The organism is Ligilactobacillus agilis DSM 20509, assembly GCF_001436215.1.
GTDB lineage: Bacteria > Bacillota > Bacilli > Lactobacillales > Lactobacillaceae > Ligilactobacillus > Ligilactobacillus agilis.
The window spans coordinates 1-57,151 of record NZ_AYYP01000019.1 but is presented as its reverse complement, the minus strand read 5'-3'; the positions used below and the strand labels follow the sequence as shown (position 1 = coordinate 57,151).

At 41.5% G+C, this 57,151-nt stretch carries 60 protein-coding genes, 1 tRNA gene, 1 pseudogene and 1 other annotated feature (1 of these 63 cut by a window edge); of the genes and pseudogenes, 55 read left to right on the top strand and 7 right to left on the bottom strand.

The features are described 5' to 3' along the window. The 9 genes and pseudogenes from alaS to FC14_RS02990 form a co-directional block, all read left to right on the top strand. A protein-coding gene (gene alaS / locus FC14_RS03030; RefSeq protein ID WP_056976432.1) for an alanine--tRNA ligase crosses the window boundary here: on the top strand, window positions 1-2,435 show its 3' portion. 211 nt of this gene lie to the left of the window's left edge; the window shows 2,435 of its 2,646 coding nt (coding positions 212-2,646); its start codon lies beyond the left edge, outside the window; it ends in the stop codon at window positions 2,433-2,435. A 203-nt stretch (window positions 2,436-2,638) separates the two neighbouring features. Beyond that, on the top strand, window positions 2,639-2,899 hold the full coding sequence (locus FC14_RS03025) for an IreB family regulatory phosphoprotein (RefSeq protein ID WP_056976431.1): 261 nt from the start codon (window positions 2,639-2,641) through the stop codon (window positions 2,897-2,899). Next, a complete protein-coding gene (gene ruvX, locus FC14_RS03020; protein WP_050611115.1) occupies window positions 2,899-3,339 on the top strand; it encodes a Holliday junction resolvase RuvX in 441 nt (146 codons plus the stop codon). Before FC14_RS03025 ends, ruvX begins: the two co-directional genes overlap by 1 nt. A gap of 15 nt (window positions 3,340-3,354) precedes the next feature. Then, entirely contained in the window at window positions 3,355-3,654 is a 300-nt protein-coding gene (locus tag FC14_RS03015) for a DUF1292 domain-containing protein (RefSeq protein WP_050611114.1), read from the top strand. Window positions 3,655-3,804: 150 nt separating this feature from the next. After that, entirely contained in the window at window positions 3,805-4,053 is a 249-nt protein-coding gene (locus FC14_RS03010; RefSeq protein ID WP_056976430.1) for a cell division protein ZapA, read from the top strand. Between the two features lie 15 nt (window positions 4,054-4,068). Beyond that, window positions 4,069-4,596: a CvpA family protein gene (locus tag FC14_RS03005; protein ID WP_056976429.1), complete on the top strand. Its 528-nt coding sequence runs from the start codon at window positions 4,069-4,071 to the stop codon at window positions 4,594-4,596. A gap of 38 nt (window positions 4,597-4,634) precedes the next feature. Then, window positions 4,635-6,995 (top strand): endonuclease MutS2, encoded by a 2,361-nt coding sequence (locus FC14_RS03000; protein ID WP_056976428.1) that lies wholly within the window; start codon window positions 4,635-4,637, stop codon window positions 6,993-6,995. A gap of 72 nt (window positions 6,996-7,067) precedes the next feature. After that, on the top strand, window positions 7,068-7,379 hold the full coding sequence (trxA, locus tag FC14_RS02995; protein WP_050611110.1) for a thioredoxin: 312 nt from the start codon (window positions 7,068-7,070) through the stop codon (window positions 7,377-7,379). A 188-nt stretch (window positions 7,380-7,567) separates the two neighbouring features. Beyond that, window positions 7,568-9,013 (top strand): annotated as a pseudogene (locus FC14_RS02990) (APC family permease). A gap of 65 nt (window positions 9,014-9,078) precedes the next feature. Here FC14_RS02990 and FC14_RS02985 read toward each other — a convergent pair. Next, window positions 9,079-9,588, bottom strand: a complete 510-nt coding sequence (locus FC14_RS02985; RefSeq protein ID WP_056976427.1) for a YslB family protein — start codon at window positions 9,586-9,588, stop codon at window positions 9,079-9,081. Window positions 9,589-9,831: 243 nt separating this feature from the next. Here FC14_RS02985 and FC14_RS02980 point away from each other — a divergent pair, with 243 nt between their 5' ends. The 4 genes from FC14_RS02980 (at window position 9,832) to FC14_RS02965 (ending at window position 11,578) form a co-directional block, all read left to right on the top strand. Continuing rightward, a complete protein-coding gene (locus tag FC14_RS02980; protein ID WP_056976426.1) occupies window positions 9,832-10,434 on the top strand; it encodes an XTP/dITP diphosphatase in 603 nt (200 codons plus the stop codon). Between the two features lie 2 nt (window positions 10,435-10,436). Continuing rightward, window positions 10,437-10,961 carry a metallophosphoesterase family protein gene (locus FC14_RS02975; RefSeq protein WP_056976425.1) on the top strand — a complete coding sequence of 175 codons (525 nt, stop codon included), beginning with the start codon at window positions 10,437-10,439 and terminating at the stop codon, window positions 10,959-10,961. 60 nt (window positions 10,962-11,021) lie between these two features. Then, window positions 11,022-11,094: transfer RNA gene (locus FC14_RS02970), tRNA-Glu, on the top strand. Window positions 11,095-11,254: 160 nt separating this feature from the next. Continuing rightward, window positions 11,255-11,578, top strand: a complete 324-nt coding sequence (locus FC14_RS02965) for a hypothetical protein (protein WP_056976424.1) — start codon at window positions 11,255-11,257, stop codon at window positions 11,576-11,578. 56 nt (window positions 11,579-11,634) lie between these two features. On the opposite strand, the gene FC14_RS02960 is transcribed toward FC14_RS02965, so the two are convergent. Continuing rightward, the gene (locus FC14_RS02960; RefSeq protein ID WP_056976423.1) at window positions 11,635-12,984 is read right to left on the bottom strand and encodes an MATE family efflux transporter; all 1,350 of its coding nucleotides are present in this window, start codon (window positions 12,982-12,984) and stop codon (window positions 11,635-11,637) included. 110 nt (window positions 12,985-13,094) lie between these two features. Beyond that, window positions 13,095-13,730, bottom strand: coding sequence for a copper homeostasis protein CutC (locus tag FC14_RS02955; RefSeq protein ID WP_056976422.1), 636 nt, complete (start codon window positions 13,728-13,730; stop codon window positions 13,095-13,097). 421 nt (window positions 13,731-14,151) lie between these two features. Between FC14_RS02955 and nhaC the strand changes: the two genes are divergently transcribed. From nhaC to FC14_RS02920, 7 genes are all read left to right on the top strand, one after another. After that, a complete protein-coding gene (nhaC, locus tag FC14_RS02950) occupies window positions 14,152-15,513 on the top strand; it encodes a Na+/H+ antiporter NhaC (RefSeq protein ID WP_056976421.1) in 1,362 nt (453 codons plus the stop codon). 162 nt (window positions 15,514-15,675) lie between these two features. Continuing rightward, complete coding sequence (locus FC14_RS02945; protein WP_056976420.1) at window positions 15,676-16,539, top strand: CPBP family intramembrane glutamic endopeptidase; 864 nt, start codon at window positions 15,676-15,678, stop codon at window positions 16,537-16,539. A gap of 4 nt (window positions 16,540-16,543) precedes the next feature. After that, the gene (gene bsh, locus FC14_RS02940; RefSeq protein WP_056976419.1) at window positions 16,544-17,518 is read left to right on the top strand and encodes a choloylglycine hydrolase; all 975 of its coding nucleotides are present in this window, start codon (window positions 16,544-16,546) and stop codon (window positions 17,516-17,518) included. A 187-nt stretch (window positions 17,519-17,705) separates the two neighbouring features. After that, window positions 17,706-18,725 (top strand): Gfo/Idh/MocA family oxidoreductase, encoded by a 1,020-nt coding sequence (locus FC14_RS02935; RefSeq protein ID WP_056976418.1) that lies wholly within the window; start codon window positions 17,706-17,708, stop codon window positions 18,723-18,725. Between the two features lie 142 nt (window positions 18,726-18,867). Next, entirely contained in the window at window positions 18,868-19,326 is a 459-nt protein-coding gene (locus tag FC14_RS02930; RefSeq protein WP_056976417.1) for an arginine repressor, read from the top strand. 12 nt (window positions 19,327-19,338) lie between these two features. Next, window positions 19,339-21,444 (top strand): PBP1A family penicillin-binding protein, encoded by a 2,106-nt coding sequence (locus FC14_RS02925; protein WP_056976416.1) that lies wholly within the window; start codon window positions 19,339-19,341, stop codon window positions 21,442-21,444. 17 nt (window positions 21,445-21,461) lie between these two features. Next, window positions 21,462-22,418: a 3'-5' exoribonuclease YhaM family protein gene (locus FC14_RS02920; RefSeq protein ID WP_056976415.1), complete on the top strand. Its 957-nt coding sequence runs from the start codon at window positions 21,462-21,464 to the stop codon at window positions 22,416-22,418. Between the two features lie 37 nt (window positions 22,419-22,455). On the opposite strand, the gene FC14_RS02915 is transcribed toward FC14_RS02920, so the two are convergent. From FC14_RS02915 to FC14_RS02905, 3 genes are all read right to left on the bottom strand, one after another. Beyond that, entirely contained in the window at window positions 22,456-23,352 is an 897-nt protein-coding gene (locus FC14_RS02915; protein ID WP_056976414.1) for a peptidylprolyl isomerase PrsA, read from the bottom strand. Between the two features lie 132 nt (window positions 23,353-23,484). Further along, complete coding sequence (locus FC14_RS02910; RefSeq protein WP_056976413.1) at window positions 23,485-23,784, bottom strand: hypothetical protein; 300 nt, start codon at window positions 23,782-23,784, stop codon at window positions 23,485-23,487. Then, window positions 23,785-24,213 carry an HIT family protein gene (locus FC14_RS02905; protein WP_050611093.1) on the bottom strand — a complete coding sequence of 143 codons (429 nt, stop codon included), beginning with the start codon at window positions 24,211-24,213 and terminating at the stop codon, window positions 23,785-23,787. Between the two features lie 117 nt (window positions 24,214-24,330). On the opposite strand from FC14_RS02905, the gene FC14_RS02900 reads away from it, so the two are divergent. The 33 genes from FC14_RS02900 (at window position 24,331) to FC14_RS02745 (ending at window position 54,028) form a co-directional block, all read left to right on the top strand. Continuing rightward, window positions 24,331-25,059, top strand: coding sequence for an ABC transporter ATP-binding protein (locus tag FC14_RS02900; RefSeq protein WP_056976412.1), 729 nt, complete (start codon window positions 24,331-24,333; stop codon window positions 25,057-25,059). A gap of 2 nt (window positions 25,060-25,061) precedes the next feature. Then, the gene (locus FC14_RS02895) at window positions 25,062-26,249 is read left to right on the top strand and encodes an ABC transporter permease (protein ID WP_056976411.1); all 1,188 of its coding nucleotides are present in this window, start codon (window positions 25,062-25,064) and stop codon (window positions 26,247-26,249) included. A gap of 66 nt (window positions 26,250-26,315) precedes the next feature. Next, entirely contained in the window at window positions 26,316-27,119 is an 804-nt protein-coding gene (locus tag FC14_RS02890; RefSeq protein WP_056976410.1) for a phosphotransferase family protein, read from the top strand. Window positions 27,120-27,177: 58 nt separating this feature from the next. Then, window positions 27,178-27,819: a tRNA (guanosine(46)-N7)-methyltransferase TrmB gene (trmB, locus tag FC14_RS02885; protein WP_056976409.1), complete on the top strand. Its 642-nt coding sequence runs from the start codon at window positions 27,178-27,180 to the stop codon at window positions 27,817-27,819. Window positions 27,820-27,896: 77 nt separating this feature from the next. Continuing rightward, a complete protein-coding gene (locus FC14_RS02880; protein WP_050611088.1) occupies window positions 27,897-28,217 on the top strand; it encodes a thioredoxin family protein in 321 nt (106 codons plus the stop codon). Window positions 28,218-28,239: 22 nt separating this feature from the next. Then, the gene (ytpR, locus tag FC14_RS02875; protein WP_056976407.1) at window positions 28,240-28,881 is read left to right on the top strand and encodes a YtpR family tRNA-binding protein; all 642 of its coding nucleotides are present in this window, start codon (window positions 28,240-28,242) and stop codon (window positions 28,879-28,881) included. A gap of 73 nt (window positions 28,882-28,954) precedes the next feature. Continuing rightward, on the top strand, window positions 28,955-31,108 hold the full coding sequence (locus FC14_RS02870) for a DNA translocase FtsK (RefSeq protein WP_056976406.1): 2,154 nt from the start codon (window positions 28,955-28,957) through the stop codon (window positions 31,106-31,108). A gap of 71 nt (window positions 31,109-31,179) precedes the next feature. Then, the gene (gene murC, locus FC14_RS02865; RefSeq protein WP_056976404.1) at window positions 31,180-32,511 is read left to right on the top strand and encodes a UDP-N-acetylmuramate--L-alanine ligase; all 1,332 of its coding nucleotides are present in this window, start codon (window positions 31,180-31,182) and stop codon (window positions 32,509-32,511) included. A gap of 291 nt (window positions 32,512-32,802) precedes the next feature. Beyond that, on the top strand, window positions 32,803-34,437 hold the full coding sequence (locus FC14_RS02860) for a peptide ABC transporter substrate-binding protein (RefSeq protein ID WP_056976402.1): 1,635 nt from the start codon (window positions 32,803-32,805) through the stop codon (window positions 34,435-34,437). An 82-nt stretch (window positions 34,438-34,519) separates the two neighbouring features. Continuing rightward, complete coding sequence (locus tag FC14_RS02855; protein WP_050611083.1) at window positions 34,520-35,011, top strand: MaoC/PaaZ C-terminal domain-containing protein; 492 nt, start codon at window positions 34,520-34,522, stop codon at window positions 35,009-35,011. Beyond that, window positions 35,004-35,708 carry a Bax inhibitor-1/YccA family protein gene (locus FC14_RS02850; protein ID WP_056976400.1) on the top strand — a complete coding sequence of 235 codons (705 nt, stop codon included), beginning with the start codon at window positions 35,004-35,006 and terminating at the stop codon, window positions 35,706-35,708. Before FC14_RS02855 ends, FC14_RS02850 begins: the two co-directional genes overlap by 8 nt. A 142-nt stretch (window positions 35,709-35,850) precedes the next feature. Beyond that, on the top strand, window positions 35,851-38,502 hold the full coding sequence (polA, locus tag FC14_RS02845; protein ID WP_056976398.1) for a DNA polymerase I: 2,652 nt from the start codon (window positions 35,851-35,853) through the stop codon (window positions 38,500-38,502). 12 nt (window positions 38,503-38,514) lie between these two features. Next, a complete protein-coding gene (mutM, locus tag FC14_RS02840) occupies window positions 38,515-39,342 on the top strand; it encodes a DNA-formamidopyrimidine glycosylase (protein WP_056976396.1) in 828 nt (275 codons plus the stop codon). Window position 39,343: 1 nt separating this feature from the next. Then, window positions 39,344-39,943, top strand: coding sequence for a dephospho-CoA kinase (gene coaE / locus FC14_RS02835; protein ID WP_056976393.1), 600 nt, complete (start codon window positions 39,344-39,346; stop codon window positions 39,941-39,943). Window positions 39,944-39,983: 40 nt separating this feature from the next. Further along, window positions 39,984-40,445, top strand: coding sequence for a transcriptional regulator NrdR (gene nrdR, locus FC14_RS02830; protein WP_056976391.1), 462 nt, complete (start codon window positions 39,984-39,986; stop codon window positions 40,443-40,445). A 24-nt stretch (window positions 40,446-40,469) separates the two neighbouring features. Then, window positions 40,470-41,849: a replication initiation and membrane attachment family protein gene (locus tag FC14_RS02825; RefSeq protein ID WP_056976389.1), complete on the top strand. Its 1,380-nt coding sequence runs from the start codon at window positions 40,470-40,472 to the stop codon at window positions 41,847-41,849. A 10-nt stretch (window positions 41,850-41,859) separates the two neighbouring features. Beyond that, a complete protein-coding gene (gene dnaI, locus FC14_RS02820) occupies window positions 41,860-42,783 on the top strand; it encodes a primosomal protein DnaI (RefSeq protein ID WP_056976387.1) in 924 nt (307 codons plus the stop codon). Between the two features lie 294 nt (window positions 42,784-43,077). Beyond that, complete coding sequence (gene thrS / locus FC14_RS02815; RefSeq protein ID WP_056976385.1) at window positions 43,078-45,024, top strand: threonine--tRNA ligase; 1,947 nt, start codon at window positions 43,078-43,080, stop codon at window positions 45,022-45,024. A 43-nt stretch (window positions 45,025-45,067) separates the two neighbouring features. Next, window positions 45,068-45,198 (top strand) — a sequence feature (ribosomal protein L20 leader region). Between the two features lie 46 nt (window positions 45,199-45,244). Further along, complete coding sequence (gene infC / locus FC14_RS02810) at window positions 45,245-45,745, top strand: translation initiation factor IF-3 (RefSeq protein WP_050611074.1); 501 nt, start codon at window positions 45,245-45,247, stop codon at window positions 45,743-45,745. Between the two features lie 31 nt (window positions 45,746-45,776). Further along, window positions 45,777-45,977 (top strand): 50S ribosomal protein L35, encoded by a 201-nt coding sequence (rpmI, locus tag FC14_RS02805; protein WP_003699793.1) that lies wholly within the window; start codon window positions 45,777-45,779, stop codon window positions 45,975-45,977. Between the two features lie 117 nt (window positions 45,978-46,094). Continuing rightward, complete coding sequence (gene rplT / locus FC14_RS02800; protein ID WP_050611073.1) at window positions 46,095-46,454, top strand: 50S ribosomal protein L20; 360 nt, start codon at window positions 46,095-46,097, stop codon at window positions 46,452-46,454. 174 nt (window positions 46,455-46,628) lie between these two features. Beyond that, entirely contained in the window at window positions 46,629-47,162 is a 534-nt protein-coding gene (locus FC14_RS02795; protein ID WP_056976383.1) for a YqeG family HAD IIIA-type phosphatase, read from the top strand. Continuing rightward, on the top strand, window positions 47,155-48,273 hold the full coding sequence (gene yqeH, locus FC14_RS02790; protein ID WP_056976380.1) for a ribosome biogenesis GTPase YqeH: 1,119 nt from the start codon (window positions 47,155-47,157) through the stop codon (window positions 48,271-48,273). The genes FC14_RS02795 and yqeH overlap by 8 nt, the downstream gene beginning before the upstream one ends. A gap of 11 nt (window positions 48,274-48,284) precedes the next feature. Then, on the top strand, window positions 48,285-48,599 hold the full coding sequence (gene yhbY, locus FC14_RS02785) for a ribosome assembly RNA-binding protein YhbY (protein ID WP_056976378.1): 315 nt from the start codon (window positions 48,285-48,287) through the stop codon (window positions 48,597-48,599). Between the two features lie 12 nt (window positions 48,600-48,611). Next, window positions 48,612-49,256: a nicotinate-nucleotide adenylyltransferase gene (locus FC14_RS02780; protein WP_416274320.1), complete on the top strand. Its 645-nt coding sequence runs from the start codon at window positions 48,612-48,614 to the stop codon at window positions 49,254-49,256. After that, the gene (gene yqeK / locus FC14_RS02775) at window positions 49,249-49,869 is read left to right on the top strand and encodes a bis(5'-nucleosyl)-tetraphosphatase (symmetrical) YqeK (RefSeq protein ID WP_050611068.1); all 621 of its coding nucleotides are present in this window, start codon (window positions 49,249-49,251) and stop codon (window positions 49,867-49,869) included. The genes FC14_RS02780 and yqeK overlap by 8 nt, the downstream gene beginning before the upstream one ends. Continuing rightward, the gene (gene rsfS, locus FC14_RS02770) at window positions 49,862-50,218 is read left to right on the top strand and encodes a ribosome silencing factor (protein ID WP_050611067.1); all 357 of its coding nucleotides are present in this window, start codon (window positions 49,862-49,864) and stop codon (window positions 50,216-50,218) included. Before yqeK ends, rsfS begins: the two co-directional genes overlap by 8 nt. Next, window positions 50,218-50,949 (top strand): class I SAM-dependent DNA methyltransferase, encoded by a 732-nt coding sequence (locus FC14_RS02765; protein ID WP_056976375.1) that lies wholly within the window; start codon window positions 50,218-50,220, stop codon window positions 50,947-50,949. The genes rsfS and FC14_RS02765 overlap by 1 nt, the downstream gene beginning before the upstream one ends. Before the next feature lie 9 nt (window positions 50,950-50,958). Beyond that, window positions 50,959-52,107 carry a nucleotidyltransferase gene (locus FC14_RS02760; RefSeq protein WP_056976437.1) on the top strand — a complete coding sequence of 383 codons (1,149 nt, stop codon included), beginning with the start codon at window positions 50,959-50,961 and terminating at the stop codon, window positions 52,105-52,107. Between the two features lie 79 nt (window positions 52,108-52,186). Continuing rightward, window positions 52,187-52,741: a DUF177 domain-containing protein gene (locus FC14_RS02755; protein WP_056976373.1), complete on the top strand. Its 555-nt coding sequence runs from the start codon at window positions 52,187-52,189 to the stop codon at window positions 52,739-52,741. A 76-nt stretch (window positions 52,742-52,817) separates the two neighbouring features. After that, window positions 52,818-52,994: a 50S ribosomal protein L32 gene (gene rpmF / locus FC14_RS10345; protein ID WP_082174174.1), complete on the top strand. Its 177-nt coding sequence runs from the start codon at window positions 52,818-52,820 to the stop codon at window positions 52,992-52,994. Window positions 52,995-53,124: 130 nt separating this feature from the next. Further along, window positions 53,125-53,727, top strand: coding sequence for a ribosome biogenesis GTP-binding protein YihA/YsxC (gene yihA, locus FC14_RS02750; RefSeq protein ID WP_050611064.1), 603 nt, complete (start codon window positions 53,125-53,127; stop codon window positions 53,725-53,727). A gap of 1 nt (window position 53,728) precedes the next feature. Continuing rightward, a complete protein-coding gene (locus FC14_RS02745; RefSeq protein ID WP_050611063.1) occupies window positions 53,729-54,028 on the top strand; it encodes a nucleoside triphosphate pyrophosphohydrolase family protein in 300 nt (99 codons plus the stop codon). A 70-nt stretch (window positions 54,029-54,098) separates the two neighbouring features. Here the strand turns inward: FC14_RS02745 and FC14_RS10750 are convergent, their stop codons facing one another. Then, window positions 54,099-54,248 carry an SPJ_0845 family protein gene (locus FC14_RS10750; protein WP_169790254.1) on the bottom strand — a complete coding sequence of 50 codons (150 nt, stop codon included), beginning with the start codon at window positions 54,246-54,248 and terminating at the stop codon, window positions 54,099-54,101. 269 nt (window positions 54,249-54,517) lie between these two features. Between FC14_RS10750 and FC14_RS02740 the strand changes: the two genes are divergently transcribed. Both FC14_RS02740 and FC14_RS02735 read left to right on the top strand, forming a co-directional pair. Next, window positions 54,518-56,014 carry an ABC transporter substrate-binding protein/permease gene (locus FC14_RS02740; protein ID WP_056976371.1) on the top strand — a complete coding sequence of 499 codons (1,497 nt, stop codon included), beginning with the start codon at window positions 54,518-54,520 and terminating at the stop codon, window positions 56,012-56,014. Further along, window positions 56,007-56,744: an amino acid ABC transporter ATP-binding protein gene (locus tag FC14_RS02735; protein ID WP_056976369.1), complete on the top strand. Its 738-nt coding sequence runs from the start codon at window positions 56,007-56,009 to the stop codon at window positions 56,742-56,744. The genes FC14_RS02740 and FC14_RS02735 overlap by 8 nt, the downstream gene beginning before the upstream one ends. Window positions 56,745-57,151 lie beyond the last annotated feature (407 nt).

The following is a 57,151-nucleotide window of genomic DNA, read 5'->3' as shown; positions in this document are numbered from 1 at the left end:
GGACTAACGATATTGAAAACGTGGGTCACACTGCCCGCCACCATACCTTATTTGAAATGTTGGGGAACTTCTCCATCGGTGATTACTTCAAGGAAGAAGCAATTACCTGGGCGTGGGAATTATTAACAAGCCCTGACTGGTTTGCAATCGAACCCGAAAAACTGTATATCACTGTTTACCCTAAGGATACTGAGGCTAAGCGGGTTTGGCACGAAGTCGTAGGGGTTGCCAGCGACCACATTTACGAAGCCGAAGATAACTTCTGGGATATTGGGGAAGGCCCATCTGGTCCCGATTCAGAAATTTTCTATGATCGCGGGCAAGAATTTTCCGACTTAGCTGAAGATGACCCTGAAAACTACCCTGGGGGCGAAAACGAACGCTACTTGGAAATTTGGAACATCGTCTTTTCAGAATTTAACCACAAGCCAGATGGAACCTACGAACCACTGCCACATAAAAACATTGATACGGGGATGGGGCTAGAACGGGTTGTGTCTGTTTTCCAACACGCTCGGACTAACTTCGAAACCGACTTGTTCTTACCAATTATTGAAAAGACCGCGGAATTATCTGCCGGCAAGAAGTATGGCCAAGATAAGGAAGCAGACGTGTCCTTCAAGGTTATCGCAGACCATGCGCGGGCCGTTACGTTTGCGATTGGTGACGGGGCCTTACCTTCAAATGAAGGTCGGGGTTACGTTATCCGCCGCTTAATTAGACGGGCGGTTATGCACGGACAAAAATTAGGGATTAAGGGTAGTTTCTTATACCAATTAGTTCCCGTGGTGGGTAAAATTATGGAAGCTGCTTACCCTGAAGTTTTACAAGAAGCCGACTACATTGAAAAAGTTATCAAACTAGAAGAAGAACGGTTCCAAGTAACCTTAAAAGACGGGATGAATCTTTTAGATGATTTGATTGCTAAGGTTAAAGCAGAACAAGGGACTGTTTTACCTGGTAAGCCTGCCTTCAAGCTCTATGATACCTATGGTTTCCCATTAGAATTGACGGAAGAATACGCAGCTGATGCGGGGTTAACGGTTGCTAAGGCCGAATTTGACCAAGAAATGGCCGAGCAAAAGGAACGGGCTCGAAACGCACGGTCCAACGCTAAGTCAATGGGAGTTCAAAATGCCCTCTTAACAGATATTAAGACTGAATCGAAGTACGTAGGTTACGAACAGCTCACTGCTAACGGGGTCTTAAAGGATATCATTGTTGCCGACCAGTTGGTTGACCAAGTTACAACTGGCAAGGCCCAAGTAATTTTTGATCAAACGCCATTTTACGCAGAAATGGGGGGGCAAGTAGCTGACCAAGGTGTGATTGAAGACAAAGCTGGGCAAGTAGTTGCCAAGGTGGTTGACGTGCAACACGCGCCTAATGGGCAAAATATGCACACACTGGAAGTCTTACAACCAATGCAAGTCGAAACCAGCTACCGCTTAGTGGTTGACCAAACCTTCCACGATAAGGTTAAAAAGAACCATACGGCGACCCACTTATTAGACCAAGCCTTGCGTGACGTTTTAGGTGAACATACACACCAAGCAGGTTCTTTGGTTGAACCTACTTACCTACGTTTTGACTTCACTAACCTTGGGGCTGTTACCGCCGAAGATTTAGCTAAGGTTGAAGCCATCGTTAACGACAAGATTTGGGCTAACCTTAAGGTTGAAACAATCGTGACTGACTTAGAAAGTGCTAAGAAGATGGGCGCGATTGCCCTCTTCGATGATAAGTACGGTGAAAAAGTCCGGGTTGTAAAAGCGGGCGACTACTCCATGGAATTTTGTGGGGGGAACCACGTTGCTAATACCAATGAAATTGGCCTCTTCAAGATTGTCTCTGAATCAGGGGTCGGGGCTGGTGTGCGCCGGATTGAAGCCGTAACTTCACGTGAAGCCTTTGAATTCCTAGCTAACCGGGACCGCCTCTTACAAGAAACTGCGGCGGAATTGAAGATTGTGCAAGTTAAAGATGTACCCGCTAAGGTTAAGCAAGTGCAAGCTAACCTAAAGGAACTTGAACAACAAAAGCAAGCCTTGGAAGCTAAGTTTGCTAGCCAACAAGCACAAAGTGTCTTTGAAAAGGTACAAACAATCAACGGCAAGACCTTGATTGCCGGGCAAGTTCAAGTTGCCGGGATGAACCAATTACGCCAGTTGGCAGACCAATGGAAGGCTAAACAACTTTCCGACGTATTAGTTTTAGCAACAGCAACTGCTGAGGGTAAGGTTAACTTAATTACCGCCGTTTGCCCAGACCAAGTTAAGGCTGGCTTAAAGGCCGGTGACTTAATCAAGGCAATCGCGCCACTTGTTGGTGGTGGCGGTGGGGGTCGTCCTGATATGGCCCAAGCCGGTGGTAAGAAACCTGAAGGAATTCAAGCTGCCTTAAGTCAAGCTGCTAAGTGGTTAGAAACGAAATAATTAACAAACACCGAATCGTCACTGGTTCGGTGTTTTTATATAATAGACTAGATTATTAGTGATTAACTTTAGTGGCTAGATAACATGAAGTTTATATATAACAATTAGATTACGAATAAATTACATTGAGGTGTTTTAATTGTTACTAAGGCCCGGCTCGGGTACAATAAGGTGAAGGAAACTATAATTTGGGGGTGCTTAGTATGAGTTCGTTAGATAAAACAATGTACTTTGACTTTGGCAACAGCCGTCAAAAAGACGTTAAAGAAACGTTAGCGACTGTTTACAATGCTTTAGAAGAAAAGGGGTACAATCCAATTAATCAAATTGTCGGTTACCTCTTATCAGGTGACCCAGCTTATATTCCCCGCCTCAACGATGCACGTAATTTAATTAGAAAGTATGAACGAGATGAAATTATCGAAGAATTAGTTCGTTCCTACCTAGATAAGGAGGAGAAGTAGTGGGACGATTAATGGGCTTAGATGTTGGCTCTAAAACTGTGGGGGTGGCCGTCAGCGACCTGTTGGGCTGGACTGCTCAGGGAGTCGAAATTATCCCCATCGATGAAGAGGCCGGGGTGTTTGGCTTAGACCGGGTGCAAGAGTTAGTGGCAGAACATGAAGTGGTTGGCTTTGTGTTAGGCCTGCCTAAAAATATGAATAACACCTTAGGACCCCGGGCAGAGGCGGCCCAAGCTTACGGCCAAATGTTGGCGACCAAGTTTAACTTGCCAATTGATTTTCAAGACGAGCGTCTGACGACGGTGGAAGCCGAGCGGATGTTGGTGGAACAAGCGGATGCGTCAAGGAAAAAGCGCAAGCAGGTAATTGATAAATTGGCCGCTAGTTTGATTTTGCAAAATTATTTAGACGCTAAGGGCAAGTTGCTCAGCGAAATTTAGAAAAGAGGTAGTAACATGGCAGCAGATGCAAACAACCAAGAAGAATTAATCACGCTAGTAGATGATCAAGGAAATGAAACTTTATACCAGGTATTATTTACCTTTGAATCAGAAGACTATGGAAAATCTTACATCTTGCTTGTTCCTGCAGGGTCAGAACCAGAAGAACAAGTAGATGTCTTAGCCTTTGCCTTCAACCCAGATGAAAATGGCGATGCTAAGGACGCAGAGTTATTTGATATCGAAAGTGACGAAGAATGGGACATGGTTGAAGGAGTTTTAGACACCTTCTTAAATGACGAAAATATGCGCTAAGTAAGTGGTTAGAGAGTAGGATAGGAGTGTGTATCCCGTTAGCGGGGTACATGCTTTTTTTATAGCGGGTTTTTGGGATAAAATCATCGTGAAAGTTCGGCTGCTATGTTAGAATAGAAGACAGTTAGCATAATTAAAGGTGGTTCTAAAATGAGCGAACAAGTTCGACGCTTTAAAGTAGAAATTGATGGACAAACATACACGGTGATTGGTAAACATAGTCCAGAACATATGAAGGCGGTAGTTGACACCGTTGAAGAACAATTAAATCAGATTAAAGAAATGATGCCGTCTTTATCTAAGGAAAAAGCGGCCATTTTAATTGCCTTAAATGCGGTTTCTGACCAATTAGAAAAACAAGCGCAGTTAAACCAACTGAATGATAAGTTACCTAAATAAATATAAGGTGAAAGTATGATTCTCTCGTTAATAATAGTAATCTTATTAATCCTGGCCTTTCGTTATGGCTTAAGGCGGGGCTTGGTGTTGGCAATGCTAAACTTCGTTGCCTACGCAATGGTTCTAGCCTTGTCGTTACTACTAGCGGGTGGTTTGGGAGATTTTTTAACAACCTTGTTGCCTAGTTTAAATAGCGAATCGACTAGCTTTTTAGTTTGGTCAAACGTTAACCTCAGCCAGGTCTTTTACCGCATTTTAGCCTTTTGGATAATAGCTATCAGTTTAGGCTTAGTTTTCCGCTTTGGGACAGGCTTAATTGCTGGTGTTTTCAAATTGCCGGTATTATCCCAGCTAAACTCGCTTTTAGGCGGAGGGGTGGCTTGTTTAATTATGTACGGGCTAATCTTTTTTGGCTTAGTTTTATTAGCAACTTGGCCGAACCAAGATATTAACGCCCTGGTAAGTAATTCGACTTTAGCAGAATTTATCTTAGAACAAACACCGCTTTTTTCACAGGAGTTGCTTAGTTTTTTAGTTAGATAGCCAAGAGTAAGTTAGTTTTTGTAGAAAGGACATGAGCAGTGAACGCAAAAGGAATTCAAACACTTGAATACGATAAAATCAAACACCGGTTAGCCACCTATGTCCAAACGGAAATGGGCCAAAAGCTAGTAGCCCAACTGCAACCAAGTAGCAATATCGACGAAGTTAATCATTGGCTGGCGCAAACTAGTGACGGCGCCGACGTATTCCGCTTAAAGGGCGGGATTCCCTTAGCTACTTTGGTTAACATCAAACCTTACTTGAAACGACTAGAAATTGAAGCTAGTCTAAATGCTAAGGAATTGGCTGCAGTTGGCAAGGTTTTGCGTGCGACTAGTGAGGTGAAAAGCTTCTTACGGCAACTGGCAAGTGAAGAATTAAAGCTAGAACAGCTGTATCAGTTGGGAGACCAGTTAGAGACGCTGCCAGCTGTAAGCAAGGAGCTACTAGTTGCGATTGAAGGTGACGGGCACGTTACCGATGAGGCTTCCCCCTTATTGAAGAGTTTGCGCCAACAGATTTCGGTGACAGAAAGCACGATTCGGGAGAAACTGGCGGACTATACCCAGGGGAAAGCTGCTAAGTACCTGTCTAACGCGGTGGTTACGATTAGAAATGACCGCTACGTTATTCCGGTTAAGGCCGAGTACCGGGGCCAGTTTGGCGGGGTTGTTCATGACCAAAGTTCTTCGGGGGCAACCTTATTTGTTGAGCCCCAAGTAATTGTCACGCTAAACAACCGGCTTAAGCAACAACAGGCGGCAGAAAAAGAGGAAATTAGGCGCATCTTAAGGGAGCTTAGTCAAAAGTTGGCTCCCTACACTAAGGAATTAGCCCAAAATGCCCAACTTTTAGGCCAATTGGACTTTATTAACGCTAAGGCGCGGTATGCCCACGACTTAAAGGCCACCTTACCCTTGGTTTCTAGTGCAAACGACGTTTACTTGCGCCAAGTTTGGCATCCGCTCTTAGACCAAAAAACTGCCGTCCGAAACGATATTGCAATTGGTAAGGACTACCAGGCAATTGTGATTACCGGGCCTAATACCGGTGGGAAAACAATTACCCTAAAAACTTTAGGCCTGGTCCAATTGATGGGGCAGTCAGGTTTATTTATCCCTGCCTTTGAAGAATCACGGATTGGGGTCTTTTCTAATATCTTTGCTGATATCGGGGATGAACAGTCAATCGAACAAAGTTTAAGTACCTTTTCTTCCCATATGACTAACATCGTTGAAATCTTAGCTAATTTAGATGAACGTAGTTTAGTCCTCTTCGATGAACTAGGGGCTGGGACGGATCCACAAGAAGGGGCTGCACTAGCCATTTCAATCTTAGACGCTGTGGGTGCTAAGGGGGCTTACGTCGTGGCAACGACCCACTATCCTGAACTTAAAGCTTACGGGTATGAGCGGCCGGAAACAATCAACGCCTCGATGGAATTTGATGAAAAGACCTTAAAACCAACTTACCGCTTGCTAATCGGAATTCCTGGGCGTAGTAACGCCTTAGATATTTCCTTGCGCCTGGGTTTAGATCCAAGTATCGTTACAGCTGCCAAGCAATTAACTAGTCAAGATAGTCAGGACCTAAACCAAATGATTGCCGACTTAGTAAGTAAGCGGCATGATGCTGAGGAAAATGCTATCGAGTTTAAGCAGAAATTACGGGCGGCTAAAAAGCTGCACCAAGAGTTGAGCAGTAACTTTGAAGCTTACCTTAAGCAAAAAGAACACCTTTTAGAAACGGCCAAAAAAGAGGCTAATGAGATTGTAGCGCAAGCCCAAGTTAAGGCCGACGAGATCATTAGTGACCTAAGGCAGTTACGTTTAGCAGGCGGGCAAAATATTAAAGAAAATGAGTTGATGGACGCCAAGGGGCAGCTAAACGCCTTAGAGCAACCATTGCATTTACAAAAAAATAAGGTCTTACGGCGGGCTAAGGCTAAAAAGGACTTCCACCCTAATGATGACGTCTTAGTTAAATCATACGGGCAACGCGGAGTCTTATTAGCTAAGGTGGGTAACCATGCCTGGGAAGTTCAGCTAGGCATCTTGAAGATGAAAATCGACGAGGCTGATTTGGAAAAAATCACCGCCGCCCAAGCTGAGCCTAAGCAAAAAAATGTGGTGGTACGCTCAAGTAAAACAAGCCACGTTTCGCCTAATTTAGATTTACGGGGCAAGCGCTATGAAGAAGCAATGACCGAAGTTGACCGCTATATCGACGCCGTGCTTTTAGCAGGATATGGGTCGGTAACGATTGTACACGGTAAAGGAACAGGGGCCTTGCGCCAGGGAATTACTTCTTACCTCCAGGCCAATTCAGCGGTTAAACGTTTTGAGTTTGCTCCTCCGAATGCGGGTGGCAACGGGGCAACCATCGTTTATTTTAAGTAGTGAGCAAGAAACTTGCTTTCTTGGTAATTCATGATATGATTTACTTACAAAAAGTAATTGGAGGAAATGATAATGGTTAAAGCATTAACAGACGCAACTTTTGAAGAAGCAACTGCAAACGGGGTAACATTGACAGACTTTTGGGCAACTTGGTGTGGTCCTTGCCGGATGCAATCACCTGTGATTGAACAACTCGATCAAGAAATGGGTGACAAGGTCGCCTTTAACAAGGTTGATGTGGACGAAAACCAAGCTACCGCGGCTAAGTTTGGGATTATGAGTATCCCTACACTCCTAATTAAGAAGGATGGCCAAGTGGTTGATACTTTGGTTGGGTATCATCCTAAAGAAGCGATTGAAGCTAAATTAAACCAATACCTTTAAAAGGTGAACTATAATTATAAGCCTAGCTTTTCTTTTTGGGGAAAAGCTAGGCTTTTTTTAGGTTTAACTTAAGAGTAATATCATTTTTTTAATATTCTCATAAGATTTTGATAAATGGACTTTTATGAAAGTGCTATAATTAAAGTGTAGACAACTGTCTCAAAATTCCGATTTATGGGGGGATTATTATGCTAACACAAGCAAAAGAAGCTAAGAAGATTGCTTGGTGGACCCTAGCTCTAATGGCCTTTTCGACCGTTTGGGGTTTCGGTAATGTAGTTAACGGCTACATTTATTTTTGAGGCACCAAGGTCATCTTTTCTTGGGTGTTGATGTTTCTACTTTACTTTGTACCTTACGCTTTGATGGTAGGGGAACTAGGGGCTGTTTTTAAGGAGTCAGAGGGGGGCGTTTCCTCATGGGTTGACGCAACCATGGGCCCCAAGATAGCCTATTATGCTGGTTGGACTTACTGGGCCTGCCATGTCGCTTACATTTCTAGTAAAGGGACAGGGGGCTTAAGAGCCTTAGCCTGGGCTGTATTTCAAAGTGTTGATAAATTTGATGCTATGAACACCATGTTGGTTCAAGGTGTGACCTTTATCCTATTCGTCTTTTTCTGCTGGTTAGCCAGTCGGGGCTTGTCCGTTTTGAAATTACTAGCAACGATTGCGGGGAGTACCATGTTTATCATGTCCATCCTCTATATCTTATTAATGTTAGCCGCCCCAGTGCTTAACCCACATGCCAATCTTTTGAGCGTAGATCTGAGCTTTAAGCACCTCTTACCTAGTTTTAATGTCAATTATTTCACTTCATTATCAATCTTACACTTCATTATCAATCTTAGTTTTTGCGGTGGGAGGTTGCGAGAAAATCTCGCCTTACGTTAATAAAATGAAACACCCTAGCAAGGATTTTCCTAAGGGCATGATTGCCTTGGCCATTATGGTGATGGTATGTGCCATTTTGGGTACGATTGCTATGGGGATGATGTTTAACCCTAAAGAAATTGACGCTAACCTTGATAGCTATGTTTCTAACGGGGCTTACTGGGCCTTCCAAAAGTTAGGTAATTATTATCACCTGGGAAATAGTTTGATGGTAATTTACGCCTGGACAAACGTAATCGGTCAATTCTCAACCTTAATTTTGAGTATTGATGCTCCGTTGCGGATGCTATTGGGGAGTAAAGAGGCTAAGGAATTTATCCCTACCAAACTTTTGAAGCAAATAAGTATGGGGCTTACACTAATGGTATCTGGATGGTTGGTATCCTGTCTGGAGCAATTATCTTGGTTCAATCAGTTGTTCCAGGGGCCACCAAGGTTTTGACCCAGTTAGTTAAGCTTAACGCGACCACCATGCCCCTGCGGTATCTTTGGGTTTTTGCTGCTTACATTGCCTTAAGAATGCATAAGAAACATTTCCAAGTAAGCTATCAGTTTGTTAAAAATGATAAGCTGGCCATCTTTTTTGGAGCTTGGTGTTTCTTGGTAACAGCCTTGTGTTGTTTGCTGGGGATCTACTCACCAGATCCATTTACACTTGCCTTAAATATTTTAACACCCGTTATTTTAACCGCTTTGGGAATTATTTTACCAATTATTAAGCAGCACGAAAAAAATAGCTAAAAATAAGGACGTAGCTTAGCCAAACAAAAGTTTGATTAGGCTACGTCCTATTTATATTTATGATTTTATTCCGTTGCCTCTTTTTTTGGCGTGACTAACTCTAAGGTTTCTGGTTGTTCATACAGTTCAAAGTCTAGCGGATCTTTAGTATCAACTTGGACAATAATGGTAACAATCCCTTTTTTAATGTTAACGGAATCCACTAAGGCTTCGGCCATGAACCCGCTTTGGTTTTGGACTGTTTCAGCTAAAAAGCCACACTCGAGTTTGAAATCGGCTTGGTCGTTTAATTTAAGGCGGGTTGCGACCATTTCGCCTGTGAGGGTGAAAACTTGTTGGTTGGCCTTGCCCTTAATTCGTTTTAGGGTGCCCCAATTAGTTTGTTCAAAGAAAAGGGGTAGGTCTTCATCCTTGGCCAAGGCAAATTGGCGGGCCAAACGTTTACCAACCCAGTATAAGATGCCGGTTGCTTCTCCGGTCAATTCAGGAATAAGGGCATCACGCAAAATGGTAACCGCTAATGTAGAATTGGTTTGGTTAGCTGCCATTGAAGTTTTGTAAAAATTATTAGTCATGAAAAATCCTCCCAAAATAGCTAGTCTCATTATAACCCATTCTTTTTAAGAGCAGGCTAAATTTAAGTAAGAAATTAAATTTTAGCTAGGGTTAATTGAAAAAGCTAAGGACTAATGGCATAATAAAGAAAAGTTGAGACCGCTAACAAGATAGCGAAGAACGTTTGTTTTGATTTAACTTAAAAAAAGTGTTACGATTTTAATTGAGATTAAAATAATTATTTGGCTTAGTAGGTGAGAGATGTGAATGAGAACACAATATTAATTGCGACTAACAACCCCGGTAAGGCTCGTGAGTACGCGGAATTATTCGGGGCGTATGGACTAGAGGTTAAAACTTTAAAGGATTTTACCGAGATTCCCGCAATTGTCGAAGACGGCAAAACCTTTACCGAAAATGCACGTAAAAAGGCCCAGACGTTAAGTGATGCTTTGGGGGTGGCCGTACTTGCGGATGACTCTGGCTTGGTGGTCGATGCCTTAAATGGTGAACCTGGGATTTATTCGGCTCGCTATGCCGGCGACCACGATGATGCGGCTAATAACCGCAAGTTATTGGCCAATTTAAAGGGACTTCCAGCCGAAAAACGGACAGCCCACTTCCACTGTTCCATCGTAGTGACACGTCCTGGTAAGGAAGAATTAGTAGCTAGCGGTGATGCTAACGGCCTGATTTTAGAAGAGGCTAAGGGGGCAGGGGGCTTTGGCTATGACCCCTTATTTTACTATCCACCTTTGAAAAAGACCTTTGCTGAATTGAGCCAAAGTGAGAAAAATGAAGTTAGTCACCGGGGAATTGCGACTAGAGCCTTAATGAAAAAATTTGCTAATTGGTGGGAGGAATAGGAATGCGTTATTTAGTAGTAAGCGATAATCACGGTGACCGTGAGATTTTAGTTAAGTTACTTGATAAATATCATGCCAATGTTGATTATTTCTTTCACTGTGGTGATTCGGAACTGCGGGCTGATGATGAGTTGTTTGATGTTTACCAAGTTGTCGGGGGTAATTGCGACTACAATCCAGCCTTCCCTGAAAAACAACTGTTTGAGATGGGGGCAAGTGGTGATAAGGTGTTGTTAATTCACGGTCACACTAAGGGTGTGGGTTACGGAATGACTGATTTACAACTGGCTGCTAAAGAGGAGGGAGCTAACTTGGTCTTTTTTGGTCATACCCACCAACTGGGCTGTGTTTACCATGACCAGACCTTATTTTTAAACCCCGGCAGTATTAGTTTTCCGCGGGGGGAATTTGCCTCCTTTGACGGAACTTATGCAGTGGTTGAAAGTGATGAAAAGCAGTTAATCGTTCAGTATTACCAACGTGACTTTGAACCAATCTCCAAGTTGCGGTTTGTCTATTCCCGCTAGCCAATTTTTAACGTTGACAAAATTTAAAACGGGCGTATAATATTAAGAGTGTTAAGTGATTGCCCGTTGGTCAAATTGGTTAAGACGTCGCCCTCTCAAGGCGGAGTTGCGGGTTCGATCCCCGTACGGGTGATAGATGGTAAAGGAGGCTCTTAGTAGTCTCCTTTTTGAATTTTGACCAACTTTTCTTGAAATTTGGCTTGCTTATTGTGGCTAAACTGGTATAATTTTGTAGTTAGATAATACTGTTAACTTATTAATAGATTAGAAAACTATCAGAAGGAGGAATTAACATGCTTAGAAAAACTAAGAATTTTTTGAAGGCTCACGGTGTTGCGTATGAAAAAGAGCACGTTAATCCGTTGATGGTGCCTGAAAAAAATTATGTTCTTAAGTTTGAAAAAAATGATAAGGGTGATTACCAAAATCGCTTTATTGTAGAACATACTTACACATGGACGGGACGCATGAAGATTAATAAAATTACTTTGCGTCTCCATGGTCAGGTTCACCCCCGCGAGTTTAAAACGGAATCTGACTTATTACGTTATCTGAAGAAGCATGCCCACCAGTATGCTGCGGATGTTAAAAAGCAACATCATAAAAAGAAGCACTAGTTCTTAGTGAAAAGCCCCTAACCAACTTCAATTGAAATTGGTTAGGGGCTTTTTTGCTAATCGATAATGACTTTTTGACGCCACTGGCCTTTGCGCCAACGGTGAATCATCAAGCAAGCGCGCAAGGATTCGTCAATAGTGTAGGCTAACCAAACACCGACTAAACCGAGTTTGAGCCCGATTGCGAGTAGGTAAGAGAAAGGCAAGGAGATTAGCCAAAGGACGGTCAAACTACAAATCAGGGGGAATTTGACGTCACCACTGGCATTAAGGGAGCCAACCAGGGTCATATTAACCGCCCGGGCAGCTTCCAGCAAGATTTCTACTAAAAAGACCCACCGCGCCAAGCTGATAATGGCTGGATTATGAGTGAAAATGTGCATGATAGGCTCAATGAAGCAAAAGGTTGCTAGGCAGATGGAAGTAGAAATTAAAACATTCTGCCAGGTTGAACGCAGTCCGCGCTGGTAGGCTTGGCTAAAGTTTTTAGCCCCAACATTGCGGCCGATAATAATTTGATTTCCTTGACTCAAAGCGGCAGCGGTTAAGAAAACAAACTGGGTGATAGAAGCAACGTAAGACTTAGTGATTAAGACGTTGGCTCCCAGCGACGCCACAATCATGGTCACCACCACTTGGGCCCCTTGGTAAGAAACTGACTCGCCTGATGAGGGCAGCCCTAGTTTGAGGATTTGTTTTAGCATTTTAGCCGAAATCAAATGTGGCCGGGCGGATAGGAGGTCAAAGTGGATATACTTTTTTAAAAGCTGGGAGGCTAAGCCAAAGGCAATAAGATTCCCTAACAAAGCAGAGCAAGCTAGGCCCCTAACCCCCAGGTTGGGAAGGCCGAAGGGAGAAAAGAGGGCCACAAAGTTACCGCAAACGGTAAAGAGGCTCGCTGCCATTGGAATAATTAGAGCCTGCCTAGTATAGCCGTGCGTCCTTAGGGTGGCAATCATTACCGCATTGAGCGCTGCAATAAAGAGCCCCCCTCCGTAAATGCGGGCATAGTCCGTTCCGAGGCTAATAATATTAGGGGGTAGGTTCATAAAGGCTAATAACTGTTTGGGAAAACTAAAGAACAGCAGGCTTAAGGCTAAGCCAATGCCTAAACCACCAAACAAGGCGGTATTAATAATTGTAGGTAGCTCCTTGTTGCGGTTGGCTCCTAAAAATTGGGCGATAGTAATTTGGGCGCCAATCGTAATAAAACCGTAGATATTAACAGAGAGCCCGATTAACTGGTTGGTAGCGCTAATACTAGCGACGGCTAGTTCATTAAAGTGGGAAATCATCCATACATTGATATTGCCAATAATTACTCCCATTAGTAATTCAACAAAAATAGGCCAACTAAGGAAGAGTAGTTCACGATCAGAAGTTGGCAAATTAGCTTTGTGAGGCAAATTAACCGCTCCTTTCAAAAAGTAAGGATATTTAGTCTTACTATAGCATGCTTCAGAATTAATTCTAAGCAAAGGCTTTCATTTTAGCTAATTCTGATACGCGTAACATTTTACATGGGAATGATTTTAGTTCCGTGAACTTCATTAACTCCTAGGCTAGTGGCGATTTTAGTGGCGTTGGCATAAGTAATTTGCCCACCGGGCAGAATTGTAATCCTACCTTTAGCGTAGGCAATAAGTTCTTTAAGGTGGGGCAAAGTCTGACTTAGGGGCTGCTTAGCATCTCCGCCGTGAGTCAGAATCCTAGTAACACGGTGGTCGGCAAGCCAGTCTAGGGCTGCAAATTGTTTGTCCTGGGGAATTAAATCAAATGCCATGTGAAAGGTAATTTCTAGTCCATCAGCTAGGTTAATTAATTCAAGTAAGGCCGGCTTATCCAGACAATTATTGGCATCAAGGCAGCCAAAGACAAGCCCACTCGTTTTTAGCTCCTTAGCTAAGAGCAGGTCAGTTTTCATGATGGCTAATTCTGTGTTAGTATAATGAAAATTTCCCTTACGGGGACGAATCATGGTCATAACTGGAATTTGACGTGCTTTACAGTAGGCGACACTGGCCTGGATAACGCCTTTACTAGGGGTCGTGCCCCCAACTGCCAAGTTATCGCACAGTTCAATGCGGTTGGCCCCATTTGTAATTGCCGTAGGAATATCTAAATAGTTTTCCGCACAAAATTCTTTAATCATCAAATCACCTCTGAAAGCCATGTTAACAAAGTTGGTTAGAGAATACTAGCTGGAAATAAAGGGCTTTTTGTAAAAAAGGCTTTGACAAGTGGCAAATTTGTGTTATTATGTGCATATCTTATAAATTACTAATTAGACTTTAATCTAGGTGTCAGAAAGCCAGTGGGTGATGCGAACTGGTCAGGATTAAATGTTCGAAATACAGATAAGTTCGGCTAGTAGGACCGTTATCACCTCTGAAAGTGGAGCGTAAGTTCAAGATGGGTGGTACCACGGTTTTTAATCGTCCCAGTTAGAGATTTTTTCTAACTGGGACTTTTTTTATTAGCAAAGGAGGAAGCTTATGACTTGTGGGGGACTAATCCGATATTAAGTTACAAGTGGAACTTTTTACTTGGATAACTTAATGGAGGTCATACATATGAAAAAATTTTCGCTAAAAGAATCAGTTGTAATGTTAATTATTTTGTTGGTAATCTTAGCTGGTGGGGTTCAACAGGGCCTCTCACCAGAAACACCGGTTTTAACGGTAATTGCCTTATTAATTTTGGTAGCTAAAATCCACGGTGCTACCTGGGAGAAGATTCATAATGGAATTAAAGACGGGATTAGCACCGCATTAATTCCGATTTTTATCTTTATCTTAATTGGGGGTTTGATTGCGGTTTGGATTAAAGCTGGGATTATTCCCGCCTTAATGGTAGTAGGCTTTAAATTGATTAGCATTAAATTCTTTGTGCCGTCTGTCTTTTTAGTTTGCGCTTTAGTAGGGGTCTCGATTGGGAGTGCCTTCACCACCATTTCCACAATCGGAATTGCTCTTTTTGGAATGGGGATTACGATGAATATCAATCCGGCCTTGGTGGCAGGGGCGATTTTGTCCGGGGCTATCTTTGGTGATAAAACCTCACCCCTATCGGATTCGACTAACCTAGCGTCAGCAATTGCGGGCACGGACTTATTTGCCCATATTAAGAATTTGATGTGGACAACCATCCCGGCCTTCTTGGTTTCGTTACTGGTCTTTATCTTAATTGGGCGGGGCAAGACTGCTCCTGACTTTACTAAGATTGAAACAACGGTTAGGGTGTTGGAAAGTCATTTTAGTATTTCCTGGTTAGCTGCTTTGCCGGTAGTATTAATGTTTGTCTGTGCTTGGTTTAAGATTCCTGCCATTCCAACTTTGTTTATCAATATTTTTGTTTCAACTGGAATTATTTTTCTCCACCAACCGCACGTAGCTTTAACTGAATTGGCAACGCTAATGGAACAAGGCTTTGTCTCTCAAACCCATAATAAGGCGGTTGACGCCCTCTTAACCCGGGGAGGAATTGCCAACATGATGGGGACTGTTTCTTTGATTGTGACTACCCTAGCATTGGGGGGCTTATTAATGGAATTAGGTATTATTCAAACGGCGATGGAACCTCTTATCAAACGCTTAAAGAAACCGGGCAACCTGGTGTTAGCAACGATTTTATCAGGAATTGGGGTTAACCTCTTTGTTGGTGAGCAATACTTATCAGTCATCTTACCTGGGCGGGCCTTTAAAGATGCATTTGGGCGGGTAAAGCTTGCTCCCCTAGCTTTAGGTCGGGTGTTAGAAGATGGTGGTAGCGTAATTAACTACTTAATTCCTTGGGGGGTAGCCGGCTCCTTTGCGGCTTCCACTTTAGGCGTGCCCGTCTTAGAATTTCTACCGTTTGTTATCTTTGCTTGGATGTCGCCAATCCTATCGGTTTTGAGTGGTTTTACAGGTATCGGTTTAAAAATGCAAAAGTAGCTAGACTTAGCTTGAGTTTGACCAGTAGTTGGTTGGACTCAGGCTTTTTTTATTGTACTAACTGTAGCTAAAAAAGATTTATTAAGGGCTTATTTATAACTAGTTTAAGAATTTAGGCTATAATTGTTATCAAAAGTAATAAATATTGGAGTTAGATTGTAAATGGAAAGTTTAGATTTAATCAAGCAAAAGCCACCTAAGAGTTGGTGGACGCCGATTCTAGTAATGGTTTTGACGTTTGTATTAGCAGGGGGATTAGGGACCGGCCTGTTAATGTGGGGCTTTAGTTTAATTAGTGGCCAAGCTGCTTTTGATGAAAAAACTGCCAGTGGGGCCTTGGCAGCCCTATTTGGTTTTTTGTTCCCGTTATTAGGAATCATCATGTACAACCGCTTGGTCAATAAACGTTCCCTTAGGGCCTTAGGATTTGCAAGGGAGAAGTGGCTACTAACTTATGTCAAGGGCTTTGCTTTGGGGACAGCTTGTTTATTAGCAATAGTATTGGTGGCTACTTTATTTGGTGGGTTTAAATTAAGCGTCACACCCCAGCCTGATTGGCTCTTGCTCTTAGGGCTACTGGCGGGCTTTATGATCCAGGGCTTAACTGAAGAAGTGTTGTGTCGTGCCTACTTACAAAATAGTGTGGCGGCCTATAAGGGGCAAAAGTGGGGGATAATAGTCAGCGCCTTGCTCTTTACCTTACTGCATGCTAGCAATAATGGGTTGGGCCTTTTACCGATCCTTAACCTGTTTTTATTTGGATTAGTCTTTAGTTTGCTTTATGCCTTAACTGATAATATTTTGTTGGTTGGAGCCACTCACAGTGCGTGGAACTTTATGCAGGGTCCGGTAATGGGGGTTAAGGTTAGTGGCAATCAATTTGCAACTAGTGTTTTAAATGCCGAAGCTACAAACCGGTTAAACCTCGTTAGTGGTGGGGCATTTGGGATTGAAGGTAGTATTTTAACGACGATAGTAGGATTAATTTTAATTACCTGGCTTTTTAAAACTTTAGAAAGAAAGTGAGTTTATGTGTACAGCAATTACTTTTACAGGAACGAGCAACTATTTTGGTCGTAACTTGGATTTAAATTACTCTTATGGTGAACAGGTGGTAATCACGCCCCAAAATTATGAATTTAACTGGCGGCAACTCCCTAGTGTGAAGACACACCTAGCCTTAATTGGGGTGGGAATTGTAGTAGCTGATTATCCACTTTATTTTGATGCCATTAACGAGGCGGGACTAGGGATGGCAGGCTTAAATTTCCCGGGAAATGCTTATTATGGCAAAGTAACAGTTGGTAAAAACAATGTCAGTCCCTTTGAATTTATCCCCTGGTTGTTAGGGCAAGCCCATAACGTCGGTGAAGCCCGGAAGTTATTAGCCGATTTAAACCTAGTTAAGATTAACTTTAGCGAGCAGTTACCCTTGGCTGATTTACATTGGCTGATTGCTGACAAAGATGAAAGCATCGTGGTAGAGGCAACTAAAACGGGGTTACACATTTATGATAACCCAGTCGGGGTCCTAACCAATAACCCAGCCTTTAATTACCAACTAGAAAACCTAAAAAATTACCGGCAGTTAAATGCGCGGACCACCCCCAACACTTTTGCTTCCAGCTTAGACTTACCGGTAGATGCTACTGGCTTTGGAAGTATTGGCTTACCAGGAGATTTATCCCCTAAGGGGCGCTTTGTTAGGGCTAGTTTTGCTAAGCTCAACGCTTTAAAAGGGACAGATCCCCTTAGCGATGTTAACCAGTTCTTCCAAATTTTAGCAACGGTTAAGCAGGTAAAGGGGCTTAACTGGGCAGACGAACACAGTTGTGAATATACGGTCTACTCAGATTGCTATGACCTGCAAGCGGGGGTATTATATTATCTTACTTACGAGAGCCCACAGCTTCATGCCGCTAAATTACAGGGACAGCAACTAGCAACGAGCCAACTGATTACCTACCCACTAAAAAATCAAGTGGTTGTTGACTGGCAAAACTAAAAAAAAGCCGGAAAGACCGACTGCATGTAAAGGAATAGTAGTATTGCTACTATTCCTTTACAGTATTACACTGTTTAAAGAAAAATAACAGTTATTTGCTTTTTTAGCAACGATCAAAAAAATTGCGGGCACCAAAGACCTAGTGTAGGATTAGATTAGCTAATATTTTATTGAAAGGTTGGTTTTTATGTTAAAAGTTGCTTACATTGGAAACGGCAAGAGCACCAATCGCTATCACCTACCATTTGCCTTGAAGAGTGGCCGGGTTGAGGTGAAGACGATTTTTGCCCGCCATAACAATTCTACTTGGGAACGGTTAGCTAACGTTAACTACACCAATAATCTAGATGATATCTATACTGATGATGAATTGGACTTAGTGGTAGTCGCAACCCCGAGTGCTTTTCACTACCAGTATGCCAAGGAATGCCTAGAACATGGTAAAAATGTCTTAGTAGAAAAGCCCTTTGCACAAACGGTAGCTCAAGCCAAGGAGTTGTTTGAGTTGGCTCAAGCTAAGGGCCTCTTTATCCAGGCCTACCAAAACCGCCGCTTTGACTCTGACTTTTTAACTGTTCAAGCGGTGATTGAAAGTGGCAAGTTAGGTCAACTACTAGAAGTAGAAAATAATTACGATTACTTCAGACCCGAAGTGCCTCAAAGCCAGTCTGAGTTAACCTGGGAGAATAGCTTTCTTTACACCCATGCCTGCCACACGGTAGATCAAATGTTAGCTTACTTTGGCAAGCCTAACCAGGTTAATTATGATGTCCGCCAACTTTTAGGGCGCGGACGGATGAATGACTATTTTGATTTGGACTTGAACTACGATAATCTTAAGGTATCCGTTAGGTCCAGTTACTTTAGGCTCAAGAGCCGGCCTAGTTTCGTTTTAACAGGGACCAAGGGGTGTTTTGTCAAGGTAAGCGAAGATCGGCAGGAACAAGATTTGAAGCACTTTTACTTGCCAACTAAAGCTCACCCTGATTTTGGGCTAGATCGACCTGAGGACTACGGAACCTTGACTTATGTAGACGCTGCCGGTAATTATCATGAAGAAAAGGTCGTCTCAAAGGTAGGCGACTATGGCCGGCTTTATGAAGGAGTTTACCAAAGCTTGGTTAACGGGGCGGAAAAACTGGTTAAGGATGAAGAAACCCTGGCGCAAATCGAGATTCTAGAACGTGGTTTCAAATTATTACGATAAAGACTAAAGCATCTTGCAAACTTTTTTTGCAGGATGCTTTTATTTAACAGTTCTTAATCAATCTGATAGTGTTTGTTAAGGCTTTTTTGCTATAATAAAAGGCGTATCTTTATGCAATCACTTTAAGGAGCGATTTTTTAAAATGAAAAAAGCAGAACGACAAAGGAAAATTGAACAATTAATCAAGCAAAATGTCATTGCGACTCAAGATGAATTAATGCGCCAACTAGAGGCCAATGGAATTAAGGCCACCCAGGCGACAATTTCCCGTGATATTCGGGAGCTCCAGATTATTAAGGAACAAGATTCTAACGGGGTAGTTCGCTATGTGATTTTTAAGGGCAATAATCAAAACGAAGAAGAAAAGTTGATAAAGGCGATTGAAGAAACTGTGGTCGACATTCGGCAAGTTGAGTTTATGAATATTATTCATACCTTACCACGCAATGCCAACGTATTGGCTGCTATTTTAGATGGCCTGTCTCTTCCAGCAGTGGCGGGAACACTAGCCGGCTACGATACGGTCGTTATTATTTCTGGTTCAAAAGATGAGGCCAGTCAGATTAATTCATTGTTTACTAAGCATGTGGCTGAACAATAACAGGTAATAAGAATGGAAGCAAAAACACTTAAGGACAAAATATTAACCGGACTCCAAAAAGTGGCTAGCAGCCTGGGAAGCTTCATTAAAAGAAAGTGGTACAGGTATCAGCTAACGCGGTGGTTAATTGTCATCTTTTTGAGCCTGGCAGTAGTGAGTTCGGCCTACCTAACTTTTATTGCTAAGACGACAGATGTTAAGGGGCTAAAGGCAACCCTCAAGCAGGCGACCCAGATTTATGACGTAGATGGGGATAAGGCGGGGTATTTGTATGCTCAAAAGGGGACTTGGGTTTCTTTAAAGCAAATTTCGCCTAACGTAACTAACGCCGTATTATCCACGGAAGATCGCAATTTTTATAAAGAATACGGTTTTTCCCTTACAGGGATTGGCCGGGCCGGCTTGCTTTATGTTAAAAATAAGCTAACTGGTCAAAGTGGTATTAGCGGTGGGGGAAGTACCATCACCCAGCAGTTAGTAAAAAATGCCTTCCTGAGTCAGGAGCAAACCTTTAGCAGGAAAGCCAAAGAACTATTTTTGGCAGTCCAGGTGGAAAATGATTATAGTAAAAAAGAGATTCTGACCATGTACCTCAATAACGCTTACTTTGGTAATGGAGTTTGGGGGGTACAGGATGCGGCTAAACGCTATTTCAACGTTAACGCCAGTGAGTTGAGTGTTCCGCAAGCGGCTACTTTAGCTGGAATGTTGAAGAGTCCCAGTGCCTATAATCCAGCCGACCATCCGCAAGCGGCCCGGCAAAGAAGAAACGTGGTCTTGGGATTAATGGCCGCAAATGGGAAGCTATCTCAAAGTCAATTAAGCCAATACCAAGCCAGTGCCATGGTGGTTTCTAACGGTTATGACTATGTTTCTGGTTATAAGTACCCTTACTACTTTGATGCGGTCATTGCTGAAGCCATTGATGATTATGGCTTGAGTGAAACAGAGATTATGAACAAGGGTTATAAAATCTACACGAGTTTGGACCAAAATTATCAAACCCAGATACAAACGGCCTTTGCTAACAGTAGCCTCTTTCCATACAATGCTAGCGATGGAACTAAGGCCCAGGGTGCTTCAATTGCGATTAACCCCCAGACTGGTGGGGTAGCTGCCTTAGTAGGGGGTCGAGCTGGCTCACACGTTTTCCGAGGTTATAACCGGGCGACACAACTGAAACGTTCACCGGGCTCAGCTATTAAGCCGCTAGCAGTGTACACGCCGGCCCTGCAAAACGGATATTACTATGACTCGCAAGTTAAGGACACCTTAAAGTCTTACGGGACCAATAAATACACCCCTAAAAATTGGAATGGGGTATACAGTGGGGAATTGCCGCTGTATGAAGCCTTAGCCCTAAGTAAGAATACTTCGGCCGTATGGCTTTTAAATAAAATCGGCATTCAAAAGGGTTATGCCTCCGTTAAAAGATTTGGGATTCCCCTAAGTAAATCAGACAATAACTTGAGTCTAGCTTTAGGGGGAATGAAAGAGGGGGTCTCGCCTTACGAAATGGCCGCCGCCTACACTGCCTTTGCAAATCAAGGGGTCAAGTACCAGCCCCACCTAATTCGTAAAATCGTAGATTCATCTGGCAAAGTTATCGTTGACAATAGTAAGGTGGATTCTAAACGGATAATTTCTAAGAAAATTGCTAACGAAATGACTAGCATGATGATTGATGTTTATAAAATGGGGACGGGGACTAGTGCCAAACCATATGGCTTTACAATTGCGGGTAAGACTGGGTCAACGGAAAGTGCTCAAAGAATAGACGGCGAAGATAATGACCACTGGTATATTGGCTATACCCCCGACGTTGTGGTTGCGACCTGGGTTGGCTTTGACTCGTCTAAGTATTCACTCCAAAATCAAGGCTTAAGAGCTGGGGCAGGCCTATTTAAGACCGAGATGGAAGGCATCCTACCATACACACCGCAGACTAAATTTGATGTGAGCGCCGCTTCAACCATGGTAAACAGTAAAACAGCTAGTTCAAGTTCTAGTGGGCAGGTCTGGTCCAAACTTGAGGACGCCGGTAAAGATATCGGGGCAAAAGCTGCAAGTATTAAAGACAAAGCGGGTAGTTACTTAAAAGGATTATTTGGCTATTAGTGTAAAGGATGGTTTTTATGACAAAAAAAATATTTGATTATGAATTAAATGAAAATCTAGATTTATTTGTGCTAATTAAGGCTGCTCAGGCGCGGCTGGCTAAAAATGGCAAACAGTTCATCGCCTTTGAGTTTGAAGATAAGTCGGGTGAAATTAGCGCGAAGTACTGGGATGCTTCGGATGAAGAAGTCAAACGTTATCAAAGTGGGCAAGTCGTACATTTAAGTGGAAAGCGTGAAAATTATCAAGGAAATCCGCAGATTAAAATTTATAAGCTCAGGTTAGCGACCGAGCAGGAACCTAATGATCCAAGCTTATATGTTCAAGGAGCACCCCAAAGTGTTACGGAGATGCAAGCGGAGCTTGAAAAATTTGTATTTAAGATTCATAACAGTACGTGGAACCGGATTGTGCGGGTGTTATTGCAGAAGTATCAAGCCCAGTTTTTTACCTACCCAGCGGCTAAGAAAAATCACCATGCCTTTCAAGGCGGCCTAGCATACCATACGCTGACTATCTTGAAACTAGCACAAGGTGTAAGTCAACTTTACCCGCAAGTAGATGAGTCGTTGCTTTACGCTGGGGCGATTTTGCATGATTTGGGGAAGGTAATCGAATTGTCGGGGGCAATGAGCACCCAATATACGGTTGCCGGTAATCTATTAGGTCATATCGTACTGGTTGATGAAGAAATTATTAAGGCCTGTCAACAGCTAGGCATTGATACCGCTAAGGAAGACGCCATCTTATTACGGCATATGATTCTAGCTCACCATGGTTTGCTTGAGTATGGCTCGCCTGTTACACCGCATATTTTAGAGGCTGAAATCTTACACCACCTCGACGATTTGGATGCCTCTATTCAAATGGTGGAAACCAGTCTTAGCCACACTAGCCCGGGTGAATTTTCGGAACGGGTTTTTGGTTTAGAGGGGCGGTCCTTTTACCAAAGAAAGCAAGGAAAATTAGAGTAAAAAAATGGAACTCAATTGAGTTCCATTTTTTTAGCTTTTATTTGCTTGAAGAAGCTGATGATGAAGTTGAAAGGTAATTAGATAAGACATCCTTTAAGTCCTTGTCTTTGATGGAAACTTTACCACCCTTAAGCACCTTAGCAACGACTTTTTGCATGTATTCGGAATCGGATTCCTTGTTAGCAATAATTTGCTTCTTCAAATCTGAAATATGATCACTCATCTTGCCCTTGCCAGGATTCTTGACGGACCAAATAATGTGGTAGCCGTAAGAAGTCTTAACTGGGGTAGCTGTGTATTCGCCTTGTTTTAGGGCGAAGGCTGCCTTCTTAAATGAGGAAGCTAAACTAGTATCAGTATTGTCAAATGAAGGTAATTTACCACCATCGCTAGCAGTTGAAGAGTCGGTTGAGTTCTTCTTAGCTAATTTCTTGAAGTTAGCGTAGGTAGGATCAGCCTTTAATTGGTTGATAATGTCTTCGGCTTCAGACTTCTTAGAAACCAAGATATGAGCAACGGTAATTTCTGGTTGGTACTTAGCCCATTGCTTCTTTAACATCTTGTTAGTAATCTTGGTATGGTCTTTAACAGCTTCTTCTAAGAGTAAGTTAGAGCGAATAGCTTTTTTGAAAGAAGAGTTAGTATAACCATATTGTGACAAGACTGTGGAGAAAGTTGAACCATACTTTTCTTTTTGTTCGTTGAATTGTTTATCAACTTTCTTAGATGTAACCTTTGAACCATAGTCTTTTTCTAAGACCTTGTCTAGAATCATTTGTTCTAAGACGGCCTTACCAGATGAAGTCTTTTTCATGCTGGAGTAGTATTCACTTTCAGTAATCTTTCCACCTGAAGTAGTAGCAACAGTTTTAGAACAAGCAGCCAAACTAAAGGTCATTAGGACACCAGCACATGCCACTAACCATTTTTTCATTGTAGAAAACACATCCGTTTCATTAAATTTCTTGCAAAGCAAGTTAACGCTTATAACTATACCACATCTAACTTGAACTTTGAGCATAAATTTCTTCTTTTATAGAAAAATCTAAAACAATTCAAAAAAAGTTCACTTTTTTAAGTCAAAGTCGGTTAAAGCTTCAATGTGGCTACTACTTTCTTCACTAAACTTTGCCACGGCTTCACCTAATTCTGAAATAACGGGTAAAGTAGCATCTACTTCTTGGGCTAAGTGTGTCAAGGAAGCATTAACTTTTTGCAGGGCAGCTAGCCAATCATCTACGGCCGCAATGTTTTCGTCAACAGTTTGTTTGAGCTGGCGGCCAGTAGTCAAGATTTGGTCACGTTTGAGGTAGGCACCAGCTGCAAGCGCGGAGATGCATAAAATTTTAGTTATTGGTTTTGTCACTTATTTTTCCACCTTGGTTTCGATACTTTTAGCAATTAGGGCCAAGTCAGTTGGAGTGTAGTTAGCAGAATTATCGGTGAACTTCATCGCAAATCCATCTTCAGCGCCGAAGCGTGGGATTAAATGGAAGTGGGAATGAAAGACAGATTGATAAGCGGCTTGCCCGTTATTATTGACCAAGTTTAAGCCAACTACCTCAGGATTAGCAGCCTTGATAGCACGCGCAATCTTAGGAATTCTAGCAAAGACTTGACTGGCTAGTTCTTCATCATAAGCAAATAAATCAGGAACGTGTTTTTTAGGAATGACTAAAGTATGACCTGGAGTTACTTGGGTAATATCTAAAAACGCCTTGACAACTTCGTCTTCGTAGACAGTGGTGCTAGGAATTTCACCCGCGATAATTTTGCAAAAAATACAATCTTCCATGAAAAGACCTTCTTTCTGAAAAATAAAAATAGTTTACAATTATCAGTATACACTATAAAGGAAAGTTTAAGTTAATGTATAATTAAAGAAAATGTTTTTTTAGAAAAGAGGAAGTTCATGACTTTAGAAGTAACAGATTTAGTTGGTGGTTACTCACAGATTCCTGTTTTAAAGCAAGTTTCATTTACGGTAGCTAAAGGACAATTAGTGGGCTTGATTGGGTTAAATGGTGCAGGTAAGTCTACAACCATTAACCATATTATTGGCTTGTTAAGACCACAAAAGGGGAGCATTAAGATTAACGGGGTTAGTTTAAGCAAAGATAGCAAACGCTATAAGCAAAGTATAGCCTACGTTCCGGAAAGTCCAATCTTGTATGAGGAGCTAACCTTAAAAGAACACATTGATTTGACTATCATGGCCTATAACTTAGATGAAAAGCAGGCCTGGCAAAGAGCCCAAAAGTTATTAACAACCTTTCGCTTAGATAAAAAGTTAGACTGGTTTCCGGCCAACTTTTCTAAGGGGATGAAGCAAAAGGTAATGATTGTCTGTGCCTTTTTGACGGATGCAGATTTATTTATTATTGACGAGCCTTTTTTGGGCTTAGATCCGCTAGCGATTAGGGATTTACTGGCATTAATCGCCGAAAGAAAGGCACAGGGAGCGGCTATTTTAATGTCGACTCACGTTTTGGATACCGCCCAAAACTACTGTGACAAGTTTGTGCTCCTCAATGAGGGACAAGTGACGGCAAGCGGTAGTTTAGCTGAGTTACAAGCAAAATATGGGAATAGTCAGGCAACGTTAGCTGATTTGTATCTTCAAATGATAGAGAGGAACTAAGCATGGACGAATTATGGCAAAAACGGCGGCAGGCCTACCATAAACACCTGTTAAAATACTTACGCTATGTTTTAAATGACCACTTTGTGTTAGCGTTACTGTTTATTTGTGGGGCGGTCGCCTATAACTACAATAATTTTTTGAAAACTTATGCACTTAGTCAAGGTTTGGGGTGGACCAGAATTATAATCGCCTTAATTTTGGGATTAGCCCTAAGCTTTGGTCGCCTGGCAACCTTTTTGGAGCCGGCTGACCTGGTGTTTTTGGCGCCTAAAGAATCGGATTTAAAGCACTATTTAAAGAAATCATTTGTTTACACTAGCCTGGTGTGTCTCTGCGAACAAGCTGTGATTTACTTACTGTTGTGTCCCTATTTGAAAATCATCCTTAACTTTAGTTTAGGGCAACTAATCTGTTTAGGCCTAAACCAACTACTATTAAAGGAGCTAGGACTTTACTGGGATTATTTGCGCGGCTTTGCCCCCTTAAAACAAGTGGGATTTATGAAGCTAGCTAGCTTGATACTAGTTGTACTGGCTAGTTATTTTCCGCTAGGTGGTTTGATACTAAGCGGGGGATTTTGGCTAGGTTGTCTTTATGGCCTCAAGGTAAACCAGCAAGTAGTGGCCTGGAAGTTTTTAATCGAAAAAGAAGCGGCCCGTATGCAAGGTTTGTACCGTTTCTTTAACTTATTTACGGATGTTAACCTAGTGACGACGAGCGCTAAAAGAAGGAAGTATTTAGACTGGCTCTTACCCACAAGGCCAGCGTATACTTTTTTGTACCTCCGTGGGTTTATGAGAACCAGTGAGTACTTAGGGATTTATTTACGCCTAACAGTATTGGGCAGCCTACTTCTTATATTCATTAAGAATTATTACCTAGCGTGTGGGGTCGCCGGATTGTTTCTTTATCTAATTGGCTTACAATTATTTAGCTTGAGTGACCGTTACCAAGAGATAGTCTTTGTTTACCTCTACCCGCTTAGTGACAAACAACGGTTACGTGAATTTAGTGGGGTCTTGTTACGATTGTTAGTGCCAGTTTGCATTATCTTTAGCACCCTAGTATTAGTTACTGGTCAAAATGTCTACCTGTTTTCTTGCCTATTGTTAGGGTTAGTGTTAGAAAGTTACCTAATTACCAAGCCCTATTTTGTTTGGCGGCAAGGGCGGGTTAGGAAAAACTAACTTGACACTGTGCCTCTAAGTTTGTAGACTTGTATTGTTATCGATATCAGTAGAAGGAGAGCCAAGATGGATTTCGATTTAGAAAACGGTTGGCGCATTTTACCGATAGATGGTGATACTGGGACGGCGTACATGGGGATTAGGCAACAAGAGAAGTTGTTTTTGAAACGGAATACGTCTCCCTTTTTAGCCGCCTTGTCGATTGAAGGAATTACCCCGCGGTTAGTTTGGACAAAACGAATGACGACGGGGGATACCTTAACGGCTCAAGAGTGGCTAAATGGTCGGTGCCTACATAAGGCCGAGATGGATAGCGAAGCTGTTTCTGCTTTATTGTACCGACTGCACCATTCGGCTTTGTTAAAGCGGATGTTAAAACAAGTTGGTGGTCAGGTGGTAACACCGGAGGAATTACTTCAGCGGTATTTTCGGGGGCTGCCACAAGACTTACGTCACCATCCGCTCTTAAAAACCGTAGCTAATCGGTTACGCGCTAAGCAACCACAAGTTAAGCGCTCGAATTACGAAGTATGTCATGGCGATTTAAATCACAAAAATTGGCTTTTATCTGACCAAGGCAACCTTTTCTTGGTTGACTGGGAGTCCGCGGTGATTGCGGACCCAGCGTATGATTTAAGCATGTTAATGTGTCAATATGTCCCACGTAATAACTGGCAGCAGTGGTTACAGACCTACCAAGCTAATGGCCAAGAACAGCCTAGTGGCGATTTAATGCTAAGGATTAATTGGTATAGTTTTTGTTACCTGTTGTTGCAAATCAAAGCTAAGCATCAGCGTGGTCATTTCCATGAAATGAACCAAGACATAATTAAACTCGACGAAGTGGTTAAGAAACAAACAGATATTTAGCAATAAGTGACTGGAAGGTAGTCTGCCTTCCAGCTTTATTTTAGTATGGGAGGAAAATATGCGTTTACGCAATAAACCTTGGGCTAAGCCCTTGATTGAAGCAAATCCACAGTGGGTGGTAACTAATCCTAGTGAGTATCGGGGAAAGTGGCAAGAGCGGTTTGAAAAAGCACAACCTTTATACATTGAAGTTGGAATGGGTAAGGGACGCTTTATTGTAGAGATGGCTAAAAAATATCCCCACTATAACTTCATCGGCCTAGAAATGCAGACTGTTGCGACTGGAATTGCCTTAAAAAAGCAATTGGTAGAACAACTACCTAACCTACAGTTAGTCTGCGCTAACGGGGCCGGCTTGACTGAATTTTTTGCAACTGACGAAGTGGCTGGGATTTATTTGAATTTCTCCGATCCTTGGCCTAAGAATCGGCAAGAAAAACGGCGCCTGACTTACAAGTCGTTTTTAGCGGCCTATAAGGAAATAATGGTAGCCGATGGTCAGTTGGAATTTAAGACCGATAACCGGGGCTTATTTGAATATTCCCTAGCAAGTCTTAATAATTTTGGGATGACCTTTGAGAAAGTCTGGTTAGATTTACACGCAGATGAAGAGGCTGTGGTAGACAATGTAATGACTGAATATGAAGAAAAATTCAGTTCTAAGGGCCAACCAATTTACAAGCTAGCGGCTCGCTTTTAAAAAGTAAGCAAAAAAGTTTGCAACTACCTCTTTGTAGCTTATAATGAAGTCAATTAAATTATTTGGAGGTATGTCCAATGGAAATGTTAGCTAAGATGAATAAAGCAGAAATGGAAGCAAAATTGGCAAATGGTGCCTACGTATTATTCTTTACTGCAGATTGGTGCCCTGATTGCCGCTTTATTAAACCAGCTATGCCAGAAATCGAAGCTGAATTTAAGGAATTTACTTTCATCCAAGTTGATCGTGATGAAAACCTTGACCTGTGCCAAGAATTGATGGTGATGGGAATTCCAAGTTTTATCGTTTACCGTGATGGTAAAGAAGTAGCCCGCTTCGTAAATAAAGATCGTAAGACGAAGGCGGAAGTAACAGCCTTTTTAAGTGCTGCTAAATAAAATATAAGGAGTTTTGGAGCAGATGTTAATTTCAAGTTATAATCCAAGTCAAATGGGAGACGTGTTAGTGACGATTATTAATCCGGATAAAAGCACGCAGGCAAGCGAACAAAAGCAGGATGTGACACGGATTTACGAACCTAAGACAGATTTAACCCTCGGCTATAACTTTTTTAAGTTGAGTGAATATTTACCGGACTTAAAGGAACAAGGGCAAGTCTTTTTAACAACGGCTCAAGTAGCAATTTTAAATGACCACTTAGAAGCTGTTGGCTTTAAAGCCGAATTAGAGGCTGATTTAAGTCCTAAGTTTGTGGTGGGTAAGGTACTTGAAATGACAGAGCATCCAGACTCGGATCACCTTCACATTACCAAGGTTAAAGTTGATAATGAGCAAGTCTTACAAATTGTTTGTGGTGCCCCTAACGTTGATGTAAACCAACACGTGGTAGTGGCTAAGGTAGGAGCAATGATGCCAAGTGGTGCTTTAATTTGGCCAGGTAAGTTACGCGGAGTTAAAAGCGATGGCATGTTATGTGCAGCGCGCGAATTAGCCTTACCTAATGCTCCTCAAAAACGTGGTATCTTAGTGCTTGATGCGGACGAATTTCCTGTTGGTCAAGCATTTGACTTTGAAAAAGGGCGGCAATTATTTATCAACTAATCAAAGAGTATGTTAAAATTGGACTAGTACAAGCTATTTGCTACTAGTCCAATTTTTTGTTAGGAATGGGAAGATGGAAAAATATACAGGACCAGCCTTTTATCAAACAAAGACTAAAGTGGCTGGTGAAAATAATAGATTTAAAGCAAAACATGAAACCCAAGGGGATAAACGAGTCGCCACTAATTTGACTCGAAAGACGGCCTATAACAATAGCCGTGGCTTTCATCCCCGGACCTTTCCACCATTTAGACAGCAAGGTCCGGTGGTTGATCTAAAGGCCAAGTATCAAAAGTTAAGTCAGCAGCTAAAAAAGGCTAAGACAGACTTTATTTTATTTCAAGATGAATCAATTGCAAGTCAACAGGAACTAGAGTTGTTTGATTTGCGGCAACCGGTAGTTGATTTTGAAACTCCAAGTAAAGTAACGACACCAGTGAAACAAGCTGAGATGGAAGCTGCTGTGGTTGAAGCTAGTCCAGCTAAGGCAGTTGAGGATAGTTCGGAAGCGGTGGTAGTTTTTGAACCCCACGAACTTTCTGAACAACCACTGACTCAAACAGAAACAGAAACTGTCGCGGATAGCCAACCTGAGGCCGCACAAGTTGCGGCGGTTATTGAAGAAGAAGCGGCTAAAAAAGAAGAACCAGTAGTTGAGTTTGAAAAGGTCCAAGAAAAACAGCCGGTTAAAACTGGGGATGATAAGCAGCCCCTAGCAACCACAAAGCCAGTGGTTCAAATGCCAACACAACCTAAACAAGCAAGCATAATCTCGGATGTGAGCAGCGAAGCAAAACAAGCGGCCGGGGGTTATGAGCGTCCGGCTTTGACCTTATTACCGGCTCCAATCAGTGAAAATACCGAGCAAGTAACCACCTGGGTAAGTGAACAGGCAACCAAGCTTGATGAGACCTTAAAATCATTTCGGGTTGACGCCCAGGTTGTTAACTGGACAATCGGCCCAGCCGTAGTTCAATTTGAAGTGAAACTAGGCCGGGGAGTAAAGGTAAGTAAAATCACGAACTTAACGGATGATTTACAGCTAGCCCTAGCAGTTCGAGATGTCCGAATTGAAGCCCCAATCCCTGGTAAGAGTAGCGTCGGAATTGAAATTCCTAATCGCTATGCCCGGCCGGTTAACTTGGCTGAAGTTTTGGGATCACAAGCCTTTTTAGAGGCTAAATCGCCACTAACCGTTGCTTTAGGGGTAGACTTGTTTGGCAACCCCCAGGTAACGGATTTACAAAAGATGCCCCACGGATTAATTGCGGGGGCGACCGGCTCTGGGAAGTCTGTGTTTATTAATAGTATGCTCGTTTCACTTTTGTACAAGGCAAGCCCAGCAGAAGTGAAATTGATATTGATTGATCCTAAGGCCGTTGAAATGGCTCCTTATCAAGGAATTCCGCATTTGTTAGCGCCAGTCATTTCCGATGCACAAGCAGCTGCTGCCGCCTTAAAATGGGTGGTAGCAGAGATGGAACGACGCTATGAATTATTAGTGGCTGCAGGAGTAAGAAATATCGAAGGCTTTAACACCAAGGCCGAAGAAAGCGGCCAGTATGGTTTGAAATTACCTTACATTGTGGTGGTAATTGATGAACTTGCTGACTTAATGTTAGTGGCCTCTTCGGAAGTCCAAGATTACATTGCTCGGATTACGGCTAAGGCAAGGGCGGCGGGAATTCATTTAATTGTTGCCACCCAAAGGCCAAGCGTTGACGTGGTAACTGGAACGATTAAGAATAATATTCCCACCCGCATTGCCTTTATGGTTTCAAGTCAAGTTGATTCCCGGACAATTATTGACACCGCCGGGGCGGAACGACTCCTCGGCCGGGGGGATATGCTTTATTTAGGCAACGGAAGTAGTCAGCCAGTCAGACTGCAAGGAACTTATATTGGAGATGAAATCGACCAAGTGACTGACTTTGTTAGGAGTCAAGGTCAGCCTAAGTATGATTTTGACCCGGAAAACCTAAAGAAGAAGTTAACCGAAGATGAAAAGCAAGATAAGCTCTTTCCGAGGATTTTGGACTATATTGTCAATGAGGAGGCTATTTCTACCTCGAAACTTCAACGGGAATTTTCGATTGGCTTTAACCGCGCAGCGGGGATTATTGATCAACTCGAGGAAAAACAATATATTTCAAGGTCAAATGGCTCTAAACCACGTAAGGTATTCTTGACTCAAGAAGGACTAAATAAATTAAGAGCACAGGGCTAAATTTAAAACAAATCAGAGAGCTTTTATGTTACACTATTTCTGAGTGTGAATTAGAAAAGAGGATTATTATTATGAATATGGATACCACATATTTCTTCGTTGGCATTAAAGGGACTGGGATGAGCTCATTAGCCCTAATTTTAAAGGATAAGGGTTGCAAAGTGGCAGGGTCTGATATTGATAAGTATACCTTTACCCAAAGAGGGTTAGAACAGGCTGGAATTGAAGTTTTACCTTTTAGTGCTCAAAATATCAAGGAAGGCATGACGATTGTAAAGGGGAATGCCTTTGGTGAAGATCATGAAGAAATTAAGCGCGCTAAAGAGCTAGGCTTGAAGGTGCAAACCTACCCGGAAACAGTAGAAATGTTAGTGACTGAAACGACTAGCATTGGGGTAGCTGGTGCTCACGGTAAGACCAGTACCAGTGGGTTGTTAGCCCACGTTTTAAGCGGAGTAGCACCTACTAGCTTTTTGGTCGGTGATGGAACCGGGAAGGGAATTTCGGCCTCACGTTTCTTTGTCTTTGAAGCGGACGAGTACCGCCGGCACTTTGTAGCTTATCACCCAGATTACACTATTATGACTAACATTGACTTCGATCACCCGGACTACTTTACTGGGATTGACGATGTGTGTGATGCGTTTGAAACGCTAGCTCGGAATACGAAGAAGGGCATTTTTGCTTACGGTGAGGACAAGCATTTACGGAAGCTAAATTATGACGTGCCGGTTCACTTTTATGGAACTGAAGCAGACGATGAATTTAGGGCGGAAAACATTAAGCGGACTACTAAGGGTTCGACCTTTGATGTTTACCACTTTGATGAATTCGTTGGTTCTTACCAAATTCCGATGTTTGGGGAACATAATGTCTTAAATAGTTTAGCAGTGATTGCAGTAGCTTACTTTGAAAAAGTAGATCAAGATGAAATTAAGCGGGAACTGTTAACTTTCAAAGGGGTTAAGAGACGTTTTTCTGAAAAACGCGTCGCTGATATGGTGATTATTGACGATTATGCCCACCATCCAGCCGAAATTAAGGCAACCTTGGACGCAGCCCGGCAACAGTATCCAGATAAGAAGATTATCGCTGTCTTCCAACCACATACTTTTAGCCGGACAATTGCGCTGATGGATGAATTTGCGGCCAGCTTGAATTTAGCTGATAAAGTCTTTTTGACAGAAATTTTCTCATCAATTAGAGAAAAGGATGGCAAGGTGTCTGCTAAAGACTTAGGTGCTAAGATTACTAAGGGTGGCGCAATTTTAAGTATGGACAACATGTCACCTCTGTTAGACTTCCATGATGATGTAGTAGTCTTCATGGGGGCTGGCGACATCACTAAGTATGAACACGTCTATGAAGAACTCTTAAGTAATTTGAGTTTAAAGAATAATTAATTTTAAAAATATATTGACAAAAAGTAAGTTAACGCTTATGCTAAAAGCATAGATTGAGAAAGGAGTGCGTGAAATGACTAAATTAGTTTGTGTAAACACAATGACTTGTTCATGTTGTCAAACTGGCAACATGTCCTTTGTGTTACACAAATTGAAACGCACTTCAAAAAACCTAAGTTAACTAAACGTAATTAATACTAGTAAAAGTAGGTGGACCTGTGTTTCTGTTTGTGGAAATCCAGGTCCTTTTTGTGTTTAGTAACTAATAAAATTGGGAAGGGATGAAGATCTATGCAGAAGAAAAAAATTGTTGGGTTAGTCATGGCATTAGGATTAGCGGGGTTATTCTTAACGGCTTGTGGCAAACAACAAACGACTAGCAAGCAACAGGAACTGCGTTTATCTGCCAGTGCGCCGTTAGATACGATTGATATTTCCAAGGCGACTGGCTATGGGCAAACAGGTAATGTATTTGAAAGTTTTTATCGATTAGGCAAAAATGGTCAGCCAACTGCAGGTTTGGCTAAAAAAGCAACTGTTTCGGCTGATGGGTTAACTTGGACATTTACCTTAAGGGATGCTAAGTGGAGTAATGGCGACCAAATTACTGCTCAAGATTTCGTCTATTCTTGGCGGCGGTCGCTCACCCCTAAGACGGCCTCACCTTATGCTTACCTCTTTTCCGGAGTTAAAAATGCGGACGCAATTAGCAAGGGCAAGTTACCGGTGGAACAGTTAGGTATTAAAGCACTTGATAACAAGACGGTAGAGATTAGTTTGGAAAAACCCATCGCTTACTTTAAGGTTTTAATGGCCTACCCACTTTTTGGACCACAAAATCAAAAGGTGGTTGAAAAATACGGTAAAAAGTATGCCACTAATTCTAAGTACATGGTTTATTCTGGTCCGTTTGTAATTAAGGACTGGACGGGGACTTCGGATAAGTGGAGTTTTCAAAAAAATCCTAATTACTGGGATAAAAAACAAGTTAAGTTAGATAAGATTAGCTATAAGGTGGTAAGTAATCCTAACACGGGTTATGAACTCTATCAGCAAGACAAGCTAGACATGACACCTTTGTCCAGTCAGCAGGTGAAAAATTACAAGAACAGTAGTGAATTCAAACAATATCCATATTCTTATGTGGCCTTTTTAGCCTATAACTTCAATGCTACTAACGCTGCTAACAAGAAGGCCTTAAATAACCAAAATATTCGGCGGGCCTTGTCGCTGGCACTAGATCGAAAAGTGTTGACAAAGAAAGTTTTTGGGGATGGTTCTCAGGTTCCAACTGGCTTTGTGGCCAACGATTTAGCTAAAAATCCGCAAACCGGAGTAGATTTTGCCAAGGAACAAGCGGTGACTAAGACAGTTGCTTATGACGCTAACTTAGCCCAAAAGTATTGGCGCAAAGGTTTGACAGAAACGGGGCTTAAAGAGCTGACCTTTAACATTCTGGCTTCAAGCGATGCCCCAACAAACGATGCGTTAACGCAGTATCTACAATCTCAATATACAAAGGTGTTACCAGGTTTAAAGGTTAAGGTCCAAAATATTCCAGGAAAGAGCGCCTTAGAGCGGGCCCGTAAGGGTGAGTTTGATATCTATGTTTCCGGTTGGGGGGGAGACTTTAACGACCCGATTACCTTTTTGCAAATTCCATTAACAGGAACATCTTATAACTATGGAAATTACAGTAATTCGGAATACGACCGTTTGATTGCTAAGGCAACTAACGAAGATGCCAATGATAAATTGGCACGGTGGAATGACCTAGTAGCGGCAGCTAAATTATTTAACAGTCAACAAGGGGTCAGCCCACTGTATCAACAAACTACGGCCTACTTACAAAAGAAGCGGGTCAAGGGGATTATTCACAACACGGCAGGAACACAATGGAATTATAAGTACGCCTACCTTAAGTAATTTTTAACCCTCGCCTTTAGTTGGTTTTACCTCCAATTATATGGTAAGATAAGCTTAAGATTAATTGGAGGTGTCACAGTTTATGACTGAAGATGTGCATAGGCAAGGAAAAAAGATTGATGAGTTAAAGGAAGGCGATTCGTTAACGGTCACGGAAACAATCTCTGAACGGGAGATTTTGCTTTACCTAGGCTTAACGAATGATACTAATCCGCTTTATATGCAACCGGATTATGCTGCTAAAACTGAGTACGGTCAAACAATCGTACCACCAATCTTGCTTACCGGGATTATTACTAGCTCGATTAGCAAGTTACTTCCTGGACCAGGGAGTGAAATTGTTAATATGGATGTGAATTTAATCTCGCCTGTCTACCACAACCAAATTATTACTTTTGACTTTGAAGTAATAAAAATTGACACAATGAAAGAAGTTGTTACAATTTCTGTTGAAGGTGTAGATGAGGATGATGAACGGGTCCTAGATGCCGTTATCATGGTGCGTCCACCAAAATTGGAACAGTTAGCTCTCGATGAAACCAGTAGTTTGGAGGGGGTTGATATAAATGAATAACCAAGAGCGAATGATTGTTTCTAATGAACAAGGCTTAAATCGGTTTTTGAGTAAAATGTATGCTTTTATGGCTACGGCAGTCGGAGTTTCAGCCTTAGTTTCTTACCTCGTAATGGGGGTTTTTTACAGCCAGGTCGTCACTTTATTTGCGACTAACAAGTTGGCAATCTGGATTTTGTTTATCCTCCAGTTTGCCCTGGTAATCGGGATTAGTTTTAAAGCCGACCGCAATCCAGTGGCGAGTGCGACAATGCTTTACCTGTATGCCGGCTTTGAAGGCTTAATATTTGGAATCATTATTCCAATGTATACTGCCCAAAGTGTGACCCTAGCCTTTGCTTCGGCTGCAACTGTCTTTGTAGTGCTGGCTTTAATGGGGACTAATACTAAAAAAAATTTAGCTACCATCGGAAGACATGCCTTGGCAATGTTAATTGCTTTGATTGTCGTTTCGATTGTGAACCTCTTTTTACAAAGTTCGGTGATTCAATTTGCCTTCTCAATTATTGGGGTATTAATCTTTAGTGCGTTAACAGCTTATGATGCTCAGCGCTTTAAGTTAATGTACCTTCAATATGGGCACCAAGTTAATACGACGAACTTGGCAATTATGGGGGCATTACAACTTTACCTTGACTTTATTAACCTCTTTATTCAATTGCTCAATATTTTTGGCATTGGGTCAAATAAGGATTAAGGTTAATCCAAAAGAAAGTGCGGATTTTTTGAATTTCAAAGGATCCGCACTTTTATTATGGGCTAATAACCGGCAGTTCATTTTTACTTTCCCGCTAACTTTGTTAAAATAAAGGAAGTAAGATGTAACGGGAGGCTTTTTGATGGCTGAAAAAAAATTACTATTGATTGATGGAAATAGTGTCGCATTTAGAGCTTTTTATGCTTTATATAATTCGGTTGACAGATTTACTAACCATGATGGCTTACATACCAATGCCTTATATGGCTTTAATACGATGTTAGATAAACTGTTAAAGACGGAGGAGCCAAGTAATATCTTAGTCGCATTTGATGCCGGGAAAAAAACGTTTAGAACTGAAAAGTTTGCCGCCTATAAGGGTAATAGAAATAAAACGCCTAAGGAATTGACGGAACAATTACCCTACTTCCCAGATTTGTTGGCAGGGTATGGGATTAAGAGCTATCAATTAGTGAATTTTGAAGCTGATGATATTATTGGTACGATGGCTAAAGCGGCTGAAAATCAAGGCTACCAGGTGACGATTGTGACAGGTGACCGGGATTTAACTCAGCTAACTACTGACAAAGTAACGGTTGCCGTGACTAAAAAAGGTGTGTCTGAAGTTGAATACTATACGCCTGAATATATAGCCGAAAAATTTGCGGGGTTGAATCCTAGACAGATTATTGATATGAAGGCCTTGGTCGGGGATAGTTCCGATAATTATCCGGGGGTAACTAAGGTTGGAGAAAAGACCGCAATTAAGTTACTGACTCAATATGATAGTGTTGAGGGGATTTACCAAAATATCGAGCAAATGAAGCAATCTAAGCTAAAGGAAAATCTACTCAACGATCGCGAGGTTGCCTTTTTATGCAAGAATTTGGCGGAAATTAGGCAAGACGCGCCGGTAGAAATTTCATTAGCCGATACGAAGTGGACAGGAGTAGACGATGAGAAGTTACGGACGTTTTATCAAGAGATGGATTTCAAATCCTTCTTAAGTAAGATGCAAGTAAGTGAAGAAAAAACCGCAGCTCCATTAGAGTATACGGTCTTAACCGCGGCTAATTTGGACCTGATTTCTGAGCGGCAGCCTAAGGAAGTAGCCTTTTATTTAGAAATGGATGGTCCTAATTACCATAAAGCCGAGTTAACCGGCTTTAGTTTAAAGCTAGATGACAGTTATTTTGTTAGCCGCAACTGCCAGCTACTCAAGCAACCAGCCTTAAAGGAGCTTTTGGCTAAGCAAGCCGTAGACGTTTTTGATGTCAAACGCACTTACGTAGGCTTAAAGCGCTTAGGGTTAGATTTAGCTCGGGTGGATTTTGACCTATTATTAGTGTCTTACTTATTAGACAACAGTGAAAATAGCAATGATTTAGGAATCTTAGCTCAGGCTCATGGCTACCAGGAAATAGCCAGTGATGAAGTGGTTTATGGTAAGGGGGCAAAATTTAAGCTCCCAAGTGATGATGATGTTTACTTCGAGCACCTGGTTCATAAGGTCAAAGCGATTGCGGCATTAAAGGCGGATTTATACCAGCAGTTAAAGGCCAATCAACAAGAACAGCTTTACTTTGAAATGGAACGACCACTCTCGCTAGTGTTGGCGGAGATGGAATTAGCTGGAATTAAAGTAGACACCGATTGTTTAGAAAGCATGCAAAGTAAATTTAAAGAGCGGTTGGCGGAAATCGAGCAGGTTATTTACCAAGAGGCAGGTAAGGAATTTAACATTAACTCACCTAAGCAATTAGGCACGGTCTTGTTTGAGGATTTAGGTTTACCTTACGCTAAAAAAACTAAAACAGGTTATTCGACCGCTGCTCCAATTTTAGAGAAATTACAAGGCCAGGCTCCAATCGTTGATAATATTTTACAATACCGGCAGTTAGCCAAGTTACAATCGACCTATGTTGAAGGTTTATTAAAAGTGGCTGATGAGGCTGACCATAAGGTGCATACGCGTTATACGCAAACCCTAACTGCCACGGGAAGATTGTCGTCTGTAGATCCTAATTTGCAAAATATTCCGGTTAGGTTAGAGGAAGGTAGGAAGATTCGCCAGGCCTTTGTTCCAAGTAAGCCCGGCTGGGAGATTTTTTCTTCCGATTACTCACAAATCGAATTGCGGGTCCTAGCTCATATTTCGGGAGATGAAAACATGCAAGCGGCCTTCAAGAGAGGGCTCGATATCCATGCCAACACCGCAATGAATATTTTTAACTTAGATAGTCCGGATGAAGTAACCCCTAATTTAAGGCGACAAGCTAAGGCCGTTAACTTTGGAATTGTTTATGGGATTAGTGATTTTGGGTTAGCTAGAAACATTGGGATTACCAATAAAGAGGCAAAGACATTTATTGATAACTACTTTGCCGCCTTTCCTGGGGTGCATCAATATATGCAAAAGAGTGTTGCACTAGCTAAGAAGCAAGGCTATGTCGAAACCTTGTTTAAGCGGCGGCGTTATCTGCCCGACATTCATGCCAAGAACTTTAATTTACGGTCATTTGCTGAGCGAACTGCAATGAATACGCCAATTCAAGGGAGTGCAGCAGACATTATCAAAGTTGCCATGATTAGGATGAACGAGATGTTGGCTAAAGAAAACTTAGCTGCAAAAATGTTACTCCAAGTGCATGATGAATTGATTTTTGAAGCGCCAAAAGAAGAAATTCCAATTTTAGAACGCCTAGTCCCAGAGGTGATGGATTCGGCGGTTAAATTAACGGTGCCGTTAAAAGTTGAAAGCAAGCATGGACGCAGTTGGTTCGATGCTAAGTAAGGGGGAAATTAAATGCCAGAGTTACCAGAAGTTGAAACAGTTAGACGGGGCTTAATGTCTTTAGTAGCTGGAAGTAAGGTGAGCCAAGTAGAAGTTTCATATCCGAAAATGATTATAGGAGCTAGTGATGAATTCAAGCAGCGGTTAACCGGGCAGACGCTAGAGCGAATTGACCGACGGGGAAAATTTTTGCTGTTACGTTTTAGTAATGAGTGGACTGTGATTTCGCATTTACGGATGGAAGGTAAATACTTTGTCAGACAAGTGGACGCGCCTGTTGAAAAACACACGCACGTTATTTTTACTTTGGCTGACGGGCGCCAGTTGCGTTACAATGACGTGCGGAAGTTTGGGCGCATGCAATTAGTGCAGACTGGAAGTGAGCAGACGGTCAAATCTTTAGCCAAACTAGGACCTGAACCGACCGCAGCTGAATTTTCCTTTGCAACATTTTATGAACAGTTGCAAAAAAAGAAAAAGGCCATCAAACCGGCTTTATTAGATCAAAATTTAGTAGTGGGCATTGGTAATATTTATGCTGATGAAATCTTATGGTTAAGCAAGGTTCATCCCGCTACCCCTTGTAACCAGTTAACTAGCAAGCAAGCCCAAGCGATTCATGACAACACAATTGAGGAGTTAAGCAAAGCAGTTGAAGCGGGGGGGACAACCATTCGTTCATATACCGATGCCTTTGAGCAGACGGGTTCCTTCCAATTCGCTCTACACGCTTACGGTCAGACAGGCAAGCCTTGTCCTCGCTGTCAAACGCCAATCGAAAAAATAGTGCTCGCACAACGTGGGACGCATTTTTGCCCTCACTGTCAACAGGTGAAGTAAAATGACTTATATTTTAGGATTAACCGGTGGAATTGCCAGTGGTAAATCGACTGTTAGTGCTTATTTAGCCCAAAATGGTGCCTTGATTATAGATGCTGATTTGATTGCTAGGCAGGTGGTGGCTAAAAAGAGTAGTGGCTTAAAGCAGATTGTAGCTAAGTTTGGTGGAGAAATTCTTACTGCTAGCGGTGAATTAGACCGTAAGAAATTAGGTAAGTTAGTTTTTAGCAATAGGGAATTGCTCAAAGCACTAACCGACATTACCGGGCCGCTAATTAGGGCAGAGATTTTACGTGAAATAGAGGCAGCTAAAAAAGCCCAAGTTAAACTGGTTGTTTTAGATATCCCCCTTCTATTTGAAACAGGATATCAGACTTTATGTGACAAAGTAATGGTAGTAACAATCCCAAGCAAGTTGCAACTTGAACGGGTAATGAAGCGGGATAATCTAAGCGCAGCTGAAGCTCGTAAAAGAATTGCTAACCAGTTGCCAGCAAGTAAGCGTAATGAGTTAGCGGATGTTTTAATTGACAATTCTAAAAGCGTTGCTGAAACCTATCAACAAGTGCTAAAATGGCTTAAGATAGAAGCTTTATGCTGATTTGCATAAATTTTAAGAATTAATACTGAGGTGAGGAACAATGAAGTGTCCCCAGTGTCATAATAATAGTTCACGGGTAGTAGATAGTCGGCCCGCTGATGATGGGCATGCTATTCGGCGGCGCCGTGAATGCGAACAGTGTGGTTATCGGTTTACAACCTTTGAACGAATTGAAGTAATCCCATTACTAGTAATTAAAAGAAATGGAACGCGTGAAGAGTTTAGTCGTGATAAAATCTTACGGGGGATTATGCGGGCGGCTGAAAAACGGCCTGTTGGCATGGATGAAATAACGAAAATTGTTGATCAAGTTGAAGCTAAGGTCCGAGCAGTTGGGGGAAACGAAATCTCTAGCCAAGCAATTGGACAGTATATAATGGATATCTTGGTAGATGTTGACGAGATAACCTATATTCGCTTTGCCAGTGTTTACCGCCAATTTAAGGATATGCGTGCTTTTGCTGATGAATTAAATGAATTGATGGATAGAGAGCATCATTAATAATTAATAAAGAAGGTAGAGGCGATGTTAAGGAGCGGGCGTGAAATTGTTGCCGGCTGGAAAGACTTGGATGTGCAAGCCGGTTTTATAATAACGGCTAAGACCTGGTTGAATCTAGAAATGGTCAGCCAGGCATTACCATTGTACCAGCCATTAATGGGGGTAAGTGCTTACGGGGTGTATGCCTTTTTGAGCGCCAATGTTGATTATAAGCCACTTTTGTCTAAGCGCAAGGCGCATAAAGAATTACTGGTGAACCTAGGTGTAGATTTACCAACTTTTTATGAGGCACGCATTAAGTTAGAGGCCCTAGGCCTTTTGAAAACTTATATGCAAGAGGATTCTTTAGGCAAGCTCTACATCTACGAAGTCCAACAACCATTGATGGGGCAGAGCTTTTTTACTGATGATTTGATGGCCGCCTTGCTGTTGGAAACGGTGGGGCAAAGACAATTTGAACAACTCGAAAGAAAGTACAATCCTAAGCAACTAAACCACCCTCAGGCAGTGGAAATCACCAAAAATTTATTAGAGGTGTATAAGTTAACACAGACAGATAATTTATATACCCCCAAAGTGATTGGTGGGCAAAAAGTTGCTGCAAGTAAGGTGGTTGCTAATTTAGAAGATGACCTAGACAAGCAGTTCTTACAGCAACTATTGACTAAATCCTTTATAAATGCCCAGGTATTAGTAGAGCACTATGATGCCCTAAAAACGGTCCACCTCCTTTATGGCTTAGATGAGTTACAGATAGTGCAGCTGCTAGAGCAGGCGGCCAATGTCCAAACAGGGCAAGTTGACTTGCTGAAATTTAAGCAATTAGCTAGCCAGCAGTTTGAGAGTCGGTTAAATTTAAAGGCCAGTATCCAAACAGAAGTGGCACCGCCTGCCAAGGTGGATAATAGTGGAATGACCACTGAAGATTTACAATTAATAGCAGCTTGTCGGGCCTACTTACCCCTTGAATTTTTAGAGAAATTAAAGGCGGACATGGGTACCTTTGCGACTAAAAATGAGCGCTACTTGGTTCAAAATTTAGTCGAACGACAAAGCCTACCTAATGCGGTGATTAACATTTTGATTCACTACCTATTGTCGGATCAAAATAAACCTTACTTTGGCTCTAATTTTGAAAGTATTGCGGCAGATTGGGCTAAAAAACAAATTAGCAATCCCGAAGATGCTATTAGACAGGTAAGGAGTTTTTATCAACGTAAAGATAAACAAGCTAAGCAAACGAAGTTTCAACCAGTTAAAAGACGGGTTATTCAAAAGGAGAGCTTACCAGCTTGGGCAAAACCTGATTATCAAGAAGAGGACACGCCTGATGACCCGGCTAAGAGTAAGCAAATTGAGCAGTTAATGGCTAAGATTAATGCTAAGAAGAAATCGGAAAGTTGAGGTGAGGCTAGTGGAAAATGTAGGTAAGGTATTGCAGGAGAAAATGAGGACGACTGATATGCGGCAACGCTACCAGAAGTTAGTCACTAAAGCATTAGCAGACCCTGATGTAAAAACTTTTCTGCAAGCACACCGGGCTGAATTGACCCAAGAAGATATCGAAAGAAGTGCTAGCAAACTATACGAGTACGTTAAAATTAAGGAAAATATTGCCCAGGGAAAAGAAATTCCCATGCCGGGTTATTCACCTAGTTTAATGATTTCGCAGCATAGGATAGAGGTTAACTATGTACCAACGGCTGAATTGCTAGCTCAAAGGGAACAATTAGCTAGACAGACGCGAGTGCGAACAATTAATATGCCTAAGAGTATTAGGCGGGCACGTATCGAAGATTATGATCAAACCAAGCGCCAAGACGTTTTAATGGCGGCGCTAGCTTTTATTGATGCCTATCAAGAACAACCACAGGAGTTTCATAAGGGAATGTATCTCCAAGGGAAATTTGGCGTGGGCAAAACGTTTTTATTAGCTGCGATTGCCAACGAATTAGCAGCTAATGGTTTTAAAAGTACCTTGGTTCATTTTCCCTCCTTTGCGGTTGAAATAAAAAGTGCGATTGGTGAAAATAACACTAAGCAGCTAATTGATGAAATCAAAAAAGCACCGGTATTAATGCTAGACGATATTGGGGCAGAACAGCTTAGTTCTTGGTTGCGTGATGATGTGTTAGGGGTTATTCTCCAATACCGTATGCAAGAAGAGCTACCAACCTTTTTTAGTTCTAACCTAGCGATGGCCCAGCTGGAAAGTGAATATTTAACGGTCAATAACCGGGGGGAAGCAGAGCCTGTCAAGGCGCGCAGAATCATGGAACGAATCCGCTTTTTGGCTAGTGAGTATTTGGTAGAGGGGCCTAATCGTAGACAAAAGTAAATTTAAGCTTGCAATCTTTTTTAGATAGTGCTTAAATATAGTTAAATCGTGTAAGAGTTAAATGAAATTTAAGCAGGGAGCGAGGGCGTGACTGAAAACCTCGCAGTAAATTTTTTGCCGCTCTTATTTTAAGAGCCCAATGAAAAGTTGGGCCGGGTCGAACCCGTTAACAACGGACTTGAGGAGGTTAGGCTTAGTCTAGCCTTAAAAATCGGGTGGAACCACGTTAATGACGTCCCTAGTATCAATAGATGCTAGGGACTTTTTTATTTATCAATTCTAGGAGGAAGCAGAATGGGACAAATTAAAGTAACTTTTCCAGATGGTGCTGTCAAAGAATTTGCAGCTGGTGTTACAACTAAAGAAATTGCTGAGTCAATTTCAATCAGCCTTGCCAAAAAGGCAGTAGCTGGTAAGTACAATGGTAAGCTAGTTGCCTACCAAGCAGGCTTAACAGAAGATGGAGCGCTTGAAATTATCACTAAGGATTCTGACGAAGGGCTAGTTGTTTTATGGAATACAGCTTCTAAAGTGTTAGCTGCCGCTTTAAAGCAACTTTATCCAGAAATGCACTTTGGTCAAGGTCAAGAAACTGAACATGGTTTCTACTTCGATACTGATAACCAAGCAGGCCAAGTGGCAGAAACAGACTTTGAAAAAATTGAAGCCAAAATGAAGGAATTGGTAAAGGCTAACTTAGAGATTGAAACAGTCAGCTACTCAAAAGAAGAAGCGTTAAAATTAGTAGCTGGTGACCCTTATCAAACAGAGTTGGTTGAAGAACAAGCACAAGAAGGTCAAGTAATTGGTAAGAAGTTAGGTGATTTTGTAGACTTCTCTAATGTTGTGACCCTTGAAAAGACAGGGGCTGTTAAGGTCTTTAAGATTTTATCAGTAGCTGGTGCCTACTGGAAGGGTGCCTCAAGTAATCCAATGCTTCAACGGGTTTATGGGACTGCCTTCTTGAAGCAAAAAGACTTGGATGCAGAGTTAGTGCGGCAACAAGAGGCACGTGAACGTGACCACCGGGTAATCGGTAACAAGTTGGACTTGTTCTTTGTTGACCCTAAGGTTGGGGCAGGATTGCCATACTGGATGCCTAACGGTGCTACAATCAGACGGGCAATTGAACGTTACATCATCGATAAAGAAGTAGCTTGGGGCTTCCAACACGTTTATACTCCAGTTTTAGCTAACTTAGATCTCTACAAGCAATCCGGCCACTGGGACCACTACCGTGAAGATATGTTCCCACCAATGGATATGGGTGATGGTGAAATGCTTGAATTACGGCCAATGAACTGCCCATCTCACATTCAAGTCTTCAACCACCACAAGCGTTCATACCGGGAATTACCACTTCGAATCGCAGAATTAGGGATGATGCACCGTTATGAAAAATCCGGGGCCTTGACTGGTTTATCCCGTGTGCGGGAAATGACGCTAAATGATGGTCATGACTTCATCGAACCAGATCACATCGAAGATGAAATTAAGACCTTGATTCAACTGATGACAGAAGTTTACCATGACTTTGATATCACTGACTATCGTTTCCGTCTTAGTTACCGGGATCCAGAAAATACTGAAAAGTATTTCGATGACGACGAAATGTGGGAAAAATCTCAAAGCAAGTTAAAAGCTGCTATGGATGATATGGGCTTAGAATACTTTGAAGCAGAAGGTGAAGCTGCATTCTATGGTCCTAAGATTGACGTGCAAACAAGAACTGCTTTGGGTGGCGAAGAAACATTGTCAACCATCCAATTGGACTTCTTATTACCTGAACGCTTCGACCTATCATACATTGGGGCCGATGGGCAAGAACACCGCCCAGTTATGGTTCACCGGGGAATTGTTTCAACAATGGAACGGTTCACAGCCTACCTAACCGAAATTTACAAGGGGGCTTTCCCAACTTGGTTGGCACCAAAGCAAGTTGAAATTATCCCGGTTAAAAATGAATTACACTTCGATTACGCTAAGCAACTTCAAAGTAAGTTAGCAGCTCACCATATTCGGGTTTCAATCGATGATCGTAACGAAAAGATGGGTTACAAGATTCGGCAAGCGCAAGTTAATAAGGTTCCATACACTTTAGTAGTTGGTGATAACGAAAAGGCCGAAGAAACTGTAACTGTACGTAAGTATGGTGAAGAACAAACTCAAGCTATGAGTCAAGCTGACTTTATGGCAATGTTGAGTCGCGATATCGAATCATACTCACGAAAAGAAAATTAAGCCTTGACAAGACTTAGTAATCTTTGTTACTATGTAAAAGTTGAGAAAAAAGCAGAGGCTCCCGCTTCTCGCCTAAGGAATAAGTGAGTTCCTGGGCAAGGATAACTGAAATTAATTCCGATAAAAACGGATTAGTGCGGGCGTCTAGTGATAGATGCCCGTTTTTTTCTGCATTTTCTCTGAGATTATTTGGAGGTGAAACGCCATAGCAGTTGATAAGATGGTGAATGACGGTATTCGCGCACGCGAATTACGTTTAATAGCAGTTGATGGTTCTCAACTTGGGGTAAAAACCAAGCAAGAAGCATTACAGTTAGCAGACCAAGCTAACTTAGACCTTGTGTTAGTGGCACCCAAAGCGAAGCCGCCTGTTGCCAAGATCATGGATTATGGGAAGTATCGTTTTGAGTTGCAGAAGAAACAGCGTGAAGCTCGGAAGAAGCAAAAAGTGGTTAACGTTAAGGAAGTCCGCTTAAGCCCAACGATTGACACGAATGACTTCAATACGAAGATGAAGAATGCACAAAAATTCCTTGCTAAGGGTGATAAAGTTAAGGTTTCGATTCGGTTTAAGGGTCGGGCGATTACCCATAAGGAAATTGGTCGTGACGTTCTTAATCGGTTCGCAGAGGAGACAAAAGAAGTGGCCACTGTTGAATCAAAACCAAAAATGGATGGGCGTAGCATGTTCTTAATGCTCGCACCTAAGGCTGAAAAATAACAGCTAAAATATCTAGGAGGAAGATTGTATCATGCCAAAACAAAAGACACACCGCGCATCAGCAAAACGCTTTAAGCGTACAGGAAATGGTGGTTTGAAGCGTTCAAACGCCTACACATCACACCGTTTCCACGGTAAGACTAAGAAGCAACGTCGCCAATTGCGCAAGGCATCAATGGTATCTGCTTCAGATATGAAACGTATCAAGCAAATGCTTTCCCAAATGAAATAAACTTTCATTGTTCGTTTTACACTGTAGTGCCAGTAGAAAGCACAGTTATAGATTATCTAGCCCAATGAGATGGCTAAAACAGACAAATTGTTTGTTTACTTTTAAGGAGGAATTCACATGCCACGTGTTAAAGGTGGAACAGTTACGCGTAAACGTCGTAAGCGCGTCTTAAAATTAGCTAAAGGTTACCGCGGTTCAAAGCATATTCAATTCAAGGTTGCTAAGCAACAAGTAATGAAGTCATACCAATATGCATTCCGTGATCGTCGTAAGACTAAGTCAAACTTCCGTAAATTATGGATTGCACGGATTAACGCTGCAGCACGTATGAATGATATTAGCTACAGCAAGTTAATGCACGGTTTGAAGTTAGCTGAAATTGATGTTAACCGTAAGATGTTAGCTGACCTTGCAGTTAACGATGCAGCTGCATTTACTGCAATCGTTGAAGAAGCTAAGAAGGCTTTAGCAAAATAAGCACTAGTTAATAAGGTAAAGGGCTGTGCCAGCAATGGTATGGCTCTTTTATTTTAGGTGAGAATTTCTTAATAGGTTAGCGGATAAGTTGCCTATTTTGTAAATAATCAACTATAATTAAGAAAGATAAATTTTTAGGAAGGAAAAGCTAGTTTGAGTGACTAGTAGGGAAGGATGTTTAACAAATTCAAACCAACTTGGATGATAGAGTCAATTTATGATTTGCAACCGGCAGAATTAAAGGCGCGGGGAATTAAGGTAGTGTTAACTGACTTAGATAATACGTTGATTGCCTGGAATAATCCTTTGGGCACCCCCCAATTACGCGAATGGTTAGAGGTCATGAAGAAGGCCGAACTTCCGGTGGTGGTCGTTTCTAATAACAATCATCAGCGGGTAAAAAAGGCGGTGGCACCTTTTGGCTTGCCGTTTATTTCCCGGGCCCTAAAACCATTAGGACGTGGCATTAAGCTGGCGAAGAAACAATTTGACGTGCAAGATAGTGAATTGGTGCTGGTGGGTGACCAAGTCTTAACAGACATTGCTGCTGCTAACCATACTAACATTCGTAGTATATTAGTTAAGCCAATCGTTCAAACTGATGCGTGGAATACACGGATTAATCGCGGGATTGAAAAAATTGTGAAAAAGCAATTACTAAAACAAGGTGACTTAAAGGAAAGTTGGGGGCATACACTAAATGACTGAATTAAATGAAGCTTTATATTGTATTGGTTGTGGGGCAAAGGTTCAAACCGTGGATAAGAACCAACCAGGGTTTACACCGAAATCTGCTTTGGAAAAAGCTTTAGATACCAATGAAGTTTACTGCCAACGTTGTTTTAGGTTGAGACATTATAATGAGGTGGCAGATGTTTCTTTAACCGACGATGATTTCTTGGCCTTATTAAACCGTATTGGCGAAGCAGACGCCTTAATAGTAAACGTAATCGATATTTTTGATTTTAATGGTTCATTAATTCCTGGTCTGCATCGCTTCGTAGGCAATAATCCCGTTTTGATGGTGGGAAATAAGGAAGACTTGTTGCCTAAGTCTTTAAAACGCTCTAAGTTGCAAGATTGGGTTAGACAAGAAGCCAATAAGCAAGGGTTACGGCCGCTAGAGGTTGTTTTGACAAGTGCTAAGAAAAACCATTCGATTGACCGGTTGTTAGCCTTAATTGATAAGTACCGGCAAGGGCGAGATGTATACGTTGTGGGTGTTACTAACGTCGGGAAGTCGACATTAATTAACCAAATTATCAAGCAAAAAACGGGCATCAGTGATTTAATTACCACCTCACGCTTCCCAGGAACGACGTTAGATCGGATTGAAATTCCCTTTGGCGATGGACATGATTTAATTGATACCCCAGGGATTATTCACCGTCACCAAATGGCCCACTACTTGTCTGCTAAAACATTGAAATTAGCTAGTCCCCAAAAAGAAATCAAGCCTAAGGTTTATCAGTTAAATGAAGGCCAAACCCTCTTTTTAGGGGCGTTAGCGCGGTTTGATTATTTAGCAGGACCTAAGCAAGGGGTAGTTGCTTATCTAGATAATAATTTAATGATTCACAGAACCAAGACGCAAAATGCGGCTAGTTTTTATGATAAGCACGCAGGGGAATTGTTAGCTCCACCAAGTAAAGATGAGTTAGCCAAATTTCCTAAGTTAGTGAGGTTTGAGTTTAAGGTTGATGTTAAAAGTGATTTAGTATTTGCTGGTTTAGGTTGGATTACGGTTAAAGCAGGAACCGTTGTGGCAGGCTGGGCTCCTGAAGGAGTTGCAGTTGTCTTAAGACGGGCGATGATTTAAGGAGGAAAATGATGGCAGGATTAAGAGGAAAACAAAAACGGTATCTAAGGAGTCAAGCACACGAGATGCGGCCCTTATTTCAAGTGGGAAAGGATGGTCTTAGTGCCAACTGGCTCAAACAGATTGAAGATGCAATCGAAAAAAGAGAGTTATTAAAAATTAATTTATTACAAAATACGATGGTGGAAGTGGCTGAAGTAAAGGAATTTATTGAAGCGCACAGTCAAATTCAAGTGGTACAAACAATTGGACATGTTTTGGTCTTGTATTGTCCCGCTAAGAAAAAAGAACACCGGTCATATTCGCTAGAAGTGGCCAAATTATAGAAGAACTAGGAAGTGTTTTCGGTGACGGTTTATACAGTTAAAACACCACAGGTAGCAGTTTTGAGTCAGGTGGACTACCAGGGGCCTAAGAAAAAAGTTGGCTTACTTGGGGGGACGTTTAATCCGCCTCACCTAGGTCACCTGGTAATGGCGGATCAAGTCTTAGATCAACTAGATTTAGATGAGGTCTTGCTGATGCCAGATAATCTGCCGCCCCATGTAGACACTAAGGAAACAATTGCGGCAAAGCAACGCTTGGAAATGGTGAAACTAAGTGTCGAGGGTAACCCTAAGTTAGGGATAGAAGATATTGAACTGAAGCGAGGCGGGGTATCTTACAGTTATGATACCGTTAAGTACCTAAAGCAGCTTCACCCAGAAAATGATTATTACTTTATCATAGGTGGCGACATGGTCGAATATTTACCTAAGTGGTATCGAATTGATGAGTTAGTTAAAATGATTCAGTTCGTAGCAGTTAGTCGTGAGGGTTTTAAACGGACTAGTAAGTATCCACTCTTGTGGGTAGATGTTCCTACAATCGGAGTTAGTTCATCACTAATTAGGCAAAAAGTAGCGCAAGGATGTTCAATCAAATATCTTGTAACGGATGGGGTAGCGCAATATATTGATAAAGAAGGGTTATATCGTGAATGAGTTAATATATAAAGAGGGAATTTTTCCAAGCAATAAGCGTGAAGAATTATTAACCCGGGTAGCGGCTAGTGTCAGTGAGTATCGTTATAAGCATATTTTAGGCGTTGAGCAGGCTGCTAGGAAACTTGCACTTAGATTTAATGAAGATGAGGAACTAGCTAGTATCGCTGCCTTGGTCCACGACTATGCTAAAGAAAGAAGTGACGCTGACTTCAAGCAAGTTATTATGGCCAATGGTTTAGATCAGGATTTATTGAACTGGAATAACTTCATTTGGCACGGAGTGGTTGGGGCCGAAATTATCAAAGCCGAGTTAAACATTAATGATGAACGCGTCTTAAATGCGGTGAGAAAGCATACGGTGGGCGCGGCCGTTATGACGACCCTTGATAAAATTATCTATGTAGCCGACTTTATCGAGGCTGGCCGTGATTTTCCGGGGGTTGAACTAGCCCGAAAATTAGCTGAAAAAGATTTAGATTTAGCGGTGGCTTACGAAACCAAACATACCTTAGAGTATTTACTGGCTCAAAATAAAACAATCTACCCAGCGGCTATTTTAACCTATAATGCCTATGTCGCTGGTAAAAATATGGAGGATTTTAATGGATAGCAAAGAATTATTAGAAACAGTTGTAAAAGCAGCAGATAGTAAGCGGGCCGAAGAAATTGTGGCCTTAGACGTAGCAAATGTTAGTTTATTAGCTGACTATTTTGTTATTATGCAAGCCAATTCAGAACGGCAAGTAAAAGCGATTGCCGATGAGATTGAAGAAAAGGTTGCAGCAGCTGGCGTACAAGTTCGTGATATTGAAGGGAAAAACGCGGCTAACTGGGTACTATTGGACTTTGGTGACGTGGTGGTCCATGTCTTTAGAACAGAAACAAGACAATTTTATAACTTAGAAAAATTATGGGCTGAAGCACCACTAGTGGATGTTTCTGACTGGGTGAAAGACTAATGATTTATACGACCTTCGCACAGTTGTATGATGAGTTAATGGATCCAGACATGTATGCTAATTGGCTAGACCTAGTTAAAACACAGCTTCCGGCTAATGCCAACTTGTTAGATTTAGCATGTGGTAGCGGGAGGTTAGCCGTTAGTTTGGCTCAAAATGGTTATCAAGTAGCAGGCTTAGATTTATCAGAAGAAATGTTAGCTTTGGCTGATTACCATGCTCGTCAAGCGGGGGTGGAGTTAGAGCTTTATCAAGGCGATATGACTGATTTGAGTCAGTTGGAAAATTATGAGTACGTTACTTGTTTTGCGGATTCCTTGTGTTATCTGCCAACCCAAGCTGATTTACAAGCTTGTTTTCAAGCGGTATACCAACACCTAGAGCCAGGTGGGAAATTCTTATTTGATGTGATTACCCCCTACAAGACCGATGTGGTTTATCCGGACTACATGTATAATTACAGCGACGAGGAGCAAGCTTTTTTGTGGAATAGCTACTCAGGGCAAGACGAGCACAGTGTTATTCATGATTTAACCTTTTTTATTTATGATGATAAAAAGGCCGCCTATGAACGCTTAAGCGAGCTTCACTATGAGCGGACCTATCCATTGGTGACGTATAAAACGATGTTGGCCCAAGCGGGTTTTAAACAAGTGGAAGTTAGCGCTGATTTTGCTAGGAAAGAGGCTACTAAAACTGATGAACGATGGTTTTTTATTTGTCAAAAGTAGGTGAGTAAACTGGAAGCTGTAGGAATTATTACTGAATACAATCCCTTTCATAATGGACATTTACACCAACTAAATGTAATTAAAGAAAAGGCACCCACGGCTTGTATCGTGGTGGTGATGAGTGGTAACTTCTTGCAAAGAGGCGAGCCTGCATGCTTAGATAAATGGACTCGGGCCAAAGAGGCACTTGCAAATGGAGTCGATTTAATAATTGAACTCCCGCCCCAGGCTTGCATTCAGCCTGCAGATAGGTTTGCCTTTAACGGCGTCAACGGATTAGCTAGCTTGGGGGTAGATTATCTAGTCTTTGGGGCGGAGCATGCAGAATATGATTTTATGAATTATGCTAGTCAAGTTCAAGGTTTAAAAGGCGAGTTTAAAAAGTACAATCAATCTTATGCGGCTAGTATTCAAGCTGCGATTACACAGGCCTTAGGTCATGAGTTAGCTGAGCCAAATGATTTATTAGCCTTAGCATATGCTAAGGCTAATTTAAAGCTGGGTTCACCTTTAAAGTTGCAACCTATTCAAAGAATCCAAGCTGGTTATCACGAGTTAGCCTTGAAAGCTGGTCAACAGATAGCAAGCGCCTCAGCGATTAGAAGCAATTACCAACAAGGGCGGCTAGCTGAATTAAGGACCTATGTTCCACATGAAACCTATGTCGACCTGAGTGATAACTCCTTAGTTTTTTGGGATGATTTCTGGCCGTTTTTGCGCTATAAGTTATTAACAACTACGCCTAAGGAGTTAGCTAATATTTACGGGATGGCCGAGGGGATAGAGTACCGGTTAGTCCAAAAGGCTAATGAGCTGGCCCATGGTAGTAGCTTCGATGATTGGTTGCACGCAGTCAAAACCAAGCGTTTTACCTATACAAGGTTAGCCCGCCTGGCGATTGCAATGTTATTGAACTTACAAACTGAAGATATCACAAGTTATAATGAAGCCCCTTATTTTAGGCTTTTAGGCTTTACCAAGCGGGGCCAAGAATACCTGAACGCTAAGAAAAAACAGTTTACTTATCCGTTAGTAACCAAGGTTACCCAAAAAGATGCTAAGGGGCCATTAGCGGTAGATTACCGGGTAGGGAAGCTTTATCAAAGTCTAACTGGTAAAGAGCAGGACTTGAAAAAGGCGCCACTGCGCATTTTTTAGAGGGGTGTCAAGGAAAAAGCATTGACAAAGTATTTTGACCCAAGTATAATAAATTTTGTTGCATTAGGAGGAAAATAGCATGAAATGGTCACTAAATGAGTTACGTCAAGCCGGCAGTGAACCGATTATGGTTAACGAAGAGCTTGATTTAACTTCAGCTTTAAAAAAGCGGCGTCCAGAGATAATTTCTGCTTCTAAGGTTGCTGTTCAAGGGCTTTTTTCCGTGGATAAATTAGGAGTTTTAGGTTATTTCAAGGTCCAAGTCGAGTTGACCTTGCCGTCTACTAGATCACTTGAACCAACGGTGTTGCCACTTTCATTTGAAGTCACGGAACACTATGTCTCCTACCATGAGCATGATTTGTCAGGCTTTGAAGATACTGACGTCGTGATTGTGTTAGACAAGGATATCCTTGATTTTGACAGAGTAATTGAAGATAATATTTTATTGCAAATTCCTATGCAGGTGTTGACAAAAGCAGAGCAACAAGCTCAGTCCAAGCAGATGCCTTCGGGCCAGGACTGGCGGGTTGTCAGTGAAAGTCAGTTGGAACAACTACGAAAAGATGAAAAAACACTTGATCCTAGGTTAGCGAAGTTAGCCGATTTTTTTGGAGAAAATCAAGAAGATTAGTTGCAAATTTTGGCTAGAACAAGTAAAATTCTTTTTGTTGGATATTTTTGAAATAGATTAAGGAGGTGTTTTCCCAATGGCTGTACCAGCACGTAAAACATCTAAGACACGTAAAAGATTACGTCGGACTCACTACAAGCTTACAGCGCCAGGCATGAGTGCATGCCCTAACTGTGGCGAATTACGTAAGTCTCACCACGTATGCTCAAACTGTGGCTACTACGGTGATAAAGAAGTCGTAAAAGTTAAATAATGCTTGAAAGTAACCCTCGAAAAGCGCTACATATGGGTGTTTTTCGAGGGTTATTTTTTATTTTCGCTAGTCGTTTATAAGTATGGTAAAATGGTTGGTGATAACTAAAGGATAGAGAGGTTTCTTTTGAATGCAAGTACATAATGTAGAACTAACGATTAGTGCCGTTAAGCCTGAACAATATCCGGATAAAGGGTATCCAGAAATTGCTTTGGCAGGGCGGTCTAATGTTGGTAAATCATCGTTAATCAATAGTTTAATCAACCGGAAAAATTATGCACGGACTTCAAGTCAACCTGGTAAGACTCAAACCCTGAATTTTTACAATATTGAAGATGAATTATATTTTGTAGATGTACCTGGCTATGGTTATGCAAAGGTTTCGCAAAAGGAACGGGAAAAATGGGGCCGGATGCTAGAAACTTATTTTGAAAAACGTCAGGAGTTAAAAGGGGTAATTTCACTAGTTGATGCACGACACGAGCCAACTAAGTTAGACCAACAGATGGTAGAATTCTTGCACTACTATAATTTGCCACTACTGGTTGTGGGAACTAAACTCGATAAGATCCCTAAGAGTAAATGGAACAAGGCAGAAAGTACGATTAAAAAGACCTTGAAGTTAACCGGCAAGGATCGGTTAGTGTTGTTTTCTGCGGTAACTAAACAAGGTAAAGAAGATATTTGGGCTTGGATTGAACAACAAGCTCAATTAGAAAGTGGGGCTAATTAACTTGGAATTTAACGAGTATCAAGAAAAAGCAAACCGGACCCTATACGGAAATGAGCAGGTATTAACTAATTGTGCCTTGGGCTTAGCAGGAGAAGCAGGGCAGTTAATTTATTTGATTAAAGATTATACTTTCAAAGGTAAGGAATTAGATAGGGACAAAATGATTCATGAGATGGGAGATGTCTTGTGGTATTTGTCGCAGATTGCTCAGTGGGCCGATATTCCTTTCGATGAAGTGGCTAAAAATAATATTGAAACCTTAAACAAGCGTTATCCAGACGGATATTCACCAGCTAAATAAATTAAAAATCTACGTACTATAAACTCACACTAGTTCATAGTACGTAGATTTTTTAGTAAAGTTAGCTAGCTTAGTTTTTAGAACGAGGCTTTTTTTCGTTCTTGTCAGCAGCTTCTGCTTGTTTGGAATCAGCCTTTTTTTTAGGTGGTTCTATTGGATCAAGCGCAAATTTATTGAATAAGGTTTCAAGATCGACTTGTTGATTAACCTTTAAACTCATGGTAGTCACTCCCTATTTTTTCTCAAGAATAACAGTTTTGGTTGAAAAATTCAATTAGTCAGCCTAAGGCTTACTGCATATTTTTTACTTAATAATTAGCCTGAATTAAAGGGTAAATCATAAATTAAGCGGGATTTATAGGGCTAGGCGTGAGGAGAATCGAAATGAATATTTACATTTTATATTCATTTTCGCGTTTTATATTGCATAAATAACCATTAGATAGTATACTAAGACACATCATCAGGAAATAAAAAGAGGGAGAGCTTATGAAAAAACTAAAGCAATTATTGATATTATTTACATTGTTAGTAACGCTATTTATGCCTGTCAGTCAAATCAAAGCTGCTGATAATGAAGGGGCAGCAACTAATAGTAGTCAAACAACTGACGATTCGCTACAAAAAGTAAAAGATAAGGGGACTTTGGTAGTAGGGCTAAGTGCCGACTATCCACCTTATGAATTTACGGCTAAAGTTGATGGCAAAACAAAGTATGTTGGGATTGATATTGATCTAGCTAAGCAATTTGCAAAAGATATGGGTGTAAAGTTAGTAATTAAGAATATGAACTTTGATTCATTATTAGTAGCACTTGAAACTCATAAAGTTGACGCGGTTATTTCCGGAATGAACCCAACTACGGAAAGACAAAAGAGCGTAGATTTTTCAAATATCTATTATACTGGTGGCAAGTATATTGTTATCAATAAAAAAGATAAGACTAAGTACACAACGAAAGACAGTTTTTCCGGCCAAACTGTTGGGGCACAAAATGGGACGTTAGAATACTCCTTAATCCAAAAACAAATGGATGGTGCCAAGGTTAAAGGGTTGGCTAAATTAAATAACCTAATTTTAGCTTTACAATCTGGCAAAGTCGCAGGGGTCTTAATGGAAGAGGCAACGGCTAAGGCCTATGTTCAAAACAATAGCAATTTATACGCTTTTAATTCAAAAGTTAAAGTCAATACGAATGAAACCGGGACTGCGATTGCTTTTCCTAAGGGGTCTGCTAGTCTAGTTGCAGCAGCTAACAAGACGATTGCGGATGTTAAGAAGGCTGATTTAATCGACCAACAATATGTTCCTAACGCAGCCCAATATATGCAAACAGCAAGTAAGCAAAATACAATGTTGAACTACTGGACTTACTTCGCTAAGGGCTTGGAATACACCTTATTAATTACTGTAGTGGCTGTTTTCTTTGGCTTTATCTTAGGGGTCCTTTTAGCTTTAATGCGCTTGTCAAACGGCAAAATTTTACACAGTCTAGCTGTTGCCTACATTGAATTTATCCGGGGAACTCCATTGATGGTGCAAGTAATGTTTGTTTACTTTGGGGTTGGGGCGATTATCCAATCCTTACCAGCATTAGTAGCAGGGATTATTGCGGTGTCACTAAACTCCGCTGCTTACGTAGCAGAGGTTATTAGATCCGGGATTGAATCGATTGCTATCGGTCAAACAGAAGCAGCTAGAAGTTTAGGCTTGAGTCAAAAGCAAACCTACCAATACGTTGTCATTCCCCAAGCCATCAAGAACATTTGGCCAGCATTAGGTAATGAATTTATCACTTTAATCAAGGAAAGTTCGATTGTTTCGGTTATTGGTGTAGGTGATTTAATGTATCAGACCCAATTAGTACAATCAGCAACCTATAAAGGGGTAATGCCACTATTTATCACGATGTTGATTTACTTTGTAGTAACATTTACGTTATCGAAAGTATTAAACTATTTTGAAGGGAAGATGAAACATGCCTAAAACAATAGTTGAAGTTAAGAACTTAAAAAAGGTTTATGGAAAAAACGAAGTCTTAAAAGATATCTCTGAAAAGGTAGAACAAGGTCAGGTTATTTGTGTAATTGGACCATCCGGTTCAGGAAAAAGTACCTTTTTGCGGTGCCTAAATGTGTTAGAAAAACCAACGGCGGGAAAGGTAATTTTTGAAGGTAGTGAACTAACCAATATTTCAGATAAAGAGCTAAATGTATTAAGAGAAAAGATGGGGATGGTTTTTCAAAGCTTCAACCTCTTCCCTAACATGACCGTTTTGGAAAATATCAAGTTGGCGCCAATGAAAGTTAAGGGGGTTAGTGAAACTGAGGCAGAAACAACTGCTAAAGAGTTACTAGCCAAAGTAGGACTAGCGGATAAAGCCAGCCAATTTCCTCAAAGTTTATCTGGGGGACAACAACAACGGGTAGCAATTGCGCGAGCTTTAGCGATGAATCCAGAAGTAATGCTGTTTGACGAACCAACTAGTGCGCTAGACCCAGAAATGGTTGGGGAAGTTTTAAAAGTTATGCGTGATTTAGCTGATTCAGGGATGACGATGATTGTAGTCACTCATGAAATGGGATTTGCAAAAGAAGTAGCAGACCAGGTATGGTTTATGGCTGATGGTTATATTCAAGAAGTAGCAAGTCCAGATGAATTCTTCAGTAACCCTAAGTCAGAACGGGCGAAAGATTTTTTGAATAAGATTCTGTAAAGTAGGGGGTAGCAATAGGGTAATGAATCATAGAAGATTCGTTGCCCTATTTTTTTATGATTTAAATTGTTATTTAATTGCTAATCTATATAAAAAAGTGTTGACTAAGTTGCTTAAAGCAGGTATGATATAAAAGTTGACTGCTTGAGATATTAGTCTGGTGGTTAATCCAGTTTAAATCACTTTTAGTCAGTTAAGAAAAAACACTTGACAGATGCTTAAAAGTTGAGTAAACTAAAATAGTTGTCGCTAGAAATTATTTTTAATGATTATTAAAAATAATTCTTGACAGTCAAAATGATAGCTGTTAAAATTTTAAGAGTTGTCGCTACTGTTAATTGGTGATGGCATTTGAGTAGATCTTTGAAAACTGAACAAAGTTTTAGACAAACCAAATGTGTAGGGTC

Bases quoted from the DNA above. Each gene is read 5' to 3' on its own strand.
- FC14_RS03025 (WP_056976431.1), top strand. From the start codon at position 2,639: ATGAGTTCGTTAGATAAAACAATGTACTTTGACTTTGGCAACAGCCGT.
- FC14_RS03015 (WP_050611114.1), top strand. From the start codon at position 3,355: ATGGCAGCAGATGCAAACAACCAAGAAGAATTAATCACGCTAGTAGAT.
- FC14_RS03010 (WP_056976430.1), top strand. From the start codon at position 3,805: ATGAGCGAACAAGTTCGACGCTTTAAAGTAGAAATTGATGGACAAACA.
- FC14_RS03005 (WP_056976429.1), top strand. From the start codon at position 4,069: ATGATTCTCTCGTTAATAATAGTAATCTTATTAATCCTGGCCTTTCGT.
- trxA (WP_050611110.1), top strand. From the start codon at position 7,068: ATGGTTAAAGCATTAACAGACGCAACTTTTGAAGAAGCAACTGCAAAC.
- FC14_RS02985 (WP_056976427.1), bottom strand. From the start codon at position 9,588: ATGACTAATAATTTTTACAAAACTTCAATGGCAGCTAACCAAACCAAT.
- FC14_RS02975 (WP_056976425.1), top strand. From the start codon at position 10,437: ATGCGTTATTTAGTAGTAAGCGATAATCACGGTGACCGTGAGATTTTA.
- FC14_RS02965 (WP_056976424.1), top strand. From the start codon at position 11,255: ATGCTTAGAAAAACTAAGAATTTTTTGAAGGCTCACGGTGTTGCGTAT.
- FC14_RS02955 (WP_056976422.1), bottom strand. From the start codon at position 13,730: ATGATTAAAGAATTTTGTGCGGAAAACTATTTAGATATTCCTACGGCA.
- nhaC (WP_056976421.1), top strand. From the start codon at position 14,152: ATGAAAAAATTTTCGCTAAAAGAATCAGTTGTAATGTTAATTATTTTG.
- FC14_RS02945 (WP_056976420.1), top strand. From the start codon at position 15,676: ATGGAAAGTTTAGATTTAATCAAGCAAAAGCCACCTAAGAGTTGGTGG.
- bsh (WP_056976419.1), top strand. From the start codon at position 16,544: ATGTGTACAGCAATTACTTTTACAGGAACGAGCAACTATTTTGGTCGT.
- FC14_RS02935 (WP_056976418.1), top strand. From the start codon at position 17,706: ATGTTAAAAGTTGCTTACATTGGAAACGGCAAGAGCACCAATCGCTAT.
- FC14_RS02930 (WP_056976417.1), top strand. From the start codon at position 18,868: ATGAAAAAAGCAGAACGACAAAGGAAAATTGAACAATTAATCAAGCAA.
- FC14_RS02925 (WP_056976416.1), top strand. From the start codon at position 19,339: ATGGAAGCAAAAACACTTAAGGACAAAATATTAACCGGACTCCAAAAA.
- FC14_RS02920 (WP_056976415.1), top strand. From the start codon at position 21,462: ATGACAAAAAAAATATTTGATTATGAATTAAATGAAAATCTAGATTTA.
- FC14_RS02915 (WP_056976414.1), bottom strand. From the start codon at position 23,352: ATGAAAAAATGGTTAGTGGCATGTGCTGGTGTCCTAATGACCTTTAGT.
- FC14_RS02905 (WP_050611093.1), bottom strand. From the start codon at position 24,213: ATGGAAGATTGTATTTTTTGCAAAATTATCGCGGGTGAAATTCCTAGC.
- FC14_RS02900 (WP_056976412.1), top strand. From the start codon at position 24,331: ATGACTTTAGAAGTAACAGATTTAGTTGGTGGTTACTCACAGATTCCT.
- FC14_RS02895 (WP_056976411.1), top strand. From the start codon at position 25,062: ATGGACGAATTATGGCAAAAACGGCGGCAGGCCTACCATAAACACCTG.
- FC14_RS02890 (WP_056976410.1), top strand. From the start codon at position 26,316: ATGGATTTCGATTTAGAAAACGGTTGGCGCATTTTACCGATAGATGGT.
- trmB (WP_056976409.1), top strand. From the start codon at position 27,178: ATGCGTTTACGCAATAAACCTTGGGCTAAGCCCTTGATTGAAGCAAAT.
- FC14_RS02880 (WP_050611088.1), top strand. From the start codon at position 27,897: ATGGAAATGTTAGCTAAGATGAATAAAGCAGAAATGGAAGCAAAATTG.
- ytpR (WP_056976407.1), top strand. From the start codon at position 28,240: ATGTTAATTTCAAGTTATAATCCAAGTCAAATGGGAGACGTGTTAGTG.
- FC14_RS02870 (WP_056976406.1), top strand. From the start codon at position 28,955: ATGGAAAAATATACAGGACCAGCCTTTTATCAAACAAAGACTAAAGTG.
- murC (WP_056976404.1), top strand. From the start codon at position 31,180: ATGAATATGGATACCACATATTTCTTCGTTGGCATTAAAGGGACTGGG.
- FC14_RS02860 (WP_056976402.1), top strand. From the start codon at position 32,803: ATGCAGAAGAAAAAAATTGTTGGGTTAGTCATGGCATTAGGATTAGCG.
- FC14_RS02855 (WP_050611083.1), top strand. From the start codon at position 34,520: ATGACTGAAGATGTGCATAGGCAAGGAAAAAAGATTGATGAGTTAAAG.
- FC14_RS02850 (WP_056976400.1), top strand. From the start codon at position 35,004: ATGAATAACCAAGAGCGAATGATTGTTTCTAATGAACAAGGCTTAAAT.
- polA (WP_056976398.1), top strand. From the start codon at position 35,851: ATGGCTGAAAAAAAATTACTATTGATTGATGGAAATAGTGTCGCATTT.
- mutM (WP_056976396.1), top strand. From the start codon at position 38,515: ATGCCAGAGTTACCAGAAGTTGAAACAGTTAGACGGGGCTTAATGTCT.
- coaE (WP_056976393.1), top strand. From the start codon at position 39,344: ATGACTTATATTTTAGGATTAACCGGTGGAATTGCCAGTGGTAAATCG.
- nrdR (WP_056976391.1), top strand. From the start codon at position 39,984: ATGAAGTGTCCCCAGTGTCATAATAATAGTTCACGGGTAGTAGATAGT.
- FC14_RS02825 (WP_056976389.1), top strand. From the start codon at position 40,470: ATGTTAAGGAGCGGGCGTGAAATTGTTGCCGGCTGGAAAGACTTGGAT.
- thrS (WP_056976385.1), top strand. From the start codon at position 43,078: ATGGGACAAATTAAAGTAACTTTTCCAGATGGTGCTGTCAAAGAATTT.
- infC (WP_050611074.1), top strand. From the start codon at position 45,245: ATGGTGAATGACGGTATTCGCGCACGCGAATTACGTTTAATAGCAGTT.
- rpmI (WP_003699793.1), top strand. From the start codon at position 45,777: ATGCCAAAACAAAAGACACACCGCGCATCAGCAAAACGCTTTAAGCGT.
- rplT (WP_050611073.1), top strand. From the start codon at position 46,095: ATGCCACGTGTTAAAGGTGGAACAGTTACGCGTAAACGTCGTAAGCGC.
- FC14_RS02795 (WP_056976383.1), top strand. From the start codon at position 46,629: ATGTTTAACAAATTCAAACCAACTTGGATGATAGAGTCAATTTATGAT.
- yqeH (WP_056976380.1), top strand. From the start codon at position 47,155: ATGACTGAATTAAATGAAGCTTTATATTGTATTGGTTGTGGGGCAAAG.
- yhbY (WP_056976378.1), top strand. From the start codon at position 48,285: ATGGCAGGATTAAGAGGAAAACAAAAACGGTATCTAAGGAGTCAAGCA.
- rsfS (WP_050611067.1), top strand. From the start codon at position 49,862: ATGGATAGCAAAGAATTATTAGAAACAGTTGTAAAAGCAGCAGATAGT.
- FC14_RS02765 (WP_056976375.1), top strand. From the start codon at position 50,218: ATGATTTATACGACCTTCGCACAGTTGTATGATGAGTTAATGGATCCA.
- FC14_RS02755 (WP_056976373.1), top strand. From the start codon at position 52,187: ATGAAATGGTCACTAAATGAGTTACGTCAAGCCGGCAGTGAACCGATT.
- rpmF (WP_082174174.1), top strand. From the start codon at position 52,818: ATGGCTGTACCAGCACGTAAAACATCTAAGACACGTAAAAGATTACGT.
- yihA (WP_050611064.1), top strand. From the start codon at position 53,125: ATGCAAGTACATAATGTAGAACTAACGATTAGTGCCGTTAAGCCTGAA.
- FC14_RS10750 (WP_169790254.1), bottom strand. From the start codon at position 54,248: ATGAGTTTAAAGGTTAATCAACAAGTCGATCTTGAAACCTTATTCAAT.
- FC14_RS02740 (WP_056976371.1), top strand. From the start codon at position 54,518: ATGAAAAAACTAAAGCAATTATTGATATTATTTACATTGTTAGTAACG.
- FC14_RS02735 (WP_056976369.1), top strand. From the start codon at position 56,007: ATGCCTAAAACAATAGTTGAAGTTAAGAACTTAAAAAAGGTTTATGGA.